The 57,671-nt window shown below is 37.6% G+C and carries 55 protein-coding genes and 3 pseudogenes (1 of these 58 running past the window's edge); 37 read left to right on the top strand and 21 right to left on the bottom strand.

Annotated elements, in window-relative coordinates; all coding sequences use genetic code 11:
• Window positions 1–201 carry the end of a nucleoside-diphosphate kinase gene (ndk, locus tag HT721_RS00290; protein ID WP_173228676.1) on the top strand. Its footprint begins 213 nt before the window's first position, so 201 of the gene's 414 nt are visible here — the last part of the coding sequence; its start codon lies off the left edge, out of view; the stop codon is at window positions 199–201.
• A gap of 718 nt (window positions 202–919) precedes the next feature.
• Here ndk and HT721_RS00285 read toward each other — a convergent pair.
• The 6 genes and pseudogenes from HT721_RS00285 to HT721_RS00260 all read right to left on the bottom strand — a co-directional run bounded on the left by HT721_RS00285 (window position 920) and on the right by HT721_RS00260 (window position 7,179).
• Entirely contained in the window at window positions 920–1,552 is a 633-nt protein-coding gene (locus HT721_RS00285; RefSeq protein ID WP_173228674.1) for an ABC transporter ATP-binding protein, read from the bottom strand.
• 1 nt (window position 1,553) lies between these two features.
• Window positions 1,554–3,569, bottom strand: coding sequence for a DUF1430 domain-containing protein (locus tag HT721_RS00280; RefSeq protein WP_173228672.1), 2,016 nt, complete (start codon window positions 3,567–3,569; stop codon window positions 1,554–1,556).
• Between the two features lie 113 nt (window positions 3,570–3,682).
• Window positions 3,683–4,339 (bottom strand): ATP-binding cassette domain-containing protein, encoded by a 657-nt coding sequence (locus HT721_RS00275; RefSeq protein ID WP_033685029.1) that lies wholly within the window; start codon window positions 4,337–4,339, stop codon window positions 3,683–3,685.
• Window positions 4,340–4,343: 4 nt separating this feature from the next.
• Window positions 4,344–6,545, bottom strand: coding sequence for an ABC transporter permease (locus HT721_RS00270; RefSeq protein WP_173228670.1), 2,202 nt, complete (start codon window positions 6,543–6,545; stop codon window positions 4,344–4,346).
• The gene (locus tag HT721_RS00265; protein ID WP_240148751.1) at window positions 6,542–6,844 is read right to left on the bottom strand and encodes a hypothetical protein; all 303 of its coding nucleotides are present in this window, start codon (window positions 6,842–6,844) and stop codon (window positions 6,542–6,544) included. Before HT721_RS00265 ends, HT721_RS00270 begins: the two co-directional genes overlap by 4 nt.
• Before the next feature lie 152 nt (window positions 6,845–6,996).
• Window positions 6,997–7,179, bottom strand: a pseudogene (locus HT721_RS00260) (PhrA family quorum-sensing system peptide).
• Between the two features lie 190 nt (window positions 7,180–7,369).
• Here HT721_RS00260 and HT721_RS00255 point away from each other — a divergent pair.
• The 22 genes and pseudogenes from HT721_RS00255 (at window position 7,370) to HT721_RS00145 (ending at window position 31,186) form a co-directional block, all read left to right on the top strand.
• Window positions 7,370–8,233, top strand: a complete 864-nt coding sequence (locus tag HT721_RS00255) for a helix-turn-helix transcriptional regulator (protein ID WP_173228668.1) — start codon at window positions 7,370–7,372, stop codon at window positions 8,231–8,233.
• 286 nt (window positions 8,234–8,519) lie between these two features.
• Window positions 8,520–9,140 (top strand): hypothetical protein, encoded by a 621-nt coding sequence (locus tag HT721_RS00250; protein ID WP_173228666.1) that lies wholly within the window; start codon window positions 8,520–8,522, stop codon window positions 9,138–9,140.
• A gap of 190 nt (window positions 9,141–9,330) precedes the next feature.
• Window positions 9,331–9,774 (top strand): tRNA (adenosine(37)-N6)-threonylcarbamoyltransferase complex ATPase subunit type 1 TsaE, encoded by a 444-nt coding sequence (tsaE, locus tag HT721_RS00245; protein WP_000288238.1) that lies wholly within the window; start codon window positions 9,331–9,333, stop codon window positions 9,772–9,774.
• Window positions 9,764–10,282 carry a GNAT family N-acetyltransferase gene (locus HT721_RS00240; RefSeq protein ID WP_049520988.1) on the top strand — a complete coding sequence of 173 codons (519 nt, stop codon included), beginning with the start codon at window positions 9,764–9,766 and terminating at the stop codon, window positions 10,280–10,282. The genes tsaE and HT721_RS00240 overlap by 11 nt, the downstream gene beginning before the upstream one ends.
• Before the next feature lie 7 nt (window positions 10,283–10,289).
• Window positions 10,290–11,306, top strand: a complete 1,017-nt coding sequence (locus HT721_RS00235; RefSeq protein WP_173228664.1) for an LCP family protein — start codon at window positions 10,290–10,292, stop codon at window positions 11,304–11,306.
• A gap of 83 nt (window positions 11,307–11,389) precedes the next feature.
• On the top strand, window positions 11,390–12,646 hold the full coding sequence (locus tag HT721_RS00230) for a competence/damage-inducible protein A (RefSeq protein WP_173228663.1): 1,257 nt from the start codon (window positions 11,390–11,392) through the stop codon (window positions 12,644–12,646).
• 54 nt (window positions 12,647–12,700) lie between these two features.
• Entirely contained in the window at window positions 12,701–13,867 is a 1,167-nt protein-coding gene (recA, locus tag HT721_RS00225; protein ID WP_050234077.1) for a recombinase RecA, read from the top strand.
• Between the two features lie 114 nt (window positions 13,868–13,981).
• Window positions 13,982–15,352 (top strand): MATE family efflux transporter, encoded by a 1,371-nt coding sequence (locus HT721_RS00220; protein ID WP_173228661.1) that lies wholly within the window; start codon window positions 13,982–13,984, stop codon window positions 15,350–15,352.
• 380 nt (window positions 15,353–15,732) lie between these two features.
• A complete protein-coding gene (locus HT721_RS00215) occupies window positions 15,733–16,683 on the top strand; it encodes an N-acetylmuramoyl-L-alanine amidase family protein (RefSeq protein WP_173228659.1) in 951 nt (316 codons plus the stop codon).
• Between the two features lie 370 nt (window positions 16,684–17,053).
• Complete coding sequence (locus tag HT721_RS11245) at window positions 17,054–17,398, top strand: helix-turn-helix transcriptional regulator (protein ID WP_050086717.1); 345 nt, start codon at window positions 17,054–17,056, stop codon at window positions 17,396–17,398.
• 12 nt (window positions 17,399–17,410) lie between these two features.
• On the top strand, window positions 17,411–18,157 hold the full coding sequence (locus HT721_RS00205) for an ImmA/IrrE family metallo-endopeptidase (protein ID WP_309598780.1): 747 nt from the start codon (window positions 17,411–17,413) through the stop codon (window positions 18,155–18,157).
• Window positions 18,150–18,572: pseudogene (locus tag HT721_RS00200) on the top strand (hypothetical protein); the annotation flags it as partial. The gene HT721_RS00205 and the pseudogene HT721_RS00200, both read left to right, overlap by 8 nt.
• A gap of 723 nt (window positions 18,573–19,295) precedes the next feature.
• Window positions 19,296–19,850: a PBECR4 domain-containing protein gene (locus HT721_RS00195; RefSeq protein WP_345789794.1), complete on the top strand. Its 555-nt coding sequence runs from the start codon at window positions 19,296–19,298 to the stop codon at window positions 19,848–19,850.
• Between the two features lie 219 nt (window positions 19,851–20,069).
• Complete coding sequence (locus tag HT721_RS00190) at window positions 20,070–20,585, top strand: hypothetical protein (RefSeq protein ID WP_138704747.1); 516 nt, start codon at window positions 20,070–20,072, stop codon at window positions 20,583–20,585.
• Window positions 20,586–20,926: 341 nt separating this feature from the next.
• Window positions 20,927–21,514: a hypothetical protein gene (locus HT721_RS00185; protein ID WP_138704746.1), complete on the top strand. Its 588-nt coding sequence runs from the start codon at window positions 20,927–20,929 to the stop codon at window positions 21,512–21,514.
• Between the two features lie 14 nt (window positions 21,515–21,528).
• Entirely contained in the window at window positions 21,529–21,873 is a 345-nt protein-coding gene (locus tag HT721_RS00180) for a hypothetical protein (RefSeq protein ID WP_050252545.1), read from the top strand.
• Window positions 21,873–22,307: a protein-export chaperone SecB gene (locus tag HT721_RS00175; protein WP_054388361.1), complete on the top strand. Its 435-nt coding sequence runs from the start codon at window positions 21,873–21,875 to the stop codon at window positions 22,305–22,307. Before HT721_RS00180 ends, HT721_RS00175 begins: the two co-directional genes overlap by 1 nt.
• A 594-nt stretch (window positions 22,308–22,901) precedes the next feature.
• Window positions 22,902–25,595 (top strand): YSIRK-type signal peptide-containing protein, encoded by a 2,694-nt coding sequence (locus HT721_RS00170; RefSeq protein WP_173228655.1) that lies wholly within the window; start codon window positions 22,902–22,904, stop codon window positions 25,593–25,595.
• Window positions 25,592–26,833: a DUF1542 domain-containing protein gene (locus HT721_RS11025; RefSeq protein WP_240149944.1), complete on the top strand. Its 1,242-nt coding sequence runs from the start codon at window positions 25,592–25,594 to the stop codon at window positions 26,831–26,833. The genes HT721_RS00170 and HT721_RS11025 overlap by 4 nt, the downstream gene beginning before the upstream one ends.
• 829 nt (window positions 26,834–27,662) lie before the next feature.
• Window positions 27,663–28,592: a sugar ABC transporter permease gene (locus tag HT721_RS00155; RefSeq protein ID WP_007284784.1), complete on the top strand. Its 930-nt coding sequence runs from the start codon at window positions 27,663–27,665 to the stop codon at window positions 28,590–28,592.
• A gap of 13 nt (window positions 28,593–28,605) precedes the next feature.
• Window positions 28,606–29,529, top strand: coding sequence for a carbohydrate ABC transporter permease (locus HT721_RS00150; RefSeq protein ID WP_000818348.1), 924 nt, complete (start codon window positions 28,606–28,608; stop codon window positions 29,527–29,529).
• 181 nt (window positions 29,530–29,710) lie between these two features.
• Window positions 29,711–31,186 carry an ABC transporter substrate-binding protein gene (locus tag HT721_RS00145; RefSeq protein WP_166730975.1) on the top strand — a complete coding sequence of 492 codons (1,476 nt, stop codon included), beginning with the start codon at window positions 29,711–29,713 and terminating at the stop codon, window positions 31,184–31,186.
• A gap of 148 nt (window positions 31,187–31,334) precedes the next feature.
• Here the strand turns inward: HT721_RS00145 and HT721_RS11020 are convergent, their stop codons facing one another.
• Window positions 31,335–31,721 carry a hypothetical protein gene (locus HT721_RS11020; protein WP_240149943.1) on the bottom strand — a complete coding sequence of 129 codons (387 nt, stop codon included), beginning with the start codon at window positions 31,719–31,721 and terminating at the stop codon, window positions 31,335–31,337.
• A 183-nt stretch (window positions 31,722–31,904) separates the two neighbouring features.
• On the opposite strand from HT721_RS11020, the gene HT721_RS00135 reads away from it, so the two are divergent.
• Genes HT721_RS00135 through HT721_RS00125 form a run of 3 tightly spaced genes read left to right on the top strand, consistent with a single transcriptional unit; the run spans window position 31,905 to window position 34,336 of the window.
• Entirely contained in the window at window positions 31,905–32,252 is a 348-nt protein-coding gene (locus HT721_RS00135) for a LytTR family DNA-binding domain-containing protein (RefSeq protein WP_112444768.1), read from the top strand.
• Window positions 32,249–32,998, top strand: coding sequence for a response regulator transcription factor (locus HT721_RS00130; protein ID WP_164226697.1), 750 nt, complete (start codon window positions 32,249–32,251; stop codon window positions 32,996–32,998). The genes HT721_RS00135 and HT721_RS00130 overlap by 4 nt, the downstream gene beginning before the upstream one ends.
• 3 nt (window positions 32,999–33,001) lie before the next feature.
• A complete protein-coding gene (locus tag HT721_RS00125; protein ID WP_173228653.1) occupies window positions 33,002–34,336 on the top strand; it encodes a GHKL domain-containing protein in 1,335 nt (444 codons plus the stop codon).
• Window positions 34,337–34,442: 106 nt separating this feature from the next.
• Here HT721_RS00125 and blpC read toward each other — a convergent pair whose 3' ends face one another.
• The 3 genes from blpC to blpA are packed head-to-tail and all read right to left on the bottom strand — an operon-like array spanning window position 34,443 to window position 38,165.
• On the bottom strand, window positions 34,443–34,583 hold the full coding sequence (gene blpC / locus HT721_RS00120; RefSeq protein ID WP_173213192.1) for a quorum-sensing system pheromone BlpC: 141 nt from the start codon (window positions 34,581–34,583) through the stop codon (window positions 34,443–34,445).
• Between the two features lie 56 nt (window positions 34,584–34,639).
• Window positions 34,640–36,001 (bottom strand): bacteriocin secretion accessory protein, encoded by a 1,362-nt coding sequence (locus tag HT721_RS00115; RefSeq protein ID WP_173228651.1) that lies wholly within the window; start codon window positions 35,999–36,001, stop codon window positions 34,640–34,642.
• Window positions 36,002–36,011: 10 nt separating this feature from the next.
• Window positions 36,012–38,165, bottom strand: a complete 2,154-nt coding sequence (gene blpA / locus HT721_RS00110; RefSeq protein ID WP_173228650.1) for a peptide cleavage/export ABC transporter BlpA — start codon at window positions 38,163–38,165, stop codon at window positions 36,012–36,014.
• Between the two features lie 309 nt (window positions 38,166–38,474).
• Here blpA and HT721_RS00105 point away from each other — a divergent pair, with 309 nt between their 5' ends.
• The 7 genes from HT721_RS00105 (at window position 38,475) to HT721_RS00075 (ending at window position 43,682) form a co-directional block, all read left to right on the top strand.
• A complete protein-coding gene (locus tag HT721_RS00105; RefSeq protein WP_164226314.1) occupies window positions 38,475–38,702 on the top strand; it encodes a Blp family class II bacteriocin in 228 nt (75 codons plus the stop codon).
• A 51-nt stretch (window positions 38,703–38,753) separates the two neighbouring features.
• Entirely contained in the window at window positions 38,754–39,128 is a 375-nt protein-coding gene (locus HT721_RS00100; RefSeq protein ID WP_173213199.1) for an immunity protein, read from the top strand.
• Between the two features lie 5 nt (window positions 39,129–39,133).
• A complete protein-coding gene (locus tag HT721_RS00095; RefSeq protein WP_173213201.1) occupies window positions 39,134–39,352 on the top strand; it encodes a hypothetical protein in 219 nt (72 codons plus the stop codon).
• A gap of 79 nt (window positions 39,353–39,431) precedes the next feature.
• Complete coding sequence (gene blpZ / locus HT721_RS00090) at window positions 39,432–39,680, top strand: immunity protein BlpZ (RefSeq protein ID WP_112444786.1); 249 nt, start codon at window positions 39,432–39,434, stop codon at window positions 39,678–39,680.
• A 538-nt stretch (window positions 39,681–40,218) separates the two neighbouring features.
• On the top strand, window positions 40,219–41,412 hold the full coding sequence (locus HT721_RS00085; RefSeq protein WP_166730974.1) for an OFA family MFS transporter: 1,194 nt from the start codon (window positions 40,219–40,221) through the stop codon (window positions 41,410–41,412).
• A 195-nt stretch (window positions 41,413–41,607) separates the two neighbouring features.
• A complete protein-coding gene (locus HT721_RS00080) occupies window positions 41,608–42,594 on the top strand; it encodes a rhodanese-related sulfurtransferase (RefSeq protein ID WP_173220065.1) in 987 nt (328 codons plus the stop codon).
• 227 nt (window positions 42,595–42,821) lie between these two features.
• Entirely contained in the window at window positions 42,822–43,682 is an 861-nt protein-coding gene (locus HT721_RS00075) for a DUF4299 family protein (RefSeq protein WP_173228647.1), read from the top strand.
• A 180-nt stretch (window positions 43,683–43,862) separates the two neighbouring features.
• Here the strand turns inward: HT721_RS00075 and HT721_RS00070 are convergent, their stop codons facing one another.
• The 8 genes from HT721_RS00070 to HT721_RS00035 form a co-directional block, all read right to left on the bottom strand.
• Entirely contained in the window at window positions 43,863–44,927 is a 1,065-nt protein-coding gene (locus tag HT721_RS00070) for a DUF6574 domain-containing protein (protein ID WP_173228645.1), read from the bottom strand.
• 62 nt (window positions 44,928–44,989) lie between these two features.
• Complete coding sequence (locus HT721_RS00065) at window positions 44,990–45,901, bottom strand: DUF4097 domain-containing protein (protein WP_173228643.1); 912 nt, start codon at window positions 45,899–45,901, stop codon at window positions 44,990–44,992.
• Window positions 45,894–46,487 carry a DUF1700 domain-containing protein gene (locus tag HT721_RS00060; protein ID WP_000198699.1) on the bottom strand — a complete coding sequence of 198 codons (594 nt, stop codon included), beginning with the start codon at window positions 46,485–46,487 and terminating at the stop codon, window positions 45,894–45,896. Before HT721_RS00060 ends, HT721_RS00065 begins: the two co-directional genes overlap by 8 nt.
• Window positions 46,474–46,800, bottom strand: coding sequence for a PadR family transcriptional regulator (locus tag HT721_RS00055; RefSeq protein ID WP_023941403.1), 327 nt, complete (start codon window positions 46,798–46,800; stop codon window positions 46,474–46,476). Before HT721_RS00055 ends, HT721_RS00060 begins: the two co-directional genes overlap by 14 nt.
• Before the next feature lie 265 nt (window positions 46,801–47,065).
• On the bottom strand, window positions 47,066–47,866 hold the full coding sequence (locus HT721_RS00050) for a hypothetical protein (protein WP_173228641.1): 801 nt from the start codon (window positions 47,864–47,866) through the stop codon (window positions 47,066–47,068).
• Between the two features lie 139 nt (window positions 47,867–48,005).
• Window positions 48,006–48,431, bottom strand: a complete 426-nt coding sequence (locus tag HT721_RS00045; RefSeq protein ID WP_173213217.1) for a hypothetical protein — start codon at window positions 48,429–48,431, stop codon at window positions 48,006–48,008.
• Window positions 48,432–48,473: 42 nt separating this feature from the next.
• A complete protein-coding gene (locus HT721_RS00040) occupies window positions 48,474–49,970 on the bottom strand; it encodes a gliding motility protein (protein ID WP_173213219.1) in 1,497 nt (498 codons plus the stop codon).
• A gap of 360 nt (window positions 49,971–50,330) precedes the next feature.
• On the bottom strand, window positions 50,331–51,497 hold the full coding sequence (locus HT721_RS00035; RefSeq protein WP_173213221.1) for an MFS transporter: 1,167 nt from the start codon (window positions 51,495–51,497) through the stop codon (window positions 50,331–50,333).
• Window positions 51,498–51,554: 57 nt separating this feature from the next.
• Here HT721_RS00035 and HT721_RS11350 point away from each other — a divergent pair.
• From HT721_RS11350 to HT721_RS00025, 3 genes and pseudogenes are all read left to right on the top strand, one after another.
• Window positions 51,555–51,702, top strand: a pseudogene (locus HT721_RS11350) (glycosyltransferase family 2 protein); the annotation flags it as partial.
• Window positions 51,682–52,482 carry a glycosyltransferase gene (locus HT721_RS00030; RefSeq protein WP_191994256.1) on the top strand — a complete coding sequence of 267 codons (801 nt, stop codon included), beginning with the start codon at window positions 51,682–51,684 and terminating at the stop codon, window positions 52,480–52,482. The pseudogene HT721_RS11350 and the gene HT721_RS00030, both read left to right, overlap by 21 nt.
• Before the next feature lie 85 nt (window positions 52,483–52,567).
• Window positions 52,568–54,418 carry a nucleoside-diphosphate sugar epimerase/dehydratase gene (locus HT721_RS00025; protein WP_173228637.1) on the top strand — a complete coding sequence of 617 codons (1,851 nt, stop codon included), beginning with the start codon at window positions 52,568–52,570 and terminating at the stop codon, window positions 54,416–54,418.
• Window positions 54,419–54,526: 108 nt separating this feature from the next.
• On the opposite strand, the gene HT721_RS00020 is transcribed toward HT721_RS00025, so the two are convergent.
• From HT721_RS00020 to sdaAB, 3 genes are read right to left on the bottom strand one after another with little or no spacing between them, the layout of a single operon-like run.
• Complete coding sequence (locus HT721_RS00020) at window positions 54,527–55,159, bottom strand: HAD family hydrolase (protein WP_173228635.1); 633 nt, start codon at window positions 55,157–55,159, stop codon at window positions 54,527–54,529.
• Between the two features lie 21 nt (window positions 55,160–55,180).
• A complete protein-coding gene (gene sdaAA, locus HT721_RS00015) occupies window positions 55,181–56,053 on the bottom strand; it encodes an L-serine ammonia-lyase, iron-sulfur-dependent, subunit alpha (RefSeq protein ID WP_173228633.1) in 873 nt (290 codons plus the stop codon).
• 8 nt (window positions 56,054–56,061) lie between these two features.
• Window positions 56,062–56,733: an L-serine ammonia-lyase, iron-sulfur-dependent subunit beta gene (gene sdaAB / locus HT721_RS00010; protein ID WP_000838912.1), complete on the bottom strand. Its 672-nt coding sequence runs from the start codon at window positions 56,731–56,733 to the stop codon at window positions 56,062–56,064.
• Window positions 56,734–56,974: 241 nt separating this feature from the next.
• On the opposite strand from sdaAB, the gene HT721_RS00005 reads away from it, so the two are divergent.
• Window positions 56,975–57,595: a LysM domain-containing protein gene (locus HT721_RS00005; RefSeq protein WP_173228631.1), complete on the top strand. Its 621-nt coding sequence runs from the start codon at window positions 56,975–56,977 to the stop codon at window positions 57,593–57,595.
• Window positions 57,596–57,671 lie beyond the last annotated feature (76 nt).

Here is a 57,671-nt window from a genome sequence, read left to right as displayed (position 1 = left end):
TTTGTGGGTATTATTTCTGGTCCCAAAGTAATCGAAACTTGGCGGACTATGATGGGTGCGACTCGCCCAGAAGAAGCTTTACCAGGCACTATTCGAGGTGATTTTGCAAAAGCTGCTGGAGAAAATGAGGCTATCCAAAATGTTGTACATGGTTCAGATTCAGAAGAGTCAGCTAAGCGAGAAATTGCTCTTTGGTTTTAAGAGTTGATTGACCAAAGAGATTGGTTAAAAGCTCATTTGAATAGAAAGTATAGTCAATTAGTTTAAGATATGACGCATAATATCAAATTTTTAGTTTTTGATATGGTGCGTTTTTTTGATTATGTGACTATTAGTCCGTCTCGCTCCATTAGGTGCGAGACAAAAAAACACCCGCTATGCGGGTGCGCGTCGAAGGTTATACCAAAAAAACTCCAAACGCGATACAATAAAGGTGTTCAAGCCAATTGTAAAGCGAAAGGAGAAAAATATGGCACAAAAGGTTCTTTTGTCCTGTTCTTGTTTCAATTGACTATATTTCTATACTTTTTCTTCCTTTCTCTGTGAATATCGCAAGTTTTTCCCACCTTTTCTCAATACTGAAACAACATCTTTCCAGAACTTCAATAATTTCTTTTTGTGTTAAATCATTATTTAACTAAATCTTTGGAGGCAATACGTTTTCAAAGCTACTTTTTTACCATAGGTTTTGAGCCTTCAACACAGATTACTAAGCCAAAAATGCTCTAAATTTTTGAAATTCTAACAAATTCCACTCAACTTTATCATCATCTTTGACTTTCACAATATCTTCCTCAAAATAACATGGAATAAAGATAGTTTTCTTTTGAAACGGTTGTAGGAGGAAAATCTCTCCTACACTATTATTGATTCATGATAATATTTCAGTAACTCATGGTGCAATTAAAAACAAGGATTTTTATTTCAGACGATCCATCGTGAACACTTCATCAGCCATCTCCCAAATTGCCGGATTATGTGTTGCGATAATGATTAGCCTATTATCATCTCGAAGAGATAGCAAAATCTCCATAATCAACTGAGAGGTTGCTGGGTCTATTGAAGCTGTTGGCTCATCTGCCAGAATAAGGGGTGGATTCTTTAAGATAACTTTTGCCAAGGCAACCCGTTGCGATTCTCCGCCCGATAACTCAAAGATGCGCTTATCTAGGTCAAGATAAGCCAGGCCGACCTGTTCTAAAGCCTGCTTCTGCCTCAACCGCTGTTCCGACCGACTCAACTTTTGACCAATGAGACCTAGCTTAAGGTTTTCTTCAATACTTTGGTTTTCAATTAAGCCAAAGTTCTGGAAGAGGTAGCCCAATTCGTGACGGAAAAAATCACTCGATTTATAATTGGCCAAGTCTTTACCTCGGTAAAAAATCGTCCCATAATAAGATTCTAATTTCCCAATCATGTTCATCAAGGTTGTTTTTCCGCTACCACTTGAACCAATTAAGGCATAGACTTTTCCAGCCTCAAATGTCATTGAAAGATTCGAAAATAACTCTCGTTCTCCAAAAGATTTACTCACCTGTTTAAGTTCAATCATATTAACCTCCCTTCAAAACAAGCATGGACATCTTGTTTTCTTTCTGCATTTGGACATGTAACTGTAAAAGAGATAGACCAGTAAAGAGTAACAAGACTAAGAAAGCAACTAGTATCTCTACCTGAAGAAATACACTCGCAACAAATCCCAGTAAAAACACACCCAGTTGAGCAAAGAGATAAGTGCGATGGATTTCTAAGAACCTGAGACCTGCAATGCGTTTGATAAAAATGGCACGTCTAAATTCTTCAAAGTAGAGCCTATTCATAGTGTTAAACAACAAGATTGAAGTTGCAATCCCAAGCACAGCTCCTGCTAGCATTACCCAACGTTCCCTCTGGATATTATCCAATAATGTGATGTAGTTGTGGTAACCTGTTTGCATTTCTGAGACCCAATTTTCAATGCCTTGTCTCTGGATAAGCTCTTGGGCATCAGACAATTGATTAAAGAGAACGTAGTTCTGTACTGCGTCTACCCAAAACAAAATGGACTGTGGACCAGTTGATTGGGGTGTTATAACAATGATGATTGGATCTTTCAAAAACTGCTGGTAAGAAATAGGGGTCGTATTATACACAAAACGATCCTGACCTGATTCTAAATAACCTACCGTAGCAGTCATTTGCTGTCGTTCATCTTGACTAGACATGCGACTGGTTAAGTCGTCTTCAAAAACAGATTTATAATGTTCTTCCTCTGAACGGAGGTGTTCAGGCAGCAATAAGACAAACTCCCCTACATCAAGGTGATTCATCTTTTGCTCAATAGTTGTATCTACAGGAATGTTTTGACGCTCCAAGTATTGCGGTGTGACGATAAGGACATTGCCATTCGGGCTGTAATCGTGCCATTCTGTAGAGGTTGTCAAGTTTTTGGAGGAAGCCATGCCATTTTGCAAAGTACGTTCAATTAACTGGTGTCTAGATAAGAAAGCCTTTTGTTCTGAAACAGCCAGATCCATCAATTGATACCAAGTTCTGAATTTCTTTTGAGCTTGTTCATCAAAACCAGGACTCGTTCCTTCACGGCTGATTGATAGGGTAATCAGTTGCCTTTCCTGGCTCCAAGCCTCTTGTCCAATCCGATGCTGTTGCCAGGCTTGGGAATACTTTAAGCTACTCCCTATTCCCAGCGTTACAATAATAATCGCTAATAGTTGACCGATTAAAATCAAACTAATGATTCCTCTGACAGGCACTTGCCCTTTTATAATCTGCATCAGGTGTATCTTTTTTATCCCAACTGCGAAGAGTTGAGCGAAAAACAGGGAGATCAACAACAAGATGAGATTATAACTGAGCAAGCCTTCTCCTATGGTCATTAGGGATTGCGTTGGAAGCGACAGAATTTTTTGCATAAGAATGGCGAGCACGCCAGCTAAACTGAAACCAACAGCTATCCCTTTCAAATCCTCACCAACTGGTCTAAGGAAAATGGACCACCGTTTCTCTCCTGAAATGAGGCGAATGCCCGATGACCGTAATTGGCTAATTTGACTAATTAAAGTCAGTGCTCCAAAGGTTAAGATGAAAATCAATAAACTGATTAACTGAAATCCATTACTAAAGATAGCCATTAACGTAGATAGTTTAGATGGAATTGTCAGGTGCATGTTAGTCAAGCCAAGTTGGCTTAGCTCCTCCCTTAGCAAGTGAATATCTAGGTTTCCATCGAATACAAAATAGTTTGTTTCAACACTACTACTTTGAGCATTTTCTAGATTTTTTTCCTGTAGCCCATCAGGCAACTTTCCGTTCCCAAAGGTTGTATAAGAAAACACTGGAGTACCTTCTGAGTTAGGATCTTGGTGTTGAATCGCAATAAAGCTATCCGTTTCTTCTGCTAGTTTTTCCAAGCGTGTAGCAACATGCTGAAAAGTTGTTTCAGGGGAAGAATCACGTACAACAACGTTGGGGTAATAATAGGAGACATATGTATCAGTCCAAATGGTAAATACCCAAACAAAGAACAAACTAGCAAGCAGGTTGGATATGAGTATAAATAATTTTTTCATAGTGCATTCCTTATTCTAAAACGGAGGGCAGAAATACCCCTGACCTCTATAAACTAACAAGCTTACTAAACTATTGATAGAAGTAACCGTATCAAGTGCTAATAATGGTTGAGTTAATTTACAAGAACCGACTCCAGTGAAATGATCCTATCACATTGCCGTGCTTGCTCCATGTTATGCGTAACAACCAAAATTGTTTTACCAAATTGATCTCTCAAAGTTCGAATCAAATCGAATGCTTTTTGAGACATTTCAGGATCTAACGATCCGGTTGGTTCATCTGCTAGGACAATATCTCCGGGCTTTAAAATAGCTCTCACAATCGCAATTCTCTGCTGTTCACCTCCCGATAATTCATTGATTTTACTATTTAACCGATTTTGTAGACCAACAAATTCTAGCGTTTCCTTGATTCTCTGCTCTTTCTCCTGTCTAGAGAAATTCGAAAAAGTCATGGCAAGCATCAGGTTATCTTTCACACTAGATGTAGAAATGAGTGCATTGGATTGAAAAAGATAGTTGATGACATTCCTTCGATAATGAACTGCTGATTGCGAATTTACCTTAGGCAAAACTTTTCCGTTGATTAGGATTTTACCACTGTCAACAGTATCCAATAGTCCAATCATATTGAGGATAGTCGATTTTCCAGAACCAGAAGGTCCTACTAAAGCTACAAATTCATTTTCCTCAATATCAAAGCTTAAGTCTTTGAAAATTTCTCTTGAACCAAATTGTTTTGATACATTTTGTACTGAAATTCTAGACATGAGATTACTCCTTAAATGATTGTATGATACTCTCTCCTTCTTTACGGAACAAACTGAAGTAAAGAAGCATTATCTGAAAAGCAAATGTAGCTAGTGTCATGACTATTCCCAACTTAGAACCCACCAAGATAGAAACGATTAGTTCCATCACAGAAAAACTAATAATGAGAGAAACCACACCAATATATCTTTTCCATGGTGAGAATCCCATAAAGTATTGAACATACAATTTTTCTTCAAATAACAAGCGGTACATTAAGACAAAACTCCAGAAAATAGCCATCATCGTAATGATGATAATCGCTATAATCGTGCCGAAAAGATAAAATGTATAACTCAGATCTTTTTGAAGACCATTGATAAAGTTCTTGACAGTTGTAAAACTCAACCGATTATCCGTTAAATCTGGAAATTCTGTTTCTAAAACGGACACTACCTGTTCCATTGTTTCCCTATCACGAATCTTCAAAAGACCATTATAGCCGCTGACAACTAAGTTTGCCGACTCCATGAAATATAGATTCTCTGGTGTTGAGACAAAAATAACTGGATTCTCACTAGTTGTACCATAAGAAATGGAATCTGACCAAGTAAATATTGGTCGAGACGGTTGGTAAACCTTGAACATAAATTTCGGATTTTCTGTGAAATTAGTTTGTAAATCTCCCGGTTTTACAGTGACACTTTCCTGTAAATAAGCCTTCATCGCCTCAAGTTCTTCTGTATTGAGCGTGTTAGGTAGAAGATAAAGTCTAGTACCATTCCTCATCTCTAGCAACTCCTCATCACTTAGGGGAATACCTAACTCTTGCAGGTAATTATAGGAGAATTTCAAATACCAAAATGGTTTTTTAGGGACATGTTGGTATGTCCCATAGACTGCATCAAGGTACTCCTGATTAAGAAATTTTCCTTGGGCAATATAGACACCTGGAAGCTCAGATATACGCTGGTAAAAGTTATACATACTACGCTCAAGGGAATTTGTAGTTCCTGCATATGTACCTACATCATCTCCCTCAACAAAGCTGGAGATAACGTACATATCTTCAACATTTTTCCACTCCCTAGATACTTTCATATTCTCAATAAACTGATTCGTTGGAGCATCTAAAGAGTAACTGACTGCGATTAACAAACCAGCTACCAAGGTATAGAGTAACAAGCAGGTTACCATTAAAGGCTTCATTGGTAATCGTTTATGAATTGCGGCTAATGGAGAAACCGAATAAACAATAATCGTTGGAATAATGAATATCAATAGTAGCAACAAGACTGAGAGGCTGACTCCAGCAAAAACTAGAATAAACGATGATAAACCAAAACTAGACCAGCCTGACAACAACCAACTACATAAAGAGATAATTGGAATAATGTAGATTGAAAATAGTAGAGAATTTTTGAAAAAAGCAGACCATAATTCTTTTCTATCCCATCCTAAAAGAATCAATGTTCCGAAATGTTTAAAGGATTGAAGAACACAGATTAAGAATAGAATCAGTAAAATGAAGGCATTTACTAAGATGCTGATAGCAAGTATTATTCCCCAAATTCCCTGATCAGTACTACTTCCAAAACTTTCTTTTGTCAAATCCTCAACAGAAATACCTGACATCTTTGAAAGATGCAACAGAAAGTTATCTCTTGAGACAGCATCGTGGAGACCATTGATATGGTATATCCCATTGATCGTATTAGTGTTTTGGAAAGTATAATCTAATCGTTCAATGACTACAGGTGTGCTAAATAATAAATCTGGAAGCTCGAAAAGCATATTATTTGAGCCTTTGTCAAGTCCAATAGTCATACTATTATCACTATGAGATAATAAATCTGCAAATTGTTGTTGTGAGACTACTATTTTACCCGTACTTTCAAAATCTGAAAAACCAGCAGAGCTGCCAAGGATGTCTATATAAATCCTATTTAGACCTTCTCCTGTATCACTACTTTCAGAACGTTTTGTCCATATGGACAAGTCACTCTGTTCTAAAAAATAATTAAATACATCTTGTGATTGCTCTTCTGTTAACTTCTGAAGATAAACTGTTACGGTCCCGGAATGATGATTATAACTCTGCCATGACTGTTGATACTGTAAACCTGCTAAAAAAATTGCCACCAGAGCAAGTAAGACACTCTGGATGGTAATCAAAAACAGGATTAAGTATCTCATTTTACCTAATAATATGTTTTTGTATGTCATAAGTACTTACCTACAATTCCAGTAACATTCAACTGTACAGTTCCAATGAATTTAGAAACATGTTCTTCTATTCCAGGTGATTGCCAGCCTGAGAATGACCCGTTAGCAGTTGCTGAGTGTTCGTAAACACTAGACTGAACATTTGAATAGCTCCAAAGACCAGCAGTACGACCATAATTCCAATAAACTGCAGTACCTTTATACCAAACTGTTGCAGCTGAAACAATCGAACCACCTGCACCAGCTAAAGTCAGTGTAAGTAAAGATGTTGTAATTATTTTTTTTATGCTTTTCTTCATCGTAAAGCCCTCACTTCTTTCACTTAAAATCTAACAATAACAATGACTGCATTTAGAAATATCAACAACTCACACCCTAGTACATCGGAATCCCTTCTTTCTAATTAAAAGTTAGATAAAACAGAAATACTATATAGTTAATAGTATTTTCATCATTTAATCAACCAATCAGCCTTCCCAACATCAAGACCATTGGACTTCTTTTGTGATTGGACTCGAATCTCCAATAGTTTATTCTTCTTAATAAACTATTGGTAAGGAATTGTATTACTAAACGTAAAAACACCTAGTAATGCTAATATAGCTAATTTTTGAATTCCACGATTTTTCTTCATTCGTGAAACCCTTTTCTTTTTTATTATCCTTATTTTAACAGATATATTTTATTTAGACAAGCATTTTTATGTAATTTTTGACTTTTTTTTTTATTTATTACCATAAAGAATTATTTATTTCTTTAACTTGCTATTTTGAACTAAAAATTTTATAATGAAATTAAGCAAATAGGAAGGTTTATTATCTTTAATGAATACACTCGCAGAGAAATTCAGATTGAAAAGAAAAGAGTTGAGACTCTCCCAACAAACTCTTGCAGAAGGAATTTGTGAACAAAGCCAGATTAGTAAAATTGAAAGAGGGCATTTCATTCCCTCCGCAGACCTTTTGTTCAAACTCTCCCAACGACTCGAAGTGCCATTAGATTATTTTTTTAATGAACAAATTGAAATTAAATCTAACCTCTCTAATTTCAAGCAATTATCTGCTCGACTATTAGATGACAGAAATTATGACGATTTAGAATATCTTTATAGAATAGAGATTGAACGAAGTACTTTTCTAACACTAGAAGACCGAACTTACCTTGAATGGATTAAAGCTATTATTGACTTCTATCAATATGACAGTAAGCGTGAGGCTATTTCTTCATTGGAAAATATATTATTAAAAGTAGCCTCAAATACTCTGATTTATTTAAAGGCCTTGAATACTCTATCTAATTTCTATTCCTTAGTGGGTCGTGAACAAGAATATGAGGCAAACTACTCTCATTTGATGGAGTTATATCAGACAAAAAATTTTGAGCATCAAGAATTTTTATTTGGCTACATCAGAGTTCGTTACAACTACGCTCACTACCTAGTATCAAAGGAAAAATATAATGAAGCCATCCAAGAAGCTCTTGAGACGATTGAACTCTGTAAACAAAGACAGACAAGCTACCAACTGGCTCCTCTACTTATTCTTGTAGGAAATGCTGGAGCCAAATTTCTAGACAAAGAACAAGTCAAAAATTATTATATAGAAGCAAGAGAGTTATGTAAGATTTATAACAATCCTTTAATGTTGATGAAGATAGAAAATTATTTGAAGGAATTAGGTACTGTTTAGTTAATCTTGACATTATAGTTTTTCTGAAACGTTAAATAACCTGTAAGGCTGATAGTGAAATGAATACTATCAGCCTTATTTCAAGTTTATATTCTTCCAAAATCTCTTCAAACCACGTCAGCTCTACCTGCAACCTCAAAACAGTGTNNTTCCTAGTTTGCTCTTTGATTTTCATTGAGTATTAGTCTCTGGTGTTTGTTTAGCGTCTTAAAAAGACATTTGAGAAGATTAGAAACAGTTCTCTCTTTTCTCCTAGTATAATGATTGGTAGGAAGGGAGAGAAAAGATGAAATCAATGAGAATCTTATTTTTGTTAGCTTTAATTCAAATCAGTTTGAGTAGCTGTTTCCTATGGAAGGAATGCATCTTGTCCTTTAAACAAAGTACAGCTTTTTTCATCGGAAGTATGGTCTTCGTTTCAGGAATCTGTGCTGGAGTAAATTATCTTTATACCCGTAAGCAAGAAGTCCATAGTGTCCTAGCCAGTAAGCAGTCGGTGAAGCTTCTTTACAGTATCCTGCTCTTAATTAATTTGTTAGGAGCTGTTCTTGTCCTGTCAGATAACTTGTTCATCAAAAATACGTTGCAGCAAGAATTAGTTGACTTTTTATTGCCATCCTTTTTCTTTCTATTTGGGCTAGATTTGCTGATTTTTTTACCCTTGAAAAAATACATGCGCGATTTGCTTGCTATGCTAGACAGAAAAAAGACAGTGTTGGTGACTGTTTTAGCAACACTTCTTTTCTTAAGAAATCCAATGACCATTGTCTCTCTTCTGATTTATATTGGACTGGGTTTGTTTTTTGCAGCCTATCTTGTCCCAAATTCTGTTAAGAAGGAAGTTTCCTTTTATGGTCATATTTTCCGAGATCTTGTATTGGTCATTGCTACGCTCATTTTCTTTTAGAGAAGGCTTGTTTTTATGGATGTTATGATGGTAATACTCTTCGAAAATCAAATTCAAACTACGTCAGCGTCGCCTTGCCGTACTCAAGTACAGCCTGCGGCTAGCTTCCTAGTTTGCTCTTTGATTTTCATTGAGTATAAGTTTAGCAGGAAAATAGACACAAAAGAAAAGTTTTTGGTATAATAAGAATATGTACACAAAAAATGAAGAAGAACTGCAAGCCTTAGGGGAGCGTTTGGGTCATTTATTAGAAAAGAATGATGTTTTAATCTTAACTGGAGAACTGGGCGCAGGTAAAACGACCTTTACTAAAGGACTTGCTAAAGGTTTACAGATTTCTCAAATGATTAAAAGTCCCACCTATACTATCGTAAGAGAGTATGAAGGCAGACTGCCACTTTATCACCTAGATGTTTATCGTATTGAAGGAGATGCGGATTCTATCGATTTGGATGAGTTTCTCTTTGGTGGCGGAGTGACTGTTATCGAGTGGGGAAATCTCTTAGGTGATGCCTTACCAGATACTTATTTAGAATTGGAAATTCTAAAAGAAGCAGATGGACGTCGTTTAAATTTTCAGGCAAAGGGTTTGCGTGCAGAAAAGCTTTTAGAGGAGCTTCAACATGGAGTATGAATTGCTCATTAGAGAAGCAGAGCCTAAAGATGCAGCTGAATTAGTGGCCTTTTTAAATCGTGTGAGTTTGGAGACAGATTTTACCAGCTTAGACGGAGATGGTATTCTCTTGACCAGTGAGGAGATGGAAATATTCCTCAACAAGCAAGCTAGTTCGGACAATCAGATAACCTTACTTGCATTCTTAAATGATAAAATTGCTGGTATTGTAAATATTACAGCTGACCAGCGCAAGAGAGTCCGTCATATTGGAGATCTCTTTATTGTGATTGGAAAAAGATATTGGAATAATGGATTGGGAAGTTTGTTGCTAGAGGAAGCGATAGAATGGGCACAAGCAAGTGGCATTCTGCGTCGTCTCCAGCTGACTGTCCAAACTCGTAATCAAGCAGCAGTTCATCTGTATCAAAAGCATGGCTTTGTAATTGAAGGTCGCCAAGAGCGTGGAGCATATATAGAAGAAGGGAAATTTATCGATGTTTACTTGATGGGTAAACTGATAGATTAGTAGAAATATGGTTAAAAAAATTATTGGAATGGTGCTAGCTTTACTTTCTGTAACTGTAGTAGGAGCAGGTATTTTTGCTTATACTATTTATCAACAAGGGACAGAAGCCTTAGCTAAAACCTATAAAAAAATCGGCGAAGAAACCAAGGTTATTGAAGCTACTGAACCTCTAACTATTCTGTTAATGGGAGTGGACACCGGAAATGCTGAACGAACTGAAACTTGGGTCGGTAGAAGTGATAGCATGATCTTGATGACAGTGAATCCTAAAACGAAAAAAACAACAATGATGAGTTTAGAGCGGGATATTCTGACCCGCATTGAATCAGGGAATGGTCAAGCTCATGAAGCGAAACTGAATTCAGCATATGCAGATGGTGGAGCAGAGCTTGCTATAGAAACTATTCAAAAAATGATGAATATCCATATTGATCGCTATGTGATGGTCAATATGAAAGGGTTGCAAAAACTAGTGGATGCAGTAGGTGGTATTACAGTCAATAATACCCTAGGTTTCCCAATTTCTATCAGTGACCAAGAAGAATTTAATACCATTTCTATCGGTGTTGGGGAGCAACATATTGGTGGAGAAGAAGCCCTAGTCTATGCACGAATGCGTTACCAAGATCCTGAGGGAGATTATGGTCGTCAAAAACGTCAACGTGAAGTTATTCAAAAAGTCATGGAAAAAGCCCTCAGTTTAAATAGCGTTGGTCATTATCAAGAGATTCTAAAAGCTTTGAGTGACAATATGCAGACCAATATTGATTTGTCTGCAAAAAGTATCCCTAACTTGCTAGGCTATAAAGATTCATTTAAAACCATTGAAACTCAGCAGTTGCAGGGTGAAGGAGAGATGCTTCAAGGTGTTTCTTACCAGATTGTTTCGAGAGCCCATATGTTGGAAATGCAAAATCTACTCCGACGTTCTTTGGGACAAGAAGAAGTCACTCAGCTTGAAACCAATGCGGTCTTATTTGAAGATTTATTTGGCAGAGCCCCTGTTGGTGATGAAGATAATTAACTTTTGATACAAATAAAAAATCAATCGTGGGAAATTTCCTGCGATTTTTTCAAAAAAATACGAATAGATAGGTAGGAGGAAACATGAAAGCAGAAATCATTGCTGTTGGAACAGAGATTTTGACAGGACAAATTGTCAACACCAATGCCCAGTTTTTATCGGAAAAACTAGCAGAGATTGGGGTAGACGTATATTTTCAGACGGCTGTAGGAGACAATGAAGCTCGTCTCTTGGCTTTGCTTGAGATTGCCAGTCAACGTAGCAGTCTGGTGATTTTGACAGGCGGTTTGGGACCAACTGAGGACGATTTGACCAAACAAACTCTAGCTAAATTTTTAGGGAAAGAATTAGTCTTCGATCCTCAGGCTCAGGAGAAGTTAGATGTCTTTTTCGCCCAGCGACCAGATTATGCCCGAACACCGAATAACGAAAGACAAGCCCAAATTGTAGAAGGAGCGACTCCACTGCCAAACGAAACGGGGCTGGCTGTGGGAGGAATACTAGAAGTAGATGGAGTGACCTACGTTGTCCTTCCAGGTCCACCAAGTGAATTGAAGCCTATGGTTTTAAACCAACTTCTACCTAAGTTGATGACAGGGAGCAAGCTGTATTCCCGAGTTCTTCGTTTCTTTGGAATTGGAGAAAGTCAGCTGGTTACGATTTTGGCTGATTTGATTGATAATCAGACAGATCCGACCTTGGCCCCCTATGCTAAGACAGGAGAAGTCACTCTGCGTCTGTCAACAAAGGCTAGCAGTCAAGAAGAGGCGAATCAAGCGTTGGATATTTTGGAACATCAAATTTTGGATCGCCAGACCTTTGAAGCTCTTTCTTTACGAGACCTTTGTTATGGTTATGGGGAAGAGTCCAGCTTGGCCAGCATTGTGATAGAGGAACTGAAAAAACAAGGGAAAACCATCACGGCTGCAGAGAGTTTGACGGCAGGTCTTTTCCAAGCTACTGTAGCGGATTTTTCGGGTGCTTCAAGTATATTTAAAGGTGGTTTTGTAACCTATAGCCTGGAGGAAAAATCAAAGATGTTGGATATTCCTGTCAAGGATTTGGAAGAACAGGGTGTTGTGTCTGAATTTACAGCTCAGAAGATGGCTGAGCAGGCACGAAGCAAGACTCAATCTAATTTTGGCCTTAGTTTGACTGGAGTGGCAGGACCAGATATCCTAGAAGGGCACCCAGCTGGGACAGTCTTCATAGGCTTGGCGCAAGAGCAAGGAACTGAGGTTATCAAGGTGAATATTGGAGGCAGAAGTCGAGCAGATGTACGTCATATTGCGGTTATGCATGCTTTTAACCTAGTTCGCAAGGCTTTATTAAGTGACTAACTTTTGATATAATAGTAGATAGGTCTGAGGACCATTAGAATGTAGGAGAATAGAATGGCGAAAAAACCAAAAAAATTAGATGAAATTTCAAAAAAATTTGGGGCTGAACGTGAAAAAGCCTTGAATGACGCTCTTAAACTGATTGAGAAAGACTTTGGTAAAGGATCAATCATGCGTTTGGGTGAACGTGCCGAGCAAAAGGTGCAAGTGATGAGCTCAGGTTCTTTGGCTCTTGACATTGCCCTTGGTTCAGGTGGTTATCCTAAGGGACGTATCATCGAAATCTATGGGCCAGAGTCATCTGGTAAGACGACGGTTGCCCTTCATGCAGTTGCACAAGCGCAAAAAGAAGGTGGGATTGCAGCCTTTATCGATGCGGAACATGCCCTTGATCCAGCTTATGCTGCGGCCCTTGGTGTCAACATTGACGAATTGCTCTTGTCACAACCAGACTCAGGAGAGCAAGGTCTTGAAATTGCAGGAAAATTGATTGACTCAGGTGCTGTAGATCTTGTCGTGGTCGACTCAGTTGCAGCCCTTGTACCTCGTGCGGAAATTGATGGAGATATCGGAGATAGCCACGTTGGTTTGCAGGCCCGTATGATGAGTCAGGCCATGCGTAAACTTGGCGCCTCTATCAATAAAACCAAAACAATTGCCATCTTTATCAACCAATTGCGTGAAAAAGTTGGAGTGATGTTTGGAAATCCAGAAACAACACCTGGTGGACGTGCTCTGAAATTCTATGCTTCAGTGCGTTTGGATGTTCGTGGTAATACACAAATTAAGGGAACTGGTGACCAAAAAGAAACCAATGTTGGTAAAGAAACTAAGATTAAGGTTGTAAAAAATAAGGTAGCTCCACCGTTTAAGGAAGCCGTAGTTGAAATTATGTACGGAGAAGGAATTTCTAAGACTGGTGAACTCTTGAAGATTGCAAGCGATTTGGATATCATCAAAAAAGCAGGAGCTTGGTATTCTTACAAAGATGAAAAAATTGGGCAAGGTTCTGAGAATGCTAAGAAATATTTGGCAGAGCACCCAGAAATCTTTGATGAAATTGATAAGCAAGTCCGTTCTAAATTTGGCTTGATTGATGGAGAAGAAGCTTCAGAACAAGATACTGAAAACAAAAAAGATGAAGCAGTTCAAGCAGATTCTGTGAATGAAGAAGTCACACTTGACCTAGGCGATGAACTTGAAATCGAAATTGAAGAATAAGCTGTTAAAGTAGTGGAGAAATCCGCTACTTTTTCGATTTTTGATTCAAGTTTTTAGATCATCTATAGTTTGCTGTTTCTTGTCGCTCTGCTAGAAAGCTGATATAATAGCCTTATGAATAAAAAACGAACAGTGGACCTGATTCATGGTCCGATTCTTCCCTCGCTTGTGAGTTTTGCCTTCCCAATCTTGCTGTCTAATATTTTTCAACAGCTCTATAACACTGCTGATGTCTTGATTGTTGGGCGATTTCTGGGTCAAGATTCCTTGGCTGCAGTAGGGGTGACGACAGCAATTTTTGACCTGATTGTAGGATTCACTCTTGGTGTTGGCAATGGCATGGGAATTGTCATTGCCCGTTATTACGGGGCTCGGAATTTTATAAAAATTAAGGAAGCAGTAGCAGCCACCTGGATTTTAGGTGCTCTTTTGAGTGTTGTAGTTATGCTGCTGGGCTTTCTTGGTTTGTATCCTCTCTTGCAATACCTAGATACTCCTGCAGAAATTCTTCCCCAGTCCTATCAATATATTTCTATGATTGTGACCTGTGTTGGTGTCAGTTTTGCTTATAATCTTTTTGCAGGTTTGTTGCGGTCCATTGGGGACAGTTTGGCAGCGCTTGGTTTTTTGATTTTTTCTGCTCTTGTCAATGTGGTTCTGGATCTCTATTTTATTACACAACTGCATCTGGGAGTTCAATCCGCGGGACTTGCTACCATCATTTCGCAAGGCTTATCAGCGGTTCTCTGTTTTTATTATATCCGTAAGAGTGTGCCAGAACTTTTGCCTCAACTCAAGCATTTCAAATGGGACAAGGCCTTATACGCGGATCTCTTGGAGCAAGGTTTGGCTATGGGCTTGATGAGTTCAATTGTATCTATCGGCAGTGTGATTTTACAGTCTTCTGTTAATACCTTTGGTGCTGTAATTATTAGTGCCCAGACGGCGGCTCGCCGCATTATGGCTTTCGCCCTTCTTCCTATGACCGCTATTTCTGCTTCGATGACGACCTTTGCTTCTCAGAATTTAGGTGCTAAGCGCCCAGACCGCATTGTTCAAGGACTTCGAATAGGCAGTCGTTTAAGTATGTCCTGGGCAGTTTTTGTTTGTGTCTTCCTCTTTTTTGCCAGTCCAGCCTTGGTTTCCTTCTTGGCTAGTTCGACGGATAGTTACTTGGTAGAAAATGGAAGCCTCTACTTGCAAATCAGTTCAGCCTTTTATCCTATTTTGAGTCTTTTGCTGATTTATCGCAATTGCTTGCAGGGTTTGGGGCAAAAAATCCTTCCGCTGGTTTCCAGCTTTATAGAACTAATCGGGAAAATCGCTTTTGTGGTCCTGATTATCCCTTGGGCAGGCTATAAGGGAGTTATTCTTTGCGAACCCCTTATCTGGGTTGCCATGACCATTCAACTGTATTTCTCACTGTTTCGTCACCCCTTGATAAAAGAAGGCAAGACCATATTGGCAACAAAAGTGTCATCATAGCTCGATTTGCTGAATAAAATCTCTTTCCTCTAGTGAAAATCGAAAAAACTTGTGTTTAGTTTGGTGTTGAAAATAGAGTTTAACAGACTTTTGACTTTTTTATATGATATAATAAAGTATAGTATTTATGAACAGGATATATAGAGACTGTAAAAATGTACTTTTGAAAAGCTTTTTAGTCTGGGGTGTTATTGTAGATAGAATATAGACTTTGTCAATCCTATTCACAATATCGGAATAGTGCGCTTTGATCTGATTTAATCAGTTCTATCTATAAGCCCAATCGTGACTAAGCTTGTCTTCTTTGTGAGGTAGAAATAAAGGAGTTTCTAGTTCTGGATTGTAAAAAATGAGTTGTCTTAATTGATAAGGAGTAGAATATGGAAATTGATGTGAGTAAATTAAGAACAGATTTGCCTCAAGTCGGCGTGCAACCATATAGGCAAGTCCATGCCCATTCCACAGGCAACCGCAACTCAACGGTTCAAAATGAGGCTGACTACCATTACAGAAAAGATCCTGAATTGGGCTTCTTTTCACACGTAGTCGGTAATGGTCGTGTTATGCAGGTAGGACCTGTTGATAATGGTGCCTGGGATGTTGGGGGCGGTTGGAATGCAGAAGGTTATGCACAAGTTGAACTGATTGAAAGCCATGAATCAAAAGAAGAGTTTCTGATTGACTATCGTCTCTATATCGAACTCTTGCGTAATCTAGCGGACGAGGCTGGGATACCGAAAACGCTTGATACTGCTGATTTAGCAGGTATCAAGACACACGAATACTGCACCAATAACCAACCCGATAATAACTCAGATCACATTGACCCCTATCCTTATCTTGCCAAATGGGGTATTAGCCGTGAGCAATTCAAGCAGGATATTGAAAACGGCTTGACGATTGAAGCAGGATGGCAACAGAACGATACTGGTACCTGGTATGTACATTCAGACGGCTCTTATCCAAAAGATAAGTTTGAGAAAATTAACGGCACTTGGTACTATTTCGACGGCTCAGGCTATATGCTTGCAGACCGCTGGAAGAAGCACACAGATGGCAATTGGTACTGGTTTGACCAATCAGGGGAAATGGCCACAGGCTGGAAGAAAATCGCTGAGAAGTGGTACTATTTCGATGGAGAAGGTGCTATGAAAACAGGCTGGATCAAATACAAGGAGACTTGGTACTATCTTGATAGTCAAAATGGGGACATGGTTTCTAATGCCTTTGTCAAATCAAATGATGGCTGGTATTACCTTAAAGAAGATGGCACGATAGCAGACAAACCAGAATTTACAGTCGAGCCTGAAGGCTTGATAACAGTAAAATAATAATGGAATGTCTTTCAAATCAGAACAGCGCATATTATTAGGTCTTGAAAAAGCTTAATAGTATGCGTTTTCTTGTGGAGATATTTCCTTTAATTTTTGCTACTATATTAAATAAAAATCAAAAAGCAAATTAGAAAGTTATGCTCAAATAAAATCTAAATTTGACAATGTAAACCGAGTCGGATAGCTTTAAGTACTGTTTTGAGGTTGAAGATACGATTTTTGATAGGAACTCATCAAATAAGTTTAATATCATCAATTTTGGATTTTTAAGCAGTATCAATAAATTACTTCCTTGTTTTGTCATAATTTTTTTATTTAAAAAATTGACTTTATGACAAGAGTGTGCTATTCTTTTTATGAGAGGTGTATGAATATGATAAATGTATGTGATGTTGGAAAAAGAATAAAAGAACTTAGAATATCTTCAAATCTTACTCAAGATAAGATTGCTGAATATTTGTCTTTGAATCAAAGCATGATTGCCAAAATGGAAAAAGGTGAAAGGAATATCACGTCGGATGTTATTGAGAAACTATCTGCCCTGTTTTGCTGTACGGTTGACTATCTTTTGTTTGGCGAACAAGCTGAACAACAGTGTGTAATATCGTTTAGAAAAAATAAAATAGTAGACCAAGATCTTAAAGTTTTAGCGAAAATCAATAAAATTGTATTGAATCAATTTGAGATAGATCAGCTATTGGAGACAAAATAAATGATTGATAAAATGGATTTAAGTAATAAAGCTTCAAATCTTAGAAAAAAGTTGGGAGCTGATGGTGAAGCGCCGATAGATATTTTTAAATTGGTACAAAAGATAGAAAATTTGACGCTGGTATTTTATGGACTCGGAAAGAATATTAGCGGAGTCTGTTATAAAGGAACTCAGTCCAGTCTCATTGTAATCAATTCAGACATGTCATTAGGAAGGCAAAGATTTTCTTTAGCACATGAACTGTATCATCTTTATTATGATGAGGTGAAGAAGAGTTCAGTCAGTTTTATTTTGATTGGTGAAGGAGATGAAACTGAAAGAAAAGCGGATCAGTTTGCTTCTTATTTTTTAATTTCCCCATCTTCACTGTATAGGATGGTTGAGGAAATAAGAGAAAATGCCAATAGAACTCATCTTGAAGTAGAAGATATTATAAAATTAGGTCAGTTTTATGGTATCAGTCATAAAGCTATGTTATATAGATTGCGGAATGATGGATACCTTGACGCAGAAGAAATTAAAAATATGGATATTAGTGTTATAGAGACAGCTTCAAGATTAGGCTATGATACAAGTTTATATCGTCCTTTGTCAGAAAGTAAAAAGGAAATGGTATTAGGACACTATATTAAATCGACTGAACAACTTTTAGAAAATAACAGAATTTCGCAAGGGAAGTATGAGGAACTGCTACTAGATGCTTTCAGATATGATATTGTATATGGGCTAGATGAAGAGGGGGAGTTGTCGTTTGACTAGTCGTGTATTTATTGATACAGATTGTATTTCAGCATTTTTATGGGTTGGCACTGAATATCTTTTAGAAAAGCTCTATTCGGGTAAAATTGTTATTCCACAAGAGGTGTATGATGAAATCAATATACCTACAATCCCCCATTTAAAATCTAGGATAGACCAGTTAGTAGCTAAGGGTTCGGCTGAGATTGTGAGCATAGACATTGGAACTGAAGAATACGCATTATATAGAGATTTAACAAGAAATCATGATAGTAACAAGGTTATTGGTAAGGGAGAAGCGGCTTCTATTTCCTTAGCGAAAAAGCATAATGGGATATTAGGAAGTAATAACCTAAGAGATGTTAAACCATATGTAGAAGAATTTTCTTTAGAACATATGACAACAGGAGATATACTGGTTGAAGCGTTTAAAGCGCAATTTATTACTGAACAAGAGGGCAATCATATCTGGAATAATATGCTTAAAAAGAGAAGGAAAATTGGGGCGGCTTCTTTTTCAGACTATCTTCGTGGAAGTGTTCATCAAAATAGACAAAAATAAATTTGGATAAATCGAACTCACTATTCAGTAGGCATATGAGCAATTCGAAGAAGAAAAGTGTCAAATTGAGCCTATAGGAGTAGAAATGAAATAGTAAGTCCTGCATAGTGGATGAGAGAAAAGTTCTCCTTGAAGTTTCCCTGAACTATCAGTCGTATGTTAAACGATATGTAGGGTGATGTGAGAGGGGATAGCGAGTAGTTCTTAGTTGTTTTATCAAAAAACTTGTATTTTATCATACTGAATGATAAAATACAAGAAAAATAGTAGAATAAAGGAAAGCTTTTCTAAAATGTGTATCTTCCCACAGGATTCGTTCTTGTGGGATTTTTTTCGTTAAAGAAAGCGATAAATATTGACTTTTTTAAAGAAAGATGTCATAATTAAGTTGGAAAAAACGTAAAAGTATCACTTTTCTCGTTATCCCGACTCCCAAAACGTCGTTAAACCGCTCGGCAATCCATGGAGACATGGACACATAGTAGTAAGCACGCTATGTGGCTTGGCAGAGCTAAAAACTGTTCCCTTGCGATAAGCCTAATAAGCACAACATAGGGAGTTAGAGAAGCCGACTCTAATCATCCACTTTGGGCAGTAGTGAGAACTGCCCCGTGCTTTTTTTATTTTGAGAAAATATGGAGTTTGTCGTTGAAATTACTTGATTGTATTTTAGATTATCAAGAGAAATTCGATGGAAAAACATGTCAAGTATCAACGAATTATAAGCATTTAGAGACTTTCGAAGTAGATTTTTGCTTGACTGATTTACATCACTTATTTGGCTTGCACAAAATCACACGAGATTATGCTAGTCAAACAATACCTGCTATTCAAGCTGGTGTTTTTATTTTGGAAGAATATAAAAATAATCCCATGTACAACGATGTTATAGAAAGGATATCTTTGTATAGTTTTATCGGTGATATCTTCTATTCTAGGATAACAAGTTGTTGTATCCTAGCCAAAGATTTATCTAAAAACACTATGAAGTTGGACGTCATATTTTTTGAAGATAGAAACAAAAGATCCGCAATTTTAGGTTTACGAAGAGATAAAAGTGGAGTGTTTAAACCGGTTACTCTACATTTTACAAGCGCTAAGAAATATGCTAAAGTTCGTAAAACAGATGTGAAAGAAATTAAATGGTTATAAAAAAACTTTTCGCAGGCTTCAGCTTGCGTTTTTTTGTTTGATAAAATTAAAAAAATGTGTAAAAATAAGTAGAATTGAAAACAGGAAAACTCACCTCCTTTCGATTCGTCTAGCCTTTTCGTGAGGCAATGAGGGGGCGGAGAGACGCGCTCGTCAACAGAAGTATCTCATTGGAAATGTTGCTCACTTTTTAGTGAGCTTTTTATCTAGGGAATAGAAATGAAAAGCAAAAAGTTAAAATTAGGTCAAATTGATTTAAAAATGTGCAAGGATTATGACCTTATTCAAGCGATGGACTATGACTTTAAGACGAAGAAAGTAATGAATAAAGGAAGGGGATTTGCGGTAACTGTTGTCAAAATACAGGGGCTAACTTTCTTGATTCCATTTAGAAGTTACATTCCTAAAAAGTATCAATTGAAGTATAAGCTTAGAAATTCAGCAAAAGAAGGATATGTTGAAGGATTAGATATTGGTAAAACATTGATTTTAGAAGATAAAAGTTATTTACTAAATACCACTTTTCGCCTTCGGAAAGTCGAAGATTATTATAAAGTAATGGATAATGATAAAGCTATAATCAATAAGTTAGTGAAAGCTATTATAGACTATAACCGTGCTTTAGAAATGAACGATAGAAACAAACTTGAAGATCCTAAACGCTTTAAATTCTCAACATTCCAGAATTATTCTACTAGATTAAGAGTCATAACAGAAAAAGACTATTTAGAATAGATAATGTTTCCGCAGGCTTAGGCTTGTGTTTTTTTATAGTAGATTGAAATAAGATTTGAACAAATTGATTAGGAAAGTCAAATTAATTTCTAGCAATGTTTTAGTAGTCGAAGTGTACTGTTCTAGTTCCAATTCACTCTATTCTTCAAAAAAGCCCGATTTTATGGGGTTTTAATTCTGATAAAATCCGATAATTTCGGCATGATAAGGTGAGGTAGTTATTGTCTTAATGCTCAGTTACGTTCTGGAAATCGCTAGAATTTTTTCAAAAAAGCCCGTAATAGTTGAATTATCTAAGCTTTAACAGTATAATTAAGCTAGTAGCTTCATCAGGAGGTTCTATGCTACAATATAGTGGGTGGCACGGCACCACCAATAAAAGGAAAGAAAAGATTCTATCTGCTGGGTTTTCTTATGAGAAATATAAACCTGGTATTCATAAACAGAGACATCCGAACGATTTGGGTAATGGTATTTACTTTTTTCTACCTTTTAACAAAGATACTGGTAAAACGATTGCTTCTGCTTATGTCGCAAAGTATAAGTCATTTGAACTAAGCAAACCTGGGGTTAGGCCTGAGTTAATTCATGCTAAAATCACCCTAAAATCTATAGATAAGATTTTTATTTTAGATAACCCAAAAAACCAAAGGTTATTAGAGGAATATCGACAAGCGGCATCTATTCAAATTGAACGTGAGATTGCAGGTATTTCAGGTAGCGGAGCCAAAAATAGAGCTACTCTTCTTAACCAAAATCAAGGATTAATTATTGAACTGTTGCTTGATTTAGCGTCTCAGCATGGGAAGAATTATGAAGCAGTGCAGTCCAAAACATATACTGCTATTCCATCTTTACCAGTAATTGACGGAAAGAATGGAGAGGAAATTTGTATCCGTGATTTAAATTGTATTACAAACATTTTATAAATAAGGAGGCTTTTATGAGTTTATTGTCAAACTTTTTAGGAACTGAAGAATTTTCTTTGATGGATTCTCCAATGTTCCAAGAATTAGTTGAAAATATTAAGGCCAACAAAATTTATTCAGTAAACAATGAATTTGATTATGATTTGAATATATCAGGAAGTCTTAAAAAATATAAAGATGAAATCCATTTTACTCCTCAATTAAATAATCAAAAAGAGTTTGATGATTTGAATTCTGTAACTAAAGTAAATGCAATGCCTGAATATAATATAAAAAACAAGAAGTCATGTTTTTCATATTTACCAATAGATTCTGAAAACTTAATTACAACAAAAGAAAATAGTGAGGTGGCAGCTTAATGTCCTCTTTACAATTTAAAGATTATTTTTTAAATGAAGTATCATACCGAAGAAATCCTACTTTTGACCAAACAAATAGTACTATTAATTTACATCCTGAATTGTCTGCACAGATTTTAATAAGAAAATCTGAAAACCTTGCTTATGTTAACTTGATAACAAAGCAAGGAAATATAGATTCAGATGATTCTGCTTTTGAGCTTATTGTAGATATTGTTGGAGAATTTTCATTTATATATGATGAGACAGAATTTGATATTGATTTTGAAACTTTTCTTAAAGAGAATGGCTTAGCAATTCTTTGGTCCTATATTCGGCCTATCGTATCTGATATGATTACTCGGGGTAATGAGTTCCCCAACTTCATATTGCCTGTCGTTAACATTAAAAAAATGCTTGAAGACAAAGATTCTATCAAGTTAACATACGAATAAAAACAGTGTATGTATTTTTCAAAGCTCCAATGAAATGCTTTCACATTTAAAAGGTATTCGGAGAACTATAAATCAAAATTGTGATAAAAATAAATAGGATCAAAGAGTTTTGTATGATAGTAGTTTCAATTTAAACTCTACCTTCTTCGAGACTCAGCTATCAATGAAAATCACCAGAAGGGCAGTATTTTAAGGCTCTTCTGGTGGTTTTTGAATTGTTTGGTTAGTGTGAGATATGAATAATTTGGGGTTTAATATTCTTCGAAAATCTCTTCAAACCACGTCAGCTTCCATCTGCAACCTCAAAACAGTGTTTTGAGTAACCTGCGGCTATCTTCTTAGTTTGCTCTTTGATTTTCATTGAGTATAAAAACAAGAACACCTTGCCTAGCGCAGGGTGTTTCGCGTGAAACAGAAGAATTGGATAAGATGCATCATATCAAGCTTAGTTCATAACATTTGATTTATAAAACAAAAAAGAGTATAATGAATTATGCCAGTCTAAAATATGCATAAATATTTTAGGGGGGGCTTTTTATTTGTCCTTCCATTATATATTAACCGATAATTATCGGAAAAGGAGCAAAATGATATATGTTTTATAAAGGTAATGAAGATAGAGAAAAACGCTTGCGGTTTTCGATTCGTAAGGTTAGTTTTGGAGCTGCTAGTGTTGCAGTAGCAGCCTTGTTCATGTTTCCAGGAAATGGGACAGTGTCTGCTACAGAGCAAGGTGTAACCCCAACTAATGAGGGAAGACAAGGCTCACCACTGAAAGACCCAGATGTCCAGAATGGAACCTACGGGGCGACTCCAGTAGTCAGTCAGTTGGATGGAAATTCTGGTAGCAGTGAGACTACTGCTCCGAAAGATCAAGAAGAAACAACTACTCCAACATCTACTGATGCAAGCGCATCATCAGTCGAATCACCTACTGTTTCAAAAGAGAAAGAAGAAACATCTACTACTGCCACTCCAGCGCCAGTAGTATCATCGACTGCTTCAGCAACAGAAAAAGCAGAAGAAAAAGCTACATCTGACTTGGATAAAAAACAGCTAGAAGATTACGTAGCAGAAATTGATGCTAAATTAGCCTCAGGTAGCTATGCGACTAAGACAGATGAAAGTGTCGCAACCCTTAAAGAACATTTAGAATTAGCAAAACTTGCCCTAACAACAGCCACAAGTCAAGAGGAGTTGACAAAAGCTTATAGAAGACTCTTTATGACAGCAAGCAGCGGTTTACGTAGTAAGCCTAAAGCGCAAGTGGAAAGTCCTAAACTAGATACCACAGAAGGAAAAGCGACTGTCGGTAAGAAAGCCAGCAATACTGAGAAAGCTACAGGAACCAACTCTATCGCAAACTCAGGAAAACATGATTCACGTAATGGACAAGCCCTAGATAGAAACAATCCATTCCGAACAGATGGGACAACAACGGATACTGATCCATCAGCAAACCAGACTTACACAGCACCTGCAGAGAATGCGGATTTAAAAACGTTAGCAGATAAGTTAAAAGCATTGCCTGAAGTTATTGAGAATAATAAAAAAATTCAAAATATGGATGCATTAGGGGATGGAAAAAATATTGCAAAGGGTAGTGTTGCTGAAATTAAAGAATTTGGTGGATGGAAAGCAGTAGGTGAAAATGGGAAATTTGCGATTGCTAGAAAAACTGAAGCTGGAGTTTTCCCAGCATATACAGTAAATATTACTAGAACTAATCAGGTTTGGGTTAGGGAGCAATCGTTTGATAGACGTAGTGAATATATTTTATTACTATCAAAATTAGTTACTAAACAGAATAGAGACGAACCAGTCTATGATGATAAACCCTATTTAGAAAATAATGAACCCGGTGCACAAACAGCGAGAGCAGCTAAGTGGTTTGATGGAATTGAAAAAACTTTTAAAGCATATGCTTCGAATGAAGGAACAAAAGTAACAGTGAACTTTAAAACGGGTTATACTGGTGATAATAATGGATCAAAAGCTAAATATAAAGTAGAAGTGTTCAGTATTGAAAATGGCAATGAACAGTTAATTTATACGGCAGTAGTCTCACCAGAAAAAAACGTGAATAGTCCTGAAATGAAAGTAGTTGCTGCAAGAGATGGAAATGCAAAAAATCAGACTTTTAGTGCTAATAGTCTTTCAAAAGAACAGATAGAAGAAAAATTAGCTTTAACTGAAAATAGACCGAATGCAACAGGAGGGACATTTACAAGTAGAGAAATTAATTTACCAAAGGGAGTAACTTCATATAAGGTGAGAATTAGTTTGGAAAACAAACATCAAGCTGGTATGAGTTATAATTCATCTTATTTACAGTACTCTTTACCTATTACTGGATTGGACTTCAATGTAAATCAAGATACAAGTATAGTTGCGAAGAACCTCTTACAAAGAATTTATGATAAATTACTTGAAACGGAAACGACTGATAAGGCAGGGAAAACGGACGATACTATCAATGCATATACAGCTGAACTTGAAAAAGTACGTAATCTTCTTACTGGACAGTTAAAAACAACAGCAGACTATAAAAAGGCGTTTTCAACGCTTTTAGCAAAACAAGAAGCTTTAGTACCTGCGGCAACAAATGAAGAAAAGACTAATCTATCTGCGCAAGTTGATGCGTTGAAAAAGGTATCAACAGAAAATAAAACGCCTGAAAGCATTGATAAATACAATGAAGAGTTTGATAAGTACAATCAGGACATTCGGTCATTAAAAGAAGAACTAAGGACTATTTTAGCCAAACAAGGAAATGCAACTAAAGATGAGGTCAGTCAAGTATTACAAAAAGTAGAGGAAGTAAAACGCAAATTAGATGAAGCTAAAAGCTTGTTAGTTGAAAAAGGAAATAAGACGGAGTTAAGAAAAGCGGTAGGAGAAGAAACTACTGTTAAAGGAAACTTTAAATATTATAATGCAGATAAAACAAAGAGGGATGCATATGATGAAGCGATAAAAAATGGACAAACAGTAATAGCTGATGCTAATGCGGATCAAACCCAAGTAGATGAAGCGCTCAAAGCCATTACAGAGGCTAAAAAAGCCTTAGATGGAGCACCAACTGATAAAGAAGCCTTAAAAACAGCTTCAACAACAGATGCGCAAAACACCAAAACAACGGATGCGAAGTACTACAACGGAACAGACGCTCAGAAACAAGCGTATGATACGGCGGTATCAGCAGCAGCTGACGTTATCTCGAATCCAAACGCTACGCAAACCCAAGTAGATGAAGCNNTGGAGCACCAACTGATAAAACACAATTGATAAACACCACTGACGCATTAAATAATTTAATTTTAGAAGATTCGACAAAAGGAAAGACCAAAGCGACGATTGATGAGTATAAAAAAGTACAAGAAGAATCAGAGAAAGTTTTAAAAGAAGTTAAAAAAGTTATTGATAATGAAAATGCTTCACAGGTTGAGGTTGATAAAGCCTTAGAACTAGCAATTAAGGCAAAAGATGCTTTAGAAATTGCGAAAAAATCATTACTTGATGCTGTAGAAGCTAGAGAAGTAGTTGAAACGACAGCAAACGAAAAAATTGCAAGTGTCAAAGCAGATAAAAAACTTTCTGATGAAGAAAAGCAAAAAGCACTTGATACAGTTGAAGCCTTAAAAGGAAAAGCATTAGAATCAATCGACAACTCAACAAAACAATCAGACCTTGATAAAGCACTCAGAACCTTCTTATACCAAGTTGATCAAGCTGCACTTGTAGATGAACTTCCAGAATTAAACCTTGAAGCTGCCCTGAAAGCTTTAATCAACGGAGTAGTGAAAGTTGAACGCGGTACAGCCCTTTCCCAAGCAGATGTGTTAGCGAAATTAGATTTACCAGAAGAAATCTCAGTCATCAATATGGTATTGCCTGATACGAATACTGTCGGTACTAAAGTTGCTATAGTGACATTAAGATTAGCGGATGGAAGTGTACAAAAACTTGAAGTTCCAGTTGAAGTGATTTCACCAAACAATCAAGATATGATACCTCCATATAATGGTGGAAACTACGGTCCTTCTGCCGATAACGGAATGACGAACACTCAAGCCAAAGTGAATAAATCTAAGTTAGAAAGTGCTATTCATCAGCTAGATGAGCTAATCATCCAAGAATCAGCTAAGCTTGATGCAGAAACTGCAAAAGAAGCGAATGCATTATCAGCAGATGCTAAGAAAGTATTTGCTAACGCAGACGCAAGTCAAGCAGAAGTGGATGCAATGGTGAAACGTATCGAAGACTTTATGGCGAAACTTGCTCCAGTAGCTGACCATGTAACTCCAGCTGAGGACCAAAGTGTTCAGACACCAGCTGTAGCTCCAGCTACTGCTCAAGCAGCAGATGCCAACCAAGAAGCAGCAGCAAACGCGCGTACAGTCGCTAAAGAGTTGCCAAATACAGGTACAGCAGATTCTACTGTAGCTATGGTAGTAGCTGCCGCAAGTGCTTTACTTGGTCTTGGTCTTGCAGGCCGTCGTCGTAAAGAAGACGAAGAAGCTTAATTGGTAGATTGTTTGATAATTATCGAATAATAAGTCCGATTTTCAAAGCTGAAACAAGTACCTCTCATAAGAAAATCTCCTAGCAGGAAAGCCTGCTAGGAGATTTTTGCATGTCAGGAAGTGGACGGCAAACTGTAACCATTCAATAACGAGGCATATTAAAAAATTTTCAGACTCGAGAACTCACTGATAGTTACTAAGCTGGAGATTTCTTATTTGCACTTTTTGTAGGGAGTCAGTCTGGGAGAAATCAGACACTATAATGAACTGAGTCTGGACTAGTACAATATCGCTTCTAAAACATTGTTATAAATTGATTTGGCCTTGCCTTATACTCAATGAAAATCAAAGAGCAAACTAGGAAGCTAACTGCAGGTTGCTCAAAACACTGNNTTTCGAAGAGTATTAGCTTTCTAAAAAAGTTGAGAAAAGTAGTACCTTTATTTTTAGACAGAGCTCAGGATGAGTTTTGAGAAAAAACGTTAAAAAGAGAAAAACGCCTATGGTCAAAAGTCTAAGTGAACTTGATAATAGGCCTTTTTTCTAAAAATAGTGGGCTTCATTGCTCCTAAAATTTAGTTTGAGAGACAAGCACAGGGTAACAGAGTGACGCCATCACGGTGCAAATAGAGATAAAATAAACAATTGATTTAGGACATTTGTTTGATAGTGGTGATAAAGTTTTAAATCTGCTACATAATTTGTGGAGTTTTTTCTATAATTAGGAGTTTAACCTAATCTGCAAATAGGAGTATACTAATAATGTAATCGTTATCAAAAGTCTAAAAAAGAATTTTTAGATGGATATCAAATAAAAAGGGAGGAAATTATGAATAAGTTTTCAAAAACCTTGAGAGACAACTGGATTTTTCTCTTGATGGTTTTGCCAGGGGCACTCTGGTTGATTCTATTCTTCTACATTCCAGTATTTGGGAACGTGGTTGCCTTCAAAGACTACCACATGACCAGTAATGGTTTCATAGATAGTATCATAAATAGTAAATGGGTCGGACTCGATAATTTCAGATTCTTATTTAGTTCAAGAGACGCCTTTATTATCACACGAAATACGGTCCTCTACAATCTTGGCTTTATCTTTCTAGGTTTGGTTGTATCTGTAGGGATTGCCATTATCCTCAGTGAACTCCGTTCCAAGAGAATGGTGAAGATTTTCCAAACTTCTATGTTGTTCCCTTACTTCTTGTCTTGGGTTATCATCAGTTTCTTTACAGATGCCTTCCTAAATATTGATAAAGGGGTGTTCAACCATTTATTGGAAAGTCTTGGTCTCAAAGAAGTCAACTTCTACGCTGATTTGGGAATTTGGCCTTATCTCCTACTTTTCCTAGGTATTTGGAAAGGTTTTGGATATAGCAGTGTTATGTACTATGCGACAATCATGGGAATTGATCCAACCTACTACGAAGCAGCGACAGTAGATGGAGCCAGCAAATGGCAACGGATTCGCAATGTAACCATTCCGCAGTTGACACCGCTGGTAACTGTATTGACCATCCTTGCAGTCGGAAATATCTTCCGTGCAGACTTTGGTCTCTTCTATCAAATCCCTCACAATGCTGGTCAGCTTTATAACGTAACCAACGTCTTGGACGTATATGTTTATAATGGTTTGACCCAGACAGCGGATATCGGGATGGCTTCAGCAGCAGGTCTCTACCAATCAGTAGTCGGCTTGATTCTGGTGGTTCTATCAAACTTACTGGCAAGACGAGTTGATCCAAACTCAGCTTTGTTCTAGAAAGGAGGAGAATATGGCAGAAAAGAAAATTAAAAAAGAAAAAATTGATAATGTCGGCATTCACTCCTTCAGTAAGAAAGCAGATATCTTCTTCAGTATCATTTCGGGTTTGATTGCCCTCTCTTGTATCCTACCTTTTGTATTCGTTATCATTATTTCAGTGACGGACGAGAAAAGCCTCCTCCAATACGGCTACAGCTTCTTCCCATCCCAATTTGGATTAGACGGTTTTGAGTTCTTGGCACAGTTTAAGGATAAAATCTTACAAGCCCTCTTCATTTCTGTCTTTGTAACCGTAGTTGGGACATTTACAAATGTCTTTATCACAACAACCTATGCCTACGCTATTTCACGGACAACCTTTAAGTATCGCAGATTCTTTACCATCTTCGTTCTGCTCAGTATGTTGTTCAACGCTGGTTTGGTACCAGGTTATATCATGGTAACTCGTGTCCTTCAGCTTGGTGACACTGTTTGGGCCTTGATTGTTCCAATGCTTCTCTCACCATTTAACATCATCTTGATGCGTTCCTTCTTCAAGAAGACCATCCCAGAAGCCATTCTTGAATCCGCTCGTATCGATGGTGCCAGTGAGGCCCGGATTTTCTTCCAAATCTGTTTACCATTGTCACTACCAGGTATCGCAACCATCACGCTTTTGACAGCTCTTGGTTTCTGGAATGACTGGTTCAACGCCCTTCTGTACATCAAGAGTGACAACTTGTATCCATTACAATATTTGCTGATGCAAATCCAACAAAATATGGACTACATTGCCAAAGCGGTCGGCTTGACTGGTCAACTGGGAGTTGCTCTACCGAAAGAAACAGGTCGTATGGCCATGGTTGTGGTCGCAACCCTTCCAATCGCGATTTTGTATCCATTCTTCCAACGCTACTTTGTAAAAGGTTTGACTATCGGTGGTGTGAAAGAATAGTGCTTATTGAGAAAGAACATTTCTCAGTTCCCAACTTCCCTTGTGTGAAGTTAATACTCTTCGAAAATCTCTTCAAACCGCGTCAACGTCGCCTTGCCGTATAGATGTTACNNNNATTTTCATTGAGTATAAGATCATTACATTGTTTATAAGTTTAAAAATAAAAAAAGGAGTTTTTATCATGAAAAACTGGAAAAAATATGCTTTTGCATCTGCTAGTGTAGTCGCTTTGGCTGCAGGTCTTGCTGCTTGTGGAAATTTGACAGGTAACAGCAAAAAAGCTGCTGATTCAGGTGACAAACCTGTTATCAAAATGTACCAAATCGGTGACAAACCAGACAACTTGGATGAATTGTTAGCAAATGCCAACAAAATCATCGAAGAAAAAGTTGGTGCCAAATTGGATATCCAATACCTTGGCTGGGGTGACTATGGTAAGAAAATGTCAGTTATCACATCATCTGGTGAAAACTATGATATCGCCTTTGCAGATAACTATATTGTAAATGCTCAAAAAGGTGCTTATGCTGACTTGACAGAATTGTACAAAAAAGAAGGTAAAGACCTTTACAAGGCACTTGACCCAGCCTACATCAAGGGTAATACTGTAAACGGTAAAATTTACGCTGTTCCAGTTGCAGCCAACGTTGCATCATCTCAAAACTTTGCCTTCAACGGAACTCTCCTTGCCAAATATGGTATCGATATTTCAGGTGTTACTTCTTACGAAACTCTTGAGCCAGTCTTGAAACAAATTAAGGAAAAAGCTCCAGACGTAGTACCATTTGCAGCTACTAAGAACTTCATCCCTTCTGAGAACTTTGACTATCCAGTAGCAAACGGGCTTCCATTCGTTATTGACCTTGAAGGTGATACTACTAAAGTTGTAAACCGTTACGAAGTGCCTCGTTTCAAAGAACACTTAAAGACTCTTCACAAATTCTATGAAGCTGGCTACATTCCAAAAGACGTCGCAACAAGTGACACTACATTTGACCTTCAACAAGATACTTGGTTCGTTCGTGAAGAGACAGTAGGACCAGCTGACTACGGTAACAGCTTGCTCTCACGCGTTGCTAACAAAGACATCCAAATCAAACCAATCACAAACTTTATTAAGAAAAACCAAACAACACAAGTTGCTAACTTTGTCATCTCAAACAACTCTAAGAACAAAGAAAAATCAATGGAAATCTTGAACCTCTTGAATACGAACCCAGAACTTTTGAACGGCCTTGTTTACGGTCCAGAAGGCAAGAACTGGGAAAAAATTGAAGGTAAAGAAAACCGTGTTCGCGTTCTTGATGGCTACAAAGGAAACACTCACATGAGTGGATGGAACACTGGTAACAACTGGATTCTTTACATCAACGAAAACGTTACAGATCAACAAATTGCAGATTCTAAGAAAGAATTGGCAGAAGCTAAAGAATCTCCAGCGCTTGGATTCATCTTTAACACTGACAATGTGAAATCTGAAATCTCAGCTATTTCTAACACAATGCAACAATTTGATACAGCTATCAACACTGGTACTGTAGACCCAGATAAAGCGATTCCAGAATTGATGGAAAAATTGAAATCTGAAGGTGCCTACGAAAAAGTATTGAACGAAATGCAAAAACAATACGATGAATTCTTGAAAAACAAAAAATAATCAGCTAAATTGATTTCGTGTATTCATTCCTAATTCCTAAAATAAGAATCACTGCTTTCCTCAGGATTATCTGGGGAAGGCAGTGATTTTTTGAAAGTTTTTGAAGCCATGTATGCTGAGGAAATGTATAAAGACTACCAAACCTAATTTATTTCAGGTTGTTATAAATACCATCTAAATATGAGTGAATTTCTTGTCGTATAGATTGTAAAGAATGATTTCTAGTTGTATCAATGACACCGAATATTCTGTAATGACTACGGAAAAGTTTATCATAATCAATGTGACTTCCTATGATGATAATGTTGGCAAATTCAGAACGGAGTCGTATATCTTCTATATAAGAATACATTGTATCTGAAGATAAAAACATTGATTTTATGATAAAATAGGTAGTAGTGTTATAGGAATAGATGATACGCCTAGAAACTATAATTCTCGTTTTTGTTGATAAGTTTTCTTTAATATAAGAATTGATGTCACTTGTGATGATATATCCTAATAATGAAAAATGTAGAATTTGAATTGTATCCATATTTCTCCTCTTGCTCTATCATATCAAAAACATCCGATAGAAGATGTCGAAATCTTAGATTGTATAACTGTTAGCATGAAATGTTGAAAAATAACCATTTATGATAACTCAGATACCTTTTAAGATTTTTTCCATCATAGGATACTAGTTTTGATATGATATAGGAGAGTAAGGAGGAAAAATATGCAAGAATATATTTTAAGCCAAGGCAGAGCAGTTGTTAAAGTGCCTCATTCTAAGGTTTACTATGTGACAACACATCCTACGAAGGCACATGCTGTTATTTTTATTACAGCTGATGGAGTATTTGAGAAGTATATGAGCCTAGCTAGAGTTGAGGAAATGAGTCTGGGGAAATTGTTCAGGTGTCATAGAAAGTTTCTTGTTAACTTATCCAAAGTAATAGGATTGAAGTATGAAACGAAGACCATTTTATTTATGGATGAAAGAGTATCGGATATTATCTGCTCTAGAAGATATTTTAAAACTGTAAAAGAAAGATGGTTAAATACTAAAGGAGACGAGAAATGAATATCTTTATATTAGAGGATGATTTTATACAGCAGACTAGGATGGAAAATCTGGTGTATGATATTTTAGAGAAGAATTGTTGGGAAGTAAAGCACTGTGGTGTTTATGGTAAACCAAATCAATTGTTAGAAGATATGATGGAACGTGGAGGTCATCAACTTTTCTTTTTGGATATTGAAATTAAAAACGATGTTAGAAAAGGGTTAGATATTGCTTTGGAAATCAGAGATAGAGATCCAAATGCAGTCATTGTTTTTGTAACAACTCATTCAGAATTTATGCCTGTTAGTTTTCAATATCAAGTATCAGCTTTAGATTTTATTGATAAGGAATTACCTGAAAGTGCTTTTAGGGAACGTGTGGAAAAGGCAATCGCTTATGTTCACAAGAATAAACATCAACTAATGACTGAAGATTCTTTTGTGTTTACAAATTCTAAAGCACTCGTTCAGGTTCCATTTTCGGATTTGCTTTATATAGAAACGTCAATGATTCCTCATAAGCTAGTTCTTTATTCTATGAGAGAAAGAATAGAATTTTACGGTAAAATTTCTGATATATTGAAACAAGAACCCAGATTGGTTCAGTGTCATCGTTCTTTTATTGTGAATCCTTATAATATCTCTTCAATAGATAAGGAAGAAAAACTAGTCTATTTGAAGAACGGGTCAAGTTGCCTAGTATCTAGGTTAAAAATGAGGGAATTGCTGAATATAGTTAAAGATTTACATGATAGTAAGGAGTAGTAAATGTCATTTGTGTTAGTATCTTTGAATTTTTACATACTTTTATTTCTTCATGCAAAAATTTATGGCTATCAATTGACTATAAAGAGATCTTTAGAGTTATTGTTTTTCTATTTTTTATTAGAGTTTTTACTTTTAACCTTGATTAAGATGTTCTATATCCCTGTTGTTATTACAGTACTAGATTATCCCATCTTTTTTATTATCTACACATTTTTGTTGGATAAAAAGAAGTACAGTCTGATATTGACACTTTTTTATGCTCTGTTTCCTATCACATTTTGGTCAATTATCTATGATTTTTTTGTTGATTTTATTATTCCTAATTTTGTTAGTTTAACAGAAATATATGTTTATTACGATGCTACCATTTTCTCAATTTTAGCAAGTCTCTTATCTTTGCTTATAATAAAAGTTTTTCAGTATGATTTTAGCTATTTAAGAAGTAAAGTGTTGGATAAACATCTGGATCAAATAATGAGGATTGCTAATGCTGCAATGTTGGGTTATTTTATCCTTATTCCTTTTATTGGTTACATTAAAAACAGCCTGAATTTATCTGTAAATCATTATCAAGGAGCTATAACTGCAATCTATTTCTTTTTATTTATCTATTTTGTTAATATACTGGACAGAAATGTACGTGAGGAATTGCAAAAAGATTTAGTACTTCAAAAAGAGATTCAACTTCAAAATCTTAAGAGCTATAGTAAACAAGTAGAAGGACTTTATCAAGAGGTTAGAAGCTTTAGGCATGATTATGCAAATATCTTAACAAGTTTAAAGATAGGGATAGACCGAAAAGATATTGATTTAGTTGCTCAAATTTATGACAGTGTCTTGAAAGACTCAGGGAAAAATTTAAAAGATACAAAATTTGATGTAGTGAGATTGAGAAATATAGAGGATTTATCCTTGAAGAGTTTATTAATCTCAAAATTATCCGAGGCTCAGAGTTTACTAGTGCCAGTTTCTTTGGAAATAGAAAAACCAATCGTTATCAAAAAGATTGAGGAAATTGATTTTTTAACAGTTGTTTCTATATTGTTAGATAACGCGATAGAGGCCGCTGCAAGCGCCACTGTCGAGGAACCTCTAAGTGTTTGTTTTTTTGAAGATATGAGAAATAATAAGCAAGTTTTAATTATCCAAAATCCGACCCTAGATAGAGAGATTGATGTTACAAAAATATTTGAGAGAGGAATGTCGTCTAAAGGGCAGAATAGAGGAGTTGGTTTGTCTAATGTTAATAGTATTTTGACAAAATACCCAAATATCATTCTAAAAACTACAAGTTCTAATTTTAGATTTAAACAAGTCTTAGATATAGAAGTATAGGTGGGGATGGGTGACTTGTATCTTCTATAATCTTTTCATGATAAAACGCATAGTATCAGTCATTTTGAAATCTGATATTATGCGTTTTTATAATTCTATAGATTTTTTATGGTTTGAAAGTAGTCCGTAATTTTAATGGTGTTGTTATAGTTTCATATAGCTCTTCCCACAATCCTCCACCTGTAATTTGGTTGAGTTCGGTAGTTGTTAGTTCTTGAAATGAGGTTAGGTTTTGATTCTTATCCATGTTATGATTCTCCTTTTTGATAAGATAATAAATAGTTATAGAGTGTTATCTGAAAATTAATCAGAATGGGTTAAAATTTTATCTTTGAAATAATCAAAATATGTTTTCTTTGCAGTTACACTAGTGACGCGACCTTGTAAGCCGTATTGGATGAGTTTACTATCCTCATTAGATAGTTTTGCAAGAGCGGTTAATTTAAAGAGATTTCCTTGCTCTGTTCTGGTAGGAGTTTGATCAATTGTCTGAAGTTGGCCGATGATGGTAATGCCGTGATTTCCAATTTTCTCCAGTTTTAATCTTACAGTTTGTCCTTTATCTAGTAGAGGTAGATAGTCAGAAGATACGTAGTAAGTGATTAGTACTTCTCTTGTATCTGTGATGACAGGGAATATTTGAGCAATTTCTGTACCAGTTGGAATTCTATTTTTACCTTCAAATTCACTGTTTAAGTGAATGATACCTTTACTTGGGGTGGTTAAGGTATTGTTTTCTAAGCGCTGCGTTGCTTGATCTAGTTGTACTTTTAATTCTGTTAATTGATTCTCCACGGTTAGTTGTTGCTGTGAGGCTGTTTGTAAAAATTGAGTACGGAGTACTTCAATTTTGGTTGCTAAACTATTGTCATAAGTTGCTACACTTCCGATACCAGCTTGCTGAATTTTGAGGCTTGCGATAGATGATTCAAGACCTGCAATACTTTGATTAATTTGAGATAAAAATGGCTCCTCTGCAGTTCCTTGTGTTTGTCCTTGTGAGGCTACAAGATAACGATTCAAAATTGACTGGTGCGGATTGCCAGTTGGTAAGCGTGCTCTGTTATTTATGATAGCATCTCTCAGCTCTTGATATTCTCCAATTTGTTGTTGAACTTTTGAAATTTCTTGTTCAATAGCTGATGAACTGCTATTGGCAAGATTGGCTTGATTTGAAACTTCGGTGTTAGTCTTTGAGATACCTAGCTCAATATCATGAGCTTGTTTAGTAAAATTCATAAAGGTATTATGGTAGCCAAATTCATCCTCGCCAGAAAAAAGATCAGTTGCTTTTTCTAAGCTTTGTTTCAAAATTCCAAGTCCTTCTTTTTGCTTCTCAAGTCTTTGTAATTGAGTTTCTAAGGCAGTTTTCTGACTTTCTTCCATTGTTTCAGAGTATTTGATGAGTAAGTCCCCTTTTTCAACTACTTGATTTGCCACTAAATGATTAGCAAGGATAGGATTATCACTGGTTGACTGAATGGATGCAATGACACTTGTAGGAGCGATTTCTCCTTGGGAAGTAACAGTAATTTCTTTTGTGGCAACAAGGGAGAAAATCAAGATGAAAGTAAGTAGTAATGAAAGAGGTATAATTAACACTGTCGCATAGTTATGGTAACGTCTCTGATAAAACTCGACGCTTCTAAAAAGATTAGGATTCATGACATTCTCCTTATTTATTGAATAGATGATGGTAGAAGCCTTGCGCCTGCATTAACTCTTGGTGACTACCAACTTCAATGATTTTCCCCTGGTCAAGAACAATGACACGGTTAGTTCGTTCGGCTATACTGAGACGATGGGCTACAAAGAGAATGGTTTTATCAGTTAGGGACATAAGATTATCTATAACTTTTTTCTCAGTCAAGACATCAAGACCGCTAGTGGCTTCGTCTAGTATTAAAACAGGAGATTTAGTTAAAAGAGCACGAGCGAGGGCTATTCGTTGCTTTTGTCCTCCTGATAGACCAGCTCCATCAGAGAGCTGAGTTTGATAGCCCATAGGCATTCTTTCAATGTCTTGACGGATTTCAGCTAATTCACAAGCTTTTAGAATATCTTCTTGGCTAATCATATGATTACCGCCCAAGGTTAAATTTTCCAAGATAGAGCCATTAAAGATATAGGCTTGTTGGGGTAGGTAATTAATATGACGGCGCAAGACTTTCTTATCAATGTTTTTAATATCCTGATGATTGATGGAAATATGTCCTTTGTAGGGTTCAAAGAAATTGACAATCATTTTGGCTAAAGTTGTTTTACCAGAACCACTAACTCCAACTAGGCTAATCTTATCTCCTTGTTTAATCGTGAGATTAATATCTGTTAAGGTATCTCGTCCAAAACCATACTTATAAGAAAGGTCATCAAATTCAATATCGCCCATCAAAAAATGTGAATGAACAGGGTTTTCTGGGGCTTGGAATTCAGATTCGACTAGATAGACTTCGTTCAAACGGTTATTAGCGACCTTCGCAGATTGGAGTTTGGTTTGGAGGTTGATAATATTTTCCATAGGAGTTGTAAAGTAAGAAAGAAGTGTGTTAAAGGTAATCAGCTGACCGATAGAAATTTTACTCGACATGACTAATTGAGCGCCAAACCATAGGATAAGGATATTCAGAACTAATTTTGTTCCCTGCTTTAAACTCGTTTGTAAAATAGAATATTTACTGAGCTTAAAGGATTTTTCCAAATAATCTACAAATTCGCTGTCTATATTTTGATAGCGATTTTCTTCACTCGTGAGCGACTTGATAGTTTCAATCCCGTTGATATCTTCGATAATGGCAGAACTAACCATAGAATTACTTTGCATGACATCATGGTTCATTTTTTCAAAAGGCTTCATAAAAGAAAAGATGATGACCATGTATATAGGAATGGAAATAAGAGAAAGAAGGAAGAGATTAGGGTTTTGTGCCAGTAAGACGCCTCCTACAAGAATCAGAATAGAAACATCCAGAAAAAGAGAAAGAATGGTAGAAGCCAAGGCATCTATAATAGAGTTAGCGTCTGTGAACCGTGAAATGATTTCTCCTGTACGACGTGTCGCAAAGAAAGACATAGGAAGTTCAAAAATATGGCGAATATAGGACAAAATTACATCAATACTTAATCTTTGACTCAGAACAGTTAGGAGATAATCTCTGGAGAAGCTCATGACTTGTTGGAGGATATAGGTGATAACCAGACCAACTGAGATGATTCCTAAAGTTGATTTCATCTGATTTGGAATGTATTCATCCAAGATTCCTTGGAGATAATAAGAACCACCTATATTGATAATCGTGACCAATAAGCTTGAGAGAACAATGTAAGCAATGAGAGATTTTTGCTTGAAAATCAGAGGAAGGAAGCTTAGTAGATCATTCTTTTTATCTTTATGGGGTTGATAGCTGGGTTTGGGAGCTAGAAAAATAGCTACTCCAGTCCATTCAGAGAAAAAGCGTTCTTTTGACATTTTAGTGATTTTTACAGAAGGGTCAGGATCACCAATAATCAGATAGTCTTTCTTTGTTTGATAGACAACATAGTAATGTTGGAGTTTTCCTTCTTTGTTAACGTGAACGATAAATGGATAGGGGACATCACTCATGTCAAAGAGCGTTTTATCTGCTTGAACAGGTCTTGTTTCAAAGCCCATTTCATCAGCGGCTTTTACAATGCCAAGGGCAGTCGTTCCTTCTTTATTGGTCTTTGCAAGTTCTCTCAAGTGAGCTAGAGAAAAATCTGAACCATAGAATTTAGCAATCGAGGCTAAGGCAGCAACACCGCAGTCTCTAGCATCTATTTGAGGAACAAATGTACGTTTATAAGAAGTCATTGGCAATTCCTTTCATATAGTAGATAGGTATATTATGCCAAACTTTACTAAAAAACTTCTTGCTAAATCGTAAACGGTATTTATATTGTCATGAACAGTAATTTTTATTAAGTAAGATGAACCATTGATTTTTATAGTTGACGATAGTATATATTAGTTTTGGTCTTTGATAAAATTTATGAAAAACATTTCGTGATGAAAAAAAGACATTTTATGATTTTAAAGAAATGATATCAGTTAATTATGATATATTGATGTTGTTAAGGTTGCAACAAGACAAAAATTAAAAATAAAAAGGAGGTATTCATCATGAATACAAAAACAATGTCACAATTTTCTGTTATGGATAATGAAATGCTTGCTCGTGTTGAAGGTGGAGATAAAGTAGGGGCTGGAGAAGTTGTTCAAGCATTAGGAATTTGTACAATAGGAGGTGCAGCTCTGGGGAGTGTTATCCCAGTTGTGGGAACTCTTGCCGGCGGGGTTTTAGGAGCACAGTTTTGTACAGCGGCTTGGGGAGCTTTTAGAGCAAGTTAAACTTTTAGCGATATAGTAGATTGGAAATAGTAGTAAAAGGAGGTGATTTATATGAAATACAGATTATTTCTTATTATTTTCTTGAGTAGTGTTTTGGATATTCTTTTAGGTACATTTTTGAAAATCTCGAATGTATCGATTGGGTGGATTGTTCTCTACAGTGGCTTATTTGAAGCAGGAGTTTTCCTTCTTGCTAATAAAGGTTTGGCGGTAAAAATCAAGGAATCAGACATTCAAAAACGCTTTAAATTTATTTTTGGAAAAACGTTATGGTTTCAAATTCTTTTGCTCATCTTTTTGGCGGTAAAACTTTATCTTGGTTTGGATGAGAGACTGATTTTACTTTATGGAAATATTTTCATTGTCTTTAATGCCTTAGTTTATCTTTTGTCTACTAGCCAAATTAATTTAACAAAGAAAGTGTGAAAAGAATGGAACAATCAGTAAATAATTTTATCATTTTATCCGATGAAAAATTAACAATGATAACAGCTGGTGATAAACAACTTGCAGACAGATTTTTAAGTGGAGTAGGTGGTGCAGTTGAGGGGCTTTCGCTTTGTGCACAGACAATCCCCTTCCCAACTCCGCAGATTTATTTAATTTGTGCAGCTGGTGGGGCGGCAGCTTCAGTTTTATGGCCACATTAGAGGATTTAGTTAGGATATAGAATTATTAATCTGGGTATCTCTTTGCGCTTATACTCTCTATACTGTATAGGAACGTATCATGTATAAACACTTATTTTTTCCATATTCAAAAATCTTAGACTGGTTGACACCCTATATTCTAGTCTTGGCTTCTGACACCATTGCATTTAATGTTTTTGTGCTAACCTTTGTATCTGTAGTGGTTTTTTCTTTCCTGAATCCCATGCTAGCTTTTATAGCTATATTCTTAGGGGCTGGCTATGTTGTCGGATTTTGGTTATTAAAATGGTTTGTTTTAGAGAGATTGGAGGTAAAGGATGACTTGTAGGAAGGTGTACTTAGTGTTTAAGTGGTTATCTTTATGGTCGTTTTCAATAAAGATTATACCTTGTTTTTGATTTTTAGTATAGTAACGTCAAATGTAGTTCCTTACATTCATTCCTAACTCCTAAAATAAGAATCACTGCTTTCCTCAGGTTGGTCTGGGGGAGGCAGTGATTTTTTACCTTATTTAGATAATTATCCGAATTAGATGATGCAAACAATATTAAAATGATAACAGGTGATTAAAATATTAAAATTTCTTATATCTTTATTAATTTTTATTAAGTAGATTTTTAGAATAAAGTAGCTTATAATAAGAGTACAATGAAAGCGCTTAACATTGTGAAAATTCATCTTGTTCTGATTTAAGAGATCTATAGATACAAATTTTTAAGCAGTCGTATATAGATGTATATCATTTACATAGTTCTATATACTTAAAAATTTATACAATGATCAATTTAAACGAGGTAGGTGAAAAAATGATAAAAGTTGTTCTTTATTCTTTTTAGGAACAAGAAATTTTACATGAGGTTATTCAAATGAAAAAAACACCCAATCGATGGTTAATTTTGGCAGCAGCCATTTTAACGAATCTATCTCTAGGTGCTGGTTACGCCTGGTCAGTCTTTCAAAAGGCGCTGCTAGAAACCAATTCTAGTCAAGGATGGGTTCAAGCCCAAACTTCTTTGGCCTTTAGTATTTCTTTTGCAATGGTACCTGTTGGTATGATTATTTTCGGTCCTAAGGTTGATTCAGCAGGACCTAAGAAATTTGTATTCCTAGGTGGTATTCTCTTCGGTGCTGGTATGTTTGCTACTGGATTTGCTACTTCTCTTCCAGTCCTGTACCTCACTTATGGGGTTGTCCTAGGACTTGGTATTGGTTCAGCTTATGGAGCATCTACTTCAGTTGCCACTAAGTGGTTCCCAGATAAAAAAGGTTTAGCTGGTGGTTTGACAGCAGCAGGTTTCGGGTTAGGCCCACTCATTATCGGTCCAGTTGCCAAAGCTTTGATTGCTTCTATGGGTGTTTACTCAACATTCAAAGTATTAGGTATCATTCTTCTAATTGTTATTTGTACTTCTTCATTGGTAATGGAGAAAGCTCCTGCAGCAGCGCCGGCATCTGGAACAGCTCAACCAGAAGGTAAAACTTACAAAGAAATGCTTCGTGATGGAAATTACTGGCTTCTATGGTTGATTTACGTTCTTGGTGCTACTGGTGGAATGATGATTATCGGTACTGCAGCATCAATTTCTGACCAGTATAAACTTGTAGGAGAAGCTACACTCTTTGTTATGCTGGTATCTATCGCTAATACATTTGGTCGTATCTTCTGGGGTACGGTATCTGATAAGATTGGTCGCTATCCTACCGTTATTGCCATGTTTGGAGCGGTTGCTACTGGTTTGTTGCTCACAGCCTTATTCAAAGGTCCTGGAAGCATCTTGGCCATCCTTGGAATTATGATGGTTGCCTTGTCATTTGGAGGCTTCCTCGGTTCATTCCCAGGAATTACTGCTGAAAACTGGGGAGTTACATACGTAGGGACAAACTATGGATGGATGTTTACTGCTTATGGCGTAGCTGCTATTGCTGGTCCTCAGTTAGGAGCACGTCTTGCACAGGCAAACCAAGGAGATTATACAATGGCCTTCTTTATCGTTATCGGCATGGCTATCCTTGGTATTTTACTCCAACTGTTCTATATGGCTAAAGCTAAAAAAGTTTAAAAATGAATCCTTGGAAAATCCAAGGATTTTTTAAAATATGATTGATACTAAGTGTAGTGTACAAGAAATTTTTTTCTAAATTGAAATATAGCAATTTCCAGTCAAATAAATTGCATTCGTTTTCTCAAGCAGGTATACTGGTATGGATAAATAAAAAATTTAGAAAATTTAAGAATAGAAAAGAGAACAAATCTTATGGCAAAAGATATTCGTGTCTTACTTTACTACCTTTATACTCCAATTGAAAATGCAGAGCAATTTGCTGCAGACCACTTGGATTTCTGTAAATCGATCGGCCTTAAAGGCCGTATCCTAGTCGCTGACGAGGGAATTAACGGAACAGTTTCAGGTGATTATGAAACAACTCAAAAATACATGGACTACGTTCACAGCCTCCCAGGTATGGAAGACCTCTGGTTCAAGATTGACGAAGAAAATGAACAAGCCTTCAAGAAGATGTTTGTTCGCTACAAGAAAGAAATTGTCCACCTTGGTTTGGAAGACAACGACTTTGACAATGACATCAACCCACTTGAAACAACAGGTGCTTACTTGTCTCCAAAAGAGTTCAAAGAAGCGCTTCTTGATAAAGATACCGTTGTCCTTGACACACGTAACGATTATGAGTACGACCTAGGACATTTCCGTGGGGCTATCCGCCCAGACATCCGCAACTTCCGTGAGTTGCCACAGTGGGTCCGTGATAACAAGGAAAAATTCATGGACAAGCGTGTCGTGGTTTACTGTACAGGTGGCGTTCGCTGTGAAAAATTCTCAGGTTGGATGGTCCGTGAAGGTTACAAAGATGTTGGCCAATTGCACGGAGGAATCGCAACTTACGGTAAAGACCCAGAAGTTCAAGGTGAGCTTTGGGATGGAAAAATGTACGTCTTTGACGAGCGTATCGCCGTTGATGTCAACCATGTCAACCCAACCATCGTAGGGAAAGACTGGTTTGATGGAACACCATGTGAACGTTATGTCAACTGTGGAAATCCCTTCTGTAACCGTCGTATCTTGACATCAGAAGAAAATGAAGACAAGTACCTTCGTGGATGCTCACACGAGTGCCGTGTTCACCCACGTAACCGCTATGTTTCAGAACATGAATTGACACAAGCTGAAGTGATTGAGCGCCTAGCCGCTATCGGTGAAAGCTTGGATCAAGCAGCTACTGTATAAGATCAAACAGTCCTCAGGGGCTGTTTTTCTATGCTTTGTACTCAAAAATCTAATACTCAATGAAAATCAAAGAGCAAACTAGGAAGCTAGCCGCAGGCTGTACTTGAGTACGGCAAGGCGAAGCTGACGCGGTTTGAATTTGATTTTCGAAGAGTATAAAGTTTGTTTTTGTATCTTTCAGAAAAATAAGGTATACTATATGTAAACGATTTCAAAGGAGCCCAGTTATGGCGAAAACATTTTTTATTCCAAATAAACAGAGCATTTTAGGAGAACAGGAGATTTTGACTGCCAAGTCGATCTTGGCCTTGCTAGACGGTTTGGAGTCGCATAGTTATGATGCTGTCTATCTCCGTCAGCCTCTTAACCGTCTCGAGTATATCGAATGTGCGATAGTGGGGAAATCGCAATTTCTTTTTAAGGTCAGTTATGCTGATGATCAAAAGGCATATCGTGTCGATCTTCCTGACCTACTCACGAAGACAGACTGGCAGATTATCAAGTCATTTTTAGATGCTCTGCTTGCTTATACAGGAACTGAGATTGAAGGGCTAGATGGTTTTGATTTTGAAGCTTATTTTCAAGCAAGTATTCAAGCCCATTTGGCAGACACTGGAGCGCGCTTTACGATTTGCCAAGGAATTTTTAATCCTGTTTTCTTTAGTCATGAGGATTTGAAAAGCTTTTTAGGGGAAGATGGTTTGGCACAGTTTGAAGCGCGTGTGCGTGCAGTTCAAGAGACCGATGCCTACTTTGCGAGAGTTTCCTTCTATCAGGATGGAGAAGGAAAAGTGCATGGCGTTTACCATCTAGCTCAAGGAGTCAAGACTGTTTTACCGAGAGAGCCATTTGTTCCTGTAGCCTATATGGAGCAATTGGTGGATAAGGAAGTCAAGTGGGAGATTGACTTGGTTCAAATCACAGGAGATGGCTCTAAACCAGAAAACTATGAAGCCATTGCCCGCTTGGACTATGCAAAATTCCTAGAGTCACTACCATCAGCATCTTACCACCAACTAGATGCCAATCAATTAGAAGTGCAACCCATCTTAGACAAAGATTTTAAAACATTAACACAAGAAGAGTAAAGCAGAAGCAGGTCAATTGACTTGCTTTTTTGGCATAGAAAAATCCTGCCATGAAAGACAGGATTGCTACTCAATGAAAATCAAAGNNAGGTTGTAGATAAGACTGACAAAGTCAGGAACATATATCTACGGTAAGGCGAAGCTGACGTGGTTTGAAGAGATTTTCGAAGAGTATGAAGTTTAAAGAAGGGCCAAGATACGAAGATAATCTCCAATCAGTGCCACTTCAGCTACAAAGAAGAGGAGGATGATCACTCCGTTCACAAGGACAGACAAGAATAACTGATAGAAGGAGTCGGTTTCACTTGCTTGACTTGGTCTTGTAATAATATGGAGATTAGCAAGCAGAATGATTCCAATGCTAATCACACACAAAAGGGCTGTAAATCGTAGGCTGTCAAAGAAGGCAAAGAAACTAGCAGTAGCAGTGAGGAAGATTGGAATTGCCAAGAGTTGACTATATTGTTGGAGAACCTTTTCTAGCGTCCAGTCCTTTTCTTGGTAGATAAATCGTCTCACAACGAAACTACCCAAGAGGAATGAAAAGAAGAAGAGTGTGGTTGCTACTAGGATAGAGATGATTGAAAAGAGAGTTAAAGGAGCTAGTTGTTCAGGGAAGTGGCTGTTTATGGTTGCTATATGTCCATAGTAGGCTTGTTTGATGTGATAGATACTAAAGAAAAAGGAAGATGCAGAAAACAGAATGAGCAAGAGAAAGGCTGTGTAGCTGTGTGTGCTACTTGTTTCAAGCTTGCTTGTAGGAGATTTGATGGCTTCCACTAGCCAAGACCAAAAATCAAGCACTTGCTCTTTCCATTTATCCGTAGATTTTGGAGCTTGGTCGGGGATATAAGGACTTTCTAAGGATTTGCTGATAAGAAGTGGCTCTTTCGTAGTTGTTTTTTGCTGCGGAAGTGCTTCTTGACTCTCTTCAGCTATAGTGACTTTTTCTGTTTCTTTAGAAAGGTCTGGCTCTTCTTCAGTAGAATTAGACGTTTTCTTTTCTTCTATTTCTGTTCTCGCTTCACTGTCTTCAGGCGTTTCAATTGTCTCTTCTTGCTGGCTTTCCAGTTCGACTGCAGCTTGAGAGACTTCCTCCTCTACTTGAGTATTTTTTTCAATTGGTGTATCGAGATCGGCTATCATTTCTTCAGTCTTGTCTGCAACCTCTTGAGCTTGCTCTTCAGTCTTGTTCTTGCTTGTTGTTTTTACAAAATCATTACTTTCAAACCATTCTTGTTTCATGGTAGAACCTCCTTTTTAGTTAGATAAATATGCTTCTATAGTAGCAAATGTAAGCGTTTTTGTCAACGTCTGCTTGGTGTGGATATTAGTTCAATATCATCATCAGATCTCGCAATGAGTTGATCCTTGACATCGGTTTTTTCAGTTTTGTAAGGGTTGCTTAATTCCGTGCCTCTTGATTCAGGCTTTTCTCTTGTGAATTGGAAGATAGAACCGTAGTTACTTGAGATGTCCCAGTTAATTCGTTGGCTTTCTTTCTGGTCTAGGATGATTCGGAAATAATCTTTGGCAGTCAGTTCAACCTTACCATGGACTTGGATATTTTCAGCGTGGAAGTGATTTTCTGTTGATTCTAGCTGACTATCTGTTAGATCTGTATCAAAGATATTAACGATATTGGGCGTTGTGAGTTTACTGTTTTTGATACGGCTTCCTTCAATTCGGAGGATATAGCCGTTTGTATTGAGGGTCGCATTTTCAAGTCTGGCATTGGTGATACTGGTTTGTCCGCGATTGGCTGAGATGTTGATCCCTTTTAGAGTTCTCCCTTTCGGTAGTCCGATGATGACATCATTAAAACGATTAGATGAACTACTTACAATATGGAGAATCCCATCAATTCCAGAAGAGATAAATGGACTTTCAGACAGTTTCTTATCAGTGAGACTCAGAGTTCTATCGTTCTGATTGGTGATAAGATCATGGTGAGCAGAAAGTGATGGATGGTAAGAAATGTGGATTTGATCATCGAAAGAGTCTGTGATGGTCAGCGCGTGTTGGTGGAGAGTAATCTCTAGGTTTTCGACTTCCTTACCAAAGGTCAGCTCTTCCATCCGACTATCATAGACAGGTTCCTTGGACATGGCAAGTAGGCTCTTGATTCCGTCAGATTGGATGCCTACAAAGAGCAGGATAAATCCGATAACGGTAGTCACTACACCAAAAATGAGAAATCCTTTTGTCCATTTACGCATGCTGGTCACCTCTCTTTCCTTTTTTGAGAACAAATTGCACCAAGCGAACAATGAGTAGACCGAAGAAACGAGCTACATAGGAAATACCTAGTAAAACTAGCGAAGAAGCACCGATAGCCAGTAAACCAGAACCGAAAATCAAGATAAAGGCTGATTTGGCTTGGGCTAAGACAGTGAAACTTTCAACTAAAAATAGGAATCCGCCGATGATACCAAGTATGGAAACCGCAAAGAAAGCCAAGATGACAGTCAAGGCTGCCACAAAGATTGCGAACAGGGACACGAGGATGGCGATTCCCAGAGGAATACCGATGGGTGCTGCAAGGAGAGCTAACAAGGCGATATGCAAAATTTGTCGGTTATTCTTTTGAGCGGGTGCCTCATTGATTTTTTTATCGAGAAGATTAGAGAGGACTTCGTGAGCTGCTTCCTTAGGAGTTCCCAAGCTAGCGATGAGTTCTTCTTCTCCCTCGACTCCAGCATCGTCAAAGAGTTCTCTGAAATAGTCCATGGCTTCAATTTGGTCAGCCTGAGGCAGTTTTTTGAGATAGAGTTCTAGCTGAGTCAGGTATTCAGTTCTTGTCATGGCGGATACTCCCTTCTATGATGCCATTGATGGTGTCTGTATAAAGTGCCCATTCATCTTTTAGGGTCACGAGCTGTTCTATACCACCATTTGTCAAGGAGTAGTATTTGCGCATGCGACCTTGGAACTCTCTAGAATAGGTTGTCAGAAAGCTATTGCCTTCCAATTTTTTGAGAATGGGATAGAGTGTGGATTCTTTGATATTAGCGATCAGCTTAATGGTCTGGCTAATCTCATAACCATAAGAATCCCCTTTCTCCAGTACGGCCAAGATGAGAAATTCAATCAAGGCAGAGGATGTTGGAAAGTACATGAGAAACCTCCTTTTCTAATGTGTAAGATTTTTATATATAATTTTTCTACACATACATTGTACATCTAAAAGAAAGCCCTGTCAAGAGAAATGTGTAAAATTTTTATATATAAAAAACTTCTAGCTAAAACTAGAAGTTTAGAGGAACGAACATCAGCTATTTCACAGAAATTTATATTTTAAAGATAAGCTAGAATCATGATGTATAATCTAGGATATGCTTTGAAACAGATTCCTTTCCCATCTAAACCCTTATCTTCCTCATTTATTCCATAGCTTTTATCAATTTATACGTCTCCATAAAACGAAGACCTCGGGCTCCCTTACTCGCTGTGATTTCTTCATATATATCACCCAAGGTGCAGGCAGGTGCTAAAGTCCACAGAGCATAATCTTCTAATATGACCTTACCAATCTTCTCAAATTTATCTAGTAAAAGCCCCAAATCCTTGTGATTAAACCAACAGTCAGTATCAATAGCATACTGTCTATTATTCATCTTGCAAGCAATCTCGCTATTCAAAAAATCCGTCATAGTGGGCTTATTCTTTTGTAGCAACCTTGTAAAGGCTAGGTGATATTCTATTTTTCTCGTACTTTGGTTGAGAGCTGAAACAAAACCGACTCCGTATTCATTTTCAAATTGAACTACAAGCACATCTCCTACCTTAAAGTACGGCTCCCTCTTTGTTTTTGCCTTTGGAACTTTAAGAGGTTTCGGATTGATACTTTGTAGCTGAATAGCTAGTTTATCAAGTACTTTCTGTCTTTGTTTCAATGCTTTGCTGTCAATTTCAAGCCAGAACTTATCCGCTCCTTTTTCGATAATTTTGAGAGTTTTATTTTTTATGTCTTCTGGTAAATGTCCAATCTTCCACAAGGAGTAGGCAAAGGCTGTCCAATAAATCTCAGTATAAAAATCATCTATACAAAAATTATTTTCATCATTTAAAATATCTTCGATTATCTTAGCAATATTTTCGCCGTTTTTATATCTTCCCACTATGGTGTTATAAATATCGTAAGCATCATCGCTGTCTATAATCTTTACTCCGTCTATTGCCATGGCAACCTCCTGATTATTCTCGGGTAGTTATTTTACAAAGGGCGAAATTCTCCAGTCCATCACTACCACCGATATAATTGTTTCAACACTTATTGTTTATATACATTTATGTATCTCTATCCGAATCTTGATGCAATTACTATCTGTACTCTTTATCGTAAATCGGCGTAAGATTAAAATACCTGTCTTCAATCTTGATTCTGGCGAGGAGTAAGCCATCTTGATAGACATAGCCTTCAAATGGAGGGTATTTGTCCAAGCTTTCTAGGATGTCATCAGGCAAACATCTAAAATCATAATCCCTCAACGCCCCAGCACCAATCAATCTTTCAGTCAGATGTGCCTTGATTTCTTTTTCATATTTTTTGAGAAATATTTCTCGATTGATTTCAAAGAGAGCCCTATCGCCTTCATCCAACTCATAATAGCGGTCGTAGCCTGCAATCCAAGAGATATGAACACACAGCAGAGGCTTTTCAATCTCTGGACAGTAACCGATTGCAAACAAATTTTCCCTGTCGACTTGCCGATTTTCTATTGTGATATTTTGTATAAAGCGAGTCATAATAGTCTCCATTTTAAACATTGACTTAAGCAAACTTTCAATCTAAAAATCCCTTAGCTCGTCAAATACTTGTAACAGTTTTTCTTTATTGATATTGAATTCAGCTGGTATCAAATTTAAAAGATCAACAAGAGCTGCGTAGATGTCCTCCCGTTCGCTTGTTTCAATAAAACAGTTACGCTTGTCCATTTTATTAAAGCCTTCGGTATAAACTCTTACTAAGTCAGTGACTTGCTGCATCATTTCGTCAGCTGAACTCTTAACGAGCTTGCTAATACCAGCTCTCGTCTTTTTATATAGAGTAGCTGCCTTTTTTGCGTTTGCGGCTGAAATATTCTCTTGCCCATCCCATGAACGAAATGGATTGTTCAAGTTTTGTGCCAGCCATTCAGATTTTCTAGGTTTTTGAATCCAGAGATTTAGTCCCTTTTCTTGTTGTTTTTTATAATATGTTTTAGCTACTTTAGCGGCATCTTCGGGTAAGCTACTCATCCAAAACATGTTTAGTTTCGGTAAATCTTCTGGTCTAGGAATATCTTTTGCGGTAAAGCCAAACAGGTCGACGGTTGAAAAAACGGCTAGTTCTTTGAATTCTGATAATTTATAGAAATTACGGATGTTTCCTGGTTTTCCCCACAATCTCAATTCCCTAAGTTTAGGATAGCAACTCAAGACTTGTGCAAAATCGATTTCCAGAATACCTGAGCAATGTAGAGCCCCTAAATCTTTTAATCCCTGGACTATGGGCACAGATTTATGAAGCAGTAACCGTAAATTAGCTCCATTTTCTTTGGCTTGGATCTGACAGTTTTCGTTAAAGTCGCCAATTAAAATTAATTCTTCCAAATCATCGTTTAATTGAAGTTCCTTTACGCCGGTCATATCAAGGGTCAGTCTACGTAGATATGTATGAGAGAAATCTAACTTTGTTTGTTCATGGTTTTCAAGCTTCATCACCTTCAAAAATGGATTGAACTGTAGATACTCGTATAAATTTTGAGGCCATTTGTTTAAGATCAGTTCAGACAAGCAAGGGAAAACCTTCAATTCCAGAGCATCATCAAACTCTGTCAGTTTACTATTCAGATTTTGCCTAGAAATAGCACATTCTTCCCCTAGAAATAGGACCTTTTCCTTGCTCTTATCCGCCTTTTTAAAGAAGTCTCTTTTTTCTTTTGGTATTTCTTGCCATTTTAGTTGCCTATAAACGTCGTAGCCATTTCCCCAAGAAACCTCATATGCATTGGTGCTTTCAGTCGTTAAAGGTGATCTATTTCCGATAAAAATATAATTGGCTGGGACATTAATATCTACATAACTTAGGTGTAGGCCTCGTTCCCAGTACATAAAATCTTTGTAGAGTGGCTTCAATGAGGATAGTTCTTCTTCTTTAAGAGGTTGTTCTCCTACCCAGTCTAATGACAGAAGGATAGCCTTTAGCTTTTCTCCTTTCTCTTCTAACTTCGTTATTTGACAAGCTGTGTATTTTTTTAGATGGGTATTGTAAACGCAATAGACGTCTCCAGCTTTTGCGAACATATCAATTTCTCCTTAAATGTTTTTATAGTCCTTGGACAATTGAGATTTTTTATCAAATTAACTCTTCTTAATGGCGTTGAAACAGTTAAAGTTGATTCAAGATTTTACTTCAGATAGATCTCTGGTCTATCAATAACTATGCCGGACTTCAATTCCAAAAAGTAATAATTTTTTAGGTTCCCATACTGTTCTAATCTAAACAAGTTGTATCTAGGACTTTGTCTAATAATATTATACCATTTTTTTAGATAGGGGCAGTGGTTGGCTGGATACTTCTCTTTATTTGAAAAGGAATGAAGCTAAAAAACCAGACAGAGTCTGGCTTTGCATTATTTATATCTGAGAAGTATTTTAGAATAATTAAAGAATTTTATCCGCGCGATCTACTATAAAGAGTGAGATAGTCATCAGGATATCCACCAGCAAGAGGGCAGCTACAGCTGGTACCCAAGAGTGGAAAAGGTCAAAACTGTAACCAAAGAGGGTTGGTCCAAAGGCTGCTAGGATATAGCCTCCTGTTTGAGATAGACCGGACAATTGGGCTGTCTTTTCAGGAGCGCTTGTCTTGAGTGAAAAATTGACCATGAGATAAGGGAAGAGGGCGCTGGTTGCGGTTCCGATGAGGAGATGGATGGTAAGCCAGTAAAAGAAATTACCGACTGGGAAAAAGAGCATGGAAATGCCGACCACACCAGCTAGTGAGACCAGAGTGAGCATGAGCTGACGGTTACGAGTTGACAAGCTGGTTGTCAGGCTTGGGATGGTCATTGAAAAAGGAATGCTAATCAGAGAGAAGATAGAAGTCAGTAAGCCAGCTTCGTGACTGGAAAGGCCTGCATGGATGGCCATGGTAGGTAGCCAGGTCATAGCGGTGTAAAAGAGCAAGGATTGAAGACCTGCAAAGACAATCACTGCCCAGACCTGTTTATTATGCATGACCTTTGTTTTGCTTTTTTGTTTGGTTTGTGGAGCTAGTCTGTGATTATAGCGGTGATTTGGGAGCCAGACCAAAAAAGTTGCTAGACAGAGCAGGGTGAGGAGGATGATAAGTCCTTTCCAAGAACTGGCTTGTGTAATAGGCACAGCCAGATAGGAGGCCAGAGCCGTTGCAATCCCCATAGAGGTTACATATAAGGTAGTCAGAAAACCAATTTTCTTTGGTTGATTGGCTTGGATAAGACTAGGAAGCAGAACATTGATGACTGCGATACTTGCCCCAACCATCAAGGTTCCTAGATAGAGCAGAGGCAGATTGATTAGTCTAATGAGAGAACCGATGGTCAAGAAGAAAAGGCTGTAGGTAAAGAGATGCTCCAAGCCGATTTTCTGAGCCAGTCGGGTAGAAAATAGTGAGAAGAGGGTAAACATGAGGAGAGGAAGGCTGGTCAAGACACCAAGTGAACTAACTTCTACGCCCAGTCCTTGCGAAATATCTCCCAAAATAATGGGTAAAACAGTAAAAGGAGTCCGCAAGGAAACACCAATCAGGATAATACCTGGAACAAAAAAGAGTGATTGCTTTTTCATATAATACCTCTTCTAGCTGATTTTAATAACAGCTTATTTTAAGGCTTTTTGACTATAATGTCAAGTAAGGTTTCTGGCTTTCAAGATAAAAATGGGAAAGTCTTGAAAATTATGATAAAATAGTGGAAGGAAATCTATACATTGGAGAAAAACTGTGTCTGAAAAGCAAAAAATCAGCGTATTGATGTCGGTCTATATCAAGGAAAATCCGACATTTTTAAAGGATGCTATTGAGAGTGTTCAAAATCAGACCCTGAAACCGAGCGAATTGGTTCTGGTTGAGGATGGACCTTTGACACCTGAGCTCTATCAGGTATTAGACCAGCTTGAAGCGGAGTCTGATATTCCAGTGAAACGCTATCCTCTTGAGCAGAATCAAGGTTTGGGTCTGGCTCTTCGACAGGGTGTTTTGCAGTGTCAGTATGATATTATTGTCCGTATGGATACGGATGATATAGCTGTTCCAGAGCGTTTTGAGAAACAGGTTCAGTTAATGAAGAAGGACAAGCTCGACCTATTAGGTGGACATATTGCAGAGTTTATTGATAATCCTGATGAGATTGTTTCTTACCGTCGTGTTCCAACCCAACATGCAGATATTGTAGTTTATCAAAGGATGAGAAGTGCCTTTAACCACATGACTGTTATGTTCAAGAAGGACATGGTTCTCAAGGCAGGCAACTATGAGGATGGCCTTTATATGGAGGATGACCTCCTCTGGCTCAATATGATTGCTGCAGGAGCCAAGACTGGAAATCTGGATCAAATCTTGTGTAAGGTTCGTGTTGGAGCAGGGATGTTTGAGCGTCGTGGGGGACTGCGTTACCTTAAACTCTATCGTCAGGCTCGTCAGCGCATGCTGAAGAGAGGGCAAATTTCTTACATGGAGTATGCCAAGAGTGTTGCCATTCAGATGGTTGTTGCTCTTTGTCCAGGATTTGTCCGACAGTTTATTTTTATGAAACTGTTACGAAAAAGCAAGTAAAAGATTGTAGCAAATCGTAAACAGGACAAAAGGTGTTATAATAACAATATAAATATCCAGCTCTTTTAAGGAGGAGTAGATTGACATGAATAAAAAACTAACAGATTATGTGATTGATCTGGTGGAAATTTTAAATAAACAACAAAAACAAGTCTTCTGGGGCATATTTGATATTTTGAGTATGGTGGTTTCCATCATTGTATCTTATATCTTATTTTACGGACTAATTAACCCAGCACCTGTTGACTACATTATCTATACGAGTTTGGCCTTCTTGTTTTATCAATTGATGATTGGATTTTGGGGCTTGAACGCTAGTATCAGTCGTTACAGCAAGATCACAGATTTTATGAAAATCTTTTTTGGTGTGACTGCGAGCAGCGTCTTGTCATATAGTATCTGCTATGCCTTCTTGCCACTCTTTTCAATCCGTTTCATCATTCTCTTTATCTTGTTGAGTACCTTCTTGATTTTATTGCCACGGATTACTTGGCAGTTAATCTACTCTAGACGCAAAAAAGGAAGTGGCGATGGAGAACACCGTCGAACCTTCTTGATTGGTGCTGGTGATGGTGGGGCCCTCTTTATGGATAGTTACCAACATCCAACCAGTGATTTGGAACTGGTCGGTATTTTGGATAAGGATGCTAAGAAAAAGGGTCAAAAACTTGGTGGAATCCCTGTTTTGGGTTCATATGATGATCTGCCAGAATTAGCCAAACGCCACCAAATCGAACGTGTTATCGTTGCGATTCCGTCGCTTGACCCATCAGAATATGAGCGTATCTTGCAGATGTGTAATAAGCTGGGTGTCAAATGTTACAAGATGCCTAAGGTTGAAACGGTTGTTCAAGGTCTTCACCAAGCAGCTACTGGGTTCCAAAAAATTGATATTACGGACCTTTTGGGACGTCAAGAAATTCGTCTTGATGAATCGCGTCTGGGCGCAGAACTTACAGGTAAGACGATCTTGGTTACAGGTGCTGGTGGCTCAATCGGTTCTGAAATCTGTCGCCAAGTTAGTCGCTTCAATCCTGAACGCATCGTCTTGCTCGGGCATGGGGAAAACTCAATCTACCTTGTTTATCATGAATTGATTCGCAAGTTCCAAGGGATTGATTATGTACCAGTTATTGCCGATATTCAAGACTATGACCGTCTCTTGCAAGTCTTTGAGCAGTACAAGCCAGCTATTGTTTATCATGCGGCTGCCCACAAGCACGTTCCTATGATGGAGCGCAATCCAAAAGAAGCCTTCAAAAACAATATCCGTGGAACCTACAATGTGGCTAAGGCTGTTGATGAAGCCAAAGTACCTAAGATGGTTATGATTTCAACAGATAAGGCGGTTAATCCACCCAATGTTATGGGAGCAACTAAGCGCGTGGCTGAGTTGATTGTCACTGGCTTTAACCAACGTAGCCAATCAACCTACTGTGCAGTTCGTTTTGGAAATGTTCTTGGTAGCCGTGGCAGTGTCATTCCAGTCTTTGAACGTCAGATTGCTGAAGGTGGTCCTGTAACGGTGACAGACTTCCGCATGACCCGTTACTTCATGACCATTCCAGAAGCTAGCCGTTTGGTTATCCATGCTGGTGCTTATGCCAAAGATGGGGAAGTCTTTATCCTTGATATGGGCAAACCAGTCAAGATTTATGACTTGGCCAAGAAAATGGTGCTTCTAAGTGGTCACACTGAGAGCGAAATTCCAATCGTTGAAGTTGGAATCCGTCCAGGTGAAAAACTCTACGAAGAACTCTTGGTATCAACCGAACTTGTTGATAACCAAGTTATGGATAAGATTTTCGTTGGTAAGGTTAATGTCATGCCTTTAGAATCCATAAATCAAAAAATTGAAGAGTTCCGCACTCTCAGTGGAGATGAATTGAAGCAAGCCATTATCGCCTTTGCCAATCAAACAACCCACGTTGAATAAAAAAGAAAAACGCATATTATCAGGTCTGAAGAACCTTGGTAATATGCGTTTTGTTATGTAGAAACTTGCTCCATTTTCTTCTGAAATGGAGTTGTTGCCCAGTCTATGTTATTGAAAATACGCCAAAACCTCTAAGGGTTTGTGGGCGATATAATCAGGCTGATAGTTTAGTAGATCTGCTTGCTCTCCAAACCCCCAAGTGACGGCCAATTTCTGAATGCCTGTTTCTTGAGCTCCCAGCATATCAAACTTGGTATCTCCGATGATGATGGCTTGTTCTGGTGTTAGTTGATGTGTCTGCAAGGCTTGGCGAATGACATCTGCTTTATGGGGTGCTTCAGGGCTGGAACCATAAATGCCATCAAAGAAATGATAGATTCCCAAGTTTTTAGTCATGTCTTGAGCGATTGGAGTATTCTTTGTAGTGGTGATATAAAGAGGGTAATTGCTCGATAACTCCTCAAGCAAGTCTACAATCTGAGGAAATAGTTGAGCTTCATGGATACCTTTTTCCTTGTAGTAAGAACGGTATATCTGTACGGCTTCAGAAATTTGGTCTTTGGGAAGGCAGGTCGCAAAACTACTTTCGAGAGGTGGTCCCATAAAACCACGAATCGTTTTGGCATCAGGGCTAGGTACTCCTAGCTCTTTAAAGGTATGGGTAAAGGCATTGTGAATCCCGATAGAACTGTCAACGAGGGTTCCATCCAGATCGAAAAAAATCGCTGTGATAGAGATCATGGTTTCTCCTATTTGATAAACTTATTCTCCGAAAATTTCTTTTTGGAGGCGACGACCAGTAGGGGTGGCAGCAAGTCCACCTTCAGCTGTTTCACGAAAGGCAGTTGGCATGCTTGACCCCACTTGGTACATGGCATCGATCACTTCATCCACAGGGATTTTAGATTCGATACCTGCCAGGGCCATGTCTGCTGCAATGAAAGCAAAGCTTGCTCCCATGGCATTACGTTTGACACAGGGAACTTCAACCAAACCGGCCACAGGGTCACAGATGAGGCCCAGCATGTTTTTAATGACAAAGGCAATAGCTTGACTAGCTTGATAGGGTGTCCCGCCTGCAGCCAGAGTCAAGGCGGCAGCGCTCATAGCAGAGGCAGAGCCGACTTCGGCCTGACAGCCACCCTCAGCACCTGAGATAGAGGCATTGTTTGCGATGACTAGTCCAAAGGCACCGGCAGCAAAGAGGAAATCCAGCTGTTGCTCGTGGCTGAGGTCTAATTTTTCAATAGCAGCAGTGAGAACGGAAGGCAGACAGCCAGCACTTCCTGCGGTCGGAGTGGCACAAACCAAGCCCATTTTGGCATTGTGTTCATTGACTGCAATGGCATTTCGGGCAGCAGAGAGAATAGTATAATCTGACAGAGTTTTTCCGTTTTTGATGTAGTGTTCCAATTTGGCAGCATCTCCACCTGTCAGGCCACTACGAGATTTATTTTCATTGAGGCCAAGTTGGACAGAGGCTTTCATGACTTCCAGATTGCGTTCCATGAGAAGGAAGACTTCTTCACGTTCACGACCGGTCAATTCAAACTCTGTTGTAATCATGAGTTCTGCGACATTTCCTTGAAAGTCCAGTTCTGCCTGCTCGACCAATTCTTTGATAGAATAAAACATGCTTCCTCCTATTTAAAGAAATTGACATTGTGGAGATGAGGGATTTTTCGAATTTCTTCGATAGCCTCATCACAGTTGCGACTATCAACTTCGATAATCATAATGGCTTTTTCACCAGCTTTTTCACGAGTGACATTCATCTGGGCGATATTGATACCATAGCGTGAAAGGGCCTCCGTAACGAGGGCAATCATACCTGGAATATCTTGATGAACAATGATGATAGTCGGTGTATTCATATTGAGAGAGACGGCAAAGCCATTGAGTTCGGTTACCTGAATATTTCCTCCCCCGATAGAAATGCCAGTCACACTGATAGTTTTATGGGCATTTTTAACGGTAATTTTAGTGGTATTAGGATGCGGAGCATTGCTGTCTTTTTGAATAGTCCAGACAATCTTGATACCACGTTTGTGGGCAATCTCCAGACTGTTTGGGATTTCAGGATCATCTGTATCCATGCCCAAAATACCTGCAACAAGGGCTAGGTCTGTCCCGTGACCACGATAGGTCTTGGCAAATGAGTTAAAAAGTTGGAATTCGACTTCTGTCGGAGTATCATCAAAAATGGAAGAGACAATCTTCCCAATGCGAACAGCACCAGCGGTATGGCTACTAGATGGGCCAATCATAACCGGTCCGATGATATCAAAGACAGATTGAAAACGAAGTGATTTCATCAGTTTCCCCTTATAAAAATTCTTATCTCTATTATATCAAAGAATAAAGGTCTTGGCTTTAATTGCGGATGAAAACCTTTCTAATACCTCAAATAGCATAAAAATAGTATCTTTTATGACAAAAAATGGCTTGTTTAGGGAAATAAAAAATAATTTTGTAATATTTCTACATAAAAGTGTCAAGAAACAGTAATATTTAAAGGGTATGATAGAAGTATAGAAAGAAGGAGAATTTTCAAATATGAAATCAACAACTAAAAAGATTAAAACAACTCTTGCAGGAGTAGCTGCCTTGTTTGCAGTATTTGCTCCATCATTTGTATCTGCTCAAGAATCATCAACTTACACTGTTAAAGAAGGTGATACACTTTCAGAAATCGCTGAAACTCACAACACAACAGTTGAGAAATTGGCAGAAAACAACCACATTGACAACATTCATTTGATTTATGTTGGCCAAGAGTTGGTTATCAACGGTCCAGCAGCGCCAGTGGCACCAGCTTCAACGACTTATGCAGCTCCAGCAGCTCAAGATGAAACTGTTTCAGTTCCAGCAGCAGAAACTACAGAAGTAGAGGAAGAAACTCCAGTAGTAGGTGAAACAGTAGCAGAAGAAACAGTTGCTTCAACTGTAAGCGGATCTGAAGCAGAAGCCAAAGAATGGATCGCTCAAAAAGAATCAGGCGGTAGCTACACAGCTACAAACGGACGTTACATCGGACGTTACCAATTGACAGATTCATACCTGAACGGTGACTACTCAGCTGAAAACCAAGAACGTGTAGCAGATGCCTACGTTGCAGGACGTTACGGTTCATGGACTGCTGCTAAAAACTTCTGGCTTAACAATGGCTGGTATTAAGAACTAACGAACAGAATAATATGAAAAGGTCGAGGAAATCCCTCGACTTTTTTATATTATGTGACTTTCAGTCCGT

Origin of the sequence: Streptococcus sp. 4094 (genome assembly GCF_013277125.1) — a bacterium.
GTDB lineage: Bacteria > Bacillota > Bacilli > Lactobacillales > Streptococcaceae > Streptococcus.
Note: the sequence above shows the minus strand (reverse complement) of the source record. Positions and strands in the feature narration are given on the sequence as shown.

Excerpts from the sequence above, each read along its gene's own strand:
- HT721_RS00105 (WP_164226314.1), top strand. The coding sequence starts at position 38,475 with ATGAATACAAAAACAATGTCACAATTTTCTGTTATGGATAATGAAATG.
- HT721_RS00005 (WP_173228631.1), top strand. The coding sequence starts at position 56,975 with ATGAAATCAACAACTAAAAAGATTAAAACAACTCTTGCAGGAGTAGCT.
- recA (WP_050234077.1), top strand. The coding sequence starts at position 12,701 with ATGGCGAAAAAACCAAAAAAATTAGATGAAATTTCAAAAAAATTTGGG.
- HT721_RS11245 (WP_050086717.1), top strand. The coding sequence starts at position 17,054 with ATGAATATGATAAATGTATGTGATGTTGGAAAAAGAATAAAAGAACTT.
- HT721_RS00070 (WP_173228645.1), bottom strand. The coding sequence starts at position 44,927 with ATGAAACAAGAATGGTTTGAAAGTAATGATTTTGTAAAAACAACAAGC.
- blpZ (WP_112444786.1), top strand. The coding sequence starts at position 39,432 with ATGTATAAACACTTATTTTTTCCATATTCAAAAATCTTAGACTGGTTG.
- HT721_RS00115 (WP_173228651.1), bottom strand. The coding sequence starts at position 36,001 with ATGAATCCTAATCTTTTTAGAAGCGTCGAGTTTTATCAGAGACGTTAC.
- HT721_RS00020 (WP_173228635.1), bottom strand. The coding sequence starts at position 55,159 with ATGATCTCTATCACAGCGATTTTTTTCGATCTGGATGGAACCCTCGTT.
- HT721_RS11020 (WP_240149943.1), bottom strand. The coding sequence starts at position 31,721 with ATGGATACAATTCAAATTCTACATTTTTCATTATTAGGATATATCATC.
- HT721_RS00185 (WP_138704746.1), top strand. The coding sequence starts at position 20,927 with ATGCTACAATATAGTGGGTGGCACGGCACCACCAATAAAAGGAAAGAA.
- HT721_RS00050 (WP_173228641.1), bottom strand. The coding sequence starts at position 47,866 with ATGGCAATAGACGGAGTAAAGATTATAGACAGCGATGATGCTTACGAT.
- HT721_RS00205 (WP_309598780.1), top strand. The coding sequence starts at position 17,411 with ATGGATTTAAGTAATAAAGCTTCAAATCTTAGAAAAAAGTTGGGAGCT.
- HT721_RS00270 (WP_173228670.1), bottom strand. The coding sequence starts at position 6,545 with ATGACATACAAAAACATATTATTAGGTAAAATGAGATACTTAATCCTG.
- HT721_RS00145 (WP_166730975.1), top strand. The coding sequence starts at position 29,711 with ATGAAAAACTGGAAAAAATATGCTTTTGCATCTGCTAGTGTAGTCGCT.
- HT721_RS00035 (WP_173213221.1), bottom strand. The coding sequence starts at position 51,497 with ATGAAAAAGCAATCACTCTTTTTTGTTCCAGGTATTATCCTGATTGGT.
- HT721_RS00130 (WP_164226697.1), top strand. The coding sequence starts at position 32,249 with ATGAATATCTTTATATTAGAGGATGATTTTATACAGCAGACTAGGATG.
- HT721_RS00060 (WP_000198699.1), bottom strand. The coding sequence starts at position 46,487 with ATGACAAGAACTGAATACCTGACTCAGCTAGAACTCTATCTCAAAAAA.
- sdaAB (WP_000838912.1), bottom strand. The coding sequence starts at position 56,733 with ATGAAATCACTTCGTTTTCAATCTGTCTTTGATATCATCGGACCGGTT.
- HT721_RS00025 (WP_173228637.1), top strand. The coding sequence starts at position 52,568 with ATGAATAAAAAACTAACAGATTATGTGATTGATCTGGTGGAAATTTTA.
- HT721_RS00190 (WP_138704747.1), top strand. The coding sequence starts at position 20,070 with ATGAAAAGCAAAAAGTTAAAATTAGGTCAAATTGATTTAAAAATGTGC.
- HT721_RS00180 (WP_050252545.1), top strand. The coding sequence starts at position 21,529 with ATGAGTTTATTGTCAAACTTTTTAGGAACTGAAGAATTTTCTTTGATG.
- HT721_RS00080 (WP_173220065.1), top strand. The coding sequence starts at position 41,608 with ATGGCAAAAGATATTCGTGTCTTACTTTACTACCTTTATACTCCAATT.
- HT721_RS00250 (WP_173228666.1), top strand. The coding sequence starts at position 8,520 with ATGAAATCAATGAGAATCTTATTTTTGTTAGCTTTAATTCAAATCAGT.
- HT721_RS00040 (WP_173213219.1), bottom strand. The coding sequence starts at position 49,970 with ATGTTCGCAAAAGCTGGAGACGTCTATTGCGTTTACAATACCCATCTA.
- HT721_RS00255 (WP_173228668.1), top strand. The coding sequence starts at position 7,370 with ATGAATACACTCGCAGAGAAATTCAGATTGAAAAGAAAAGAGTTGAGA.
- HT721_RS00275 (WP_033685029.1), bottom strand. The coding sequence starts at position 4,339 with ATGTCTAGAATTTCAGTACAAAATGTATCAAAACAATTTGGTTCAAGA.
- blpC (WP_173213192.1), bottom strand. The coding sequence starts at position 34,583 with ATGGATAAGAATCAAAACCTAACCTCATTTCAAGAACTAACAACTACC.
- HT721_RS00125 (WP_173228653.1), top strand. The coding sequence starts at position 33,002 with ATGTCATTTGTGTTAGTATCTTTGAATTTTTACATACTTTTATTTCTT.
- tsaE (WP_000288238.1), top strand. The coding sequence starts at position 9,331 with ATGTACACAAAAAATGAAGAAGAACTGCAAGCCTTAGGGGAGCGTTTG.
- HT721_RS00155 (WP_007284784.1), top strand. The coding sequence starts at position 27,663 with ATGAATAAGTTTTCAAAAACCTTGAGAGACAACTGGATTTTTCTCTTG.
- HT721_RS00150 (WP_000818348.1), top strand. The coding sequence starts at position 28,606 with ATGGCAGAAAAGAAAATTAAAAAAGAAAAAATTGATAATGTCGGCATT.
- HT721_RS00230 (WP_173228663.1), top strand. The coding sequence starts at position 11,390 with ATGAAAGCAGAAATCATTGCTGTTGGAACAGAGATTTTGACAGGACAA.
- HT721_RS00215 (WP_173228659.1), top strand. The coding sequence starts at position 15,733 with ATGGAAATTGATGTGAGTAAATTAAGAACAGATTTGCCTCAAGTCGGC.
- HT721_RS00065 (WP_173228643.1), bottom strand. The coding sequence starts at position 45,901 with ATGCGTAAATGGACAAAAGGATTTCTCATTTTTGGTGTAGTGACTACC.
- HT721_RS00220 (WP_173228661.1), top strand. The coding sequence starts at position 13,982 with ATGAATAAAAAACGAACAGTGGACCTGATTCATGGTCCGATTCTTCCC.
- HT721_RS00280 (WP_173228672.1), bottom strand. The coding sequence starts at position 3,569 with ATGAAAAAATTATTTATACTCATATCCAACCTGCTTGCTAGTTTGTTC.
- HT721_RS00100 (WP_173213199.1), top strand. The coding sequence starts at position 38,754 with ATGAAATACAGATTATTTCTTATTATTTTCTTGAGTAGTGTTTTGGAT.
- HT721_RS00095 (WP_173213201.1), top strand. The coding sequence starts at position 39,134 with ATGGAACAATCAGTAAATAATTTTATCATTTTATCCGATGAAAAATTA.
- HT721_RS00135 (WP_112444768.1), top strand. The coding sequence starts at position 31,905 with ATGCAAGAATATATTTTAAGCCAAGGCAGAGCAGTTGTTAAAGTGCCT.
- HT721_RS00240 (WP_049520988.1), top strand. The coding sequence starts at position 9,764 with ATGGAGTATGAATTGCTCATTAGAGAAGCAGAGCCTAAAGATGCAGCT.
- blpA (WP_173228650.1), bottom strand. The coding sequence starts at position 38,165 with ATGACTTCTTATAAACGTACATTTGTTCCTCAAATAGATGCTAGAGAC.
- HT721_RS00045 (WP_173213217.1), bottom strand. The coding sequence starts at position 48,431 with ATGACTCGCTTTATACAAAATATCACAATAGAAAATCGGCAAGTCGAC.
- HT721_RS00285 (WP_173228674.1), bottom strand. The coding sequence starts at position 1,552 with ATGATTGAACTTAAACAGGTGAGTAAATCTTTTGGAGAACGAGAGTTA.
- HT721_RS00235 (WP_173228664.1), top strand. The coding sequence starts at position 10,290 with ATGGTTAAAAAAATTATTGGAATGGTGCTAGCTTTACTTTCTGTAACT.
- HT721_RS00265 (WP_240148751.1), bottom strand. The coding sequence starts at position 6,844 with ATGAAGAAAAGCATAAAAAAAATAATTACAACATCTTTACTTACACTG.
- HT721_RS00075 (WP_173228647.1), top strand. The coding sequence starts at position 42,822 with ATGGCGAAAACATTTTTTATTCCAAATAAACAGAGCATTTTAGGAGAA.
- sdaAA (WP_173228633.1), bottom strand. The coding sequence starts at position 56,053 with ATGTTTTATTCTATCAAAGAATTGGTCGAGCAGGCAGAACTGGACTTT.
- HT721_RS00085 (WP_166730974.1), top strand. The coding sequence starts at position 40,219 with ATGAAAAAAACACCCAATCGATGGTTAATTTTGGCAGCAGCCATTTTA.
- HT721_RS00055 (WP_023941403.1), bottom strand. The coding sequence starts at position 46,800 with ATGTACTTTCCAACATCCTCTGCCTTGATTGAATTTCTCATCTTGGCC.
- HT721_RS00175 (WP_054388361.1), top strand. The coding sequence starts at position 21,873 with ATGTCCTCTTTACAATTTAAAGATTATTTTTTAAATGAAGTATCATAC.
- HT721_RS00030 (WP_191994256.1), top strand. The coding sequence starts at position 51,682 with ATGTCGGTCTATATCAAGGAAAATCCGACATTTTTAAAGGATGCTATT.